Annotated in this window: 40 protein-coding genes and 2 pseudogenes (1 of these 42 running past the window's edge); 29 read left to right on the top strand and 13 right to left on the bottom strand. The window is 70.4% G+C overall.

Translation table 11 applies throughout. The annotated features are described in order from the left end of the window. The 3 genes from polA to coaE form a co-directional block, all read left to right on the top strand. Nucleotides 1-1,089, top strand: partial view of a DNA polymerase I gene (gene polA / locus A5713_RS01955; protein ID WP_197516271.1) — the 3' portion only. It extends 1,572 nt beyond the left edge of the window; only the last 1,089 of its 2,661 coding nucleotides appear in the window; the start codon falls outside the window, past its left edge; its stop codon occupies nt 1,087-1,089. A 236-nt stretch (nt 1,090-1,325) separates the two neighbouring features. Then, a complete protein-coding gene (gene rpsA, locus A5713_RS01950) occupies nt 1,326-2,765 on the top strand; it encodes a 30S ribosomal protein S1 (RefSeq protein ID WP_068091975.1) in 1,440 nt (479 codons plus the stop codon). A 12-nt stretch (nt 2,766-2,777) separates the two neighbouring features. Next, entirely contained in the window at nt 2,778-4,007 is a 1,230-nt protein-coding gene (gene coaE, locus A5713_RS01945) for a dephospho-CoA kinase (RefSeq protein WP_068091972.1), read from the top strand. Here coaE and A5713_RS01940 read toward each other — a convergent pair. The 4 genes from A5713_RS01940 to A5713_RS01925 form a co-directional block, all read right to left on the bottom strand. Beyond that, nucleotides 4,004-4,420, bottom strand: a complete 417-nt coding sequence (locus A5713_RS01940; protein WP_067917102.1) for a hypothetical protein — start codon at nt 4,418-4,420, stop codon at nt 4,004-4,006. The genes coaE and A5713_RS01940 overlap by 4 nt on opposite strands. 42 nt (nt 4,421-4,462) lie before the next feature. After that, the gene (ligD, locus tag A5713_RS01935) at nt 4,463-5,470 is read right to left on the bottom strand and encodes a non-homologous end-joining DNA ligase (RefSeq protein WP_082972721.1); all 1,008 of its coding nucleotides are present in this window, start codon (nt 5,468-5,470) and stop codon (nt 4,463-4,465) included. Then, nucleotides 5,455-5,895, bottom strand: coding sequence for a DUF402 domain-containing protein (locus A5713_RS01930; protein WP_068091963.1), 441 nt, complete (start codon nt 5,893-5,895; stop codon nt 5,455-5,457). The genes ligD and A5713_RS01930 overlap by 16 nt, the downstream gene beginning before the upstream one ends. A 75-nt stretch (nt 5,896-5,970) precedes the next feature. Next, nucleotides 5,971-8,583 carry an FHA domain-containing protein gene (locus A5713_RS01925; protein WP_082972720.1) on the bottom strand — a complete coding sequence of 871 codons (2,613 nt, stop codon included), beginning with the start codon at nt 8,581-8,583 and terminating at the stop codon, nt 5,971-5,973. 289 nt (nt 8,584-8,872) lie between these two features. Between A5713_RS01925 and A5713_RS01920 the strand changes: the two genes are divergently transcribed. The 5 genes from A5713_RS01920 (at nt 8,873) to A5713_RS01910 (ending at nt 16,004) form a co-directional block, all read left to right on the top strand. Continuing rightward, nucleotides 8,873-10,945 (top strand): serine/threonine-protein kinase, encoded by a 2,073-nt coding sequence (locus A5713_RS01920; protein WP_068091961.1) that lies wholly within the window; start codon nt 8,873-8,875, stop codon nt 10,943-10,945. A 477-nt stretch (nt 10,946-11,422) separates the two neighbouring features. Further along, nucleotides 11,423-11,578 carry a hypothetical protein gene (locus A5713_RS28925; RefSeq protein ID WP_231980209.1) on the top strand — a complete coding sequence of 52 codons (156 nt, stop codon included), beginning with the start codon at nt 11,423-11,425 and terminating at the stop codon, nt 11,576-11,578. Nucleotides 11,579-11,594: 16 nt separating this feature from the next. Continuing rightward, nucleotides 11,595-12,053, top strand: a complete 459-nt coding sequence (locus A5713_RS27170) for a hypothetical protein (RefSeq protein ID WP_231980208.1) — start codon at nt 11,595-11,597, stop codon at nt 12,051-12,053. Between the two features lie 324 nt (nt 12,054-12,377). Next, the gene (gene uvrB, locus A5713_RS01915) at nt 12,378-14,537 is read left to right on the top strand and encodes an excinuclease ABC subunit UvrB (RefSeq protein ID WP_068091957.1); all 2,160 of its coding nucleotides are present in this window, start codon (nt 12,378-12,380) and stop codon (nt 14,535-14,537) included. 57 nt (nt 14,538-14,594) lie between these two features. Continuing rightward, entirely contained in the window at nt 14,595-16,004 is a 1,410-nt protein-coding gene (locus A5713_RS01910; protein WP_067917090.1) for an MFS transporter, read from the top strand. 12 nt (nt 16,005-16,016) lie between these two features. Here A5713_RS01910 and A5713_RS01905 read toward each other — a convergent pair whose 3' ends face one another. Together A5713_RS01905 and A5713_RS01900 are read right to left on the bottom strand one after the other, a co-directional pair. Beyond that, nucleotides 16,017-16,736 carry an MgtC/SapB family protein gene (locus A5713_RS01905; protein WP_068091954.1) on the bottom strand — a complete coding sequence of 240 codons (720 nt, stop codon included), beginning with the start codon at nt 16,734-16,736 and terminating at the stop codon, nt 16,017-16,019. A 52-nt stretch (nt 16,737-16,788) separates the two neighbouring features. After that, the gene (locus A5713_RS01900; RefSeq protein ID WP_068091950.1) at nt 16,789-18,360 is read right to left on the bottom strand and encodes a glycosyltransferase family 39 protein; all 1,572 of its coding nucleotides are present in this window, start codon (nt 18,358-18,360) and stop codon (nt 16,789-16,791) included. 285 nt (nt 18,361-18,645) lie between these two features. Here A5713_RS01900 and A5713_RS01895 point away from each other — a divergent pair, with 285 nt between their 5' ends. Next, nucleotides 18,646-19,089 carry a universal stress protein gene (locus A5713_RS01895; protein WP_067917084.1) on the top strand — a complete coding sequence of 148 codons (444 nt, stop codon included), beginning with the start codon at nt 18,646-18,648 and terminating at the stop codon, nt 19,087-19,089. A gap of 128 nt (nt 19,090-19,217) precedes the next feature. Here A5713_RS01895 and A5713_RS01890 read toward each other — a convergent pair whose 3' ends face one another. Beyond that, nucleotides 19,218-19,904, bottom strand: a complete 687-nt coding sequence (locus tag A5713_RS01890) for an MBL fold metallo-hydrolase (RefSeq protein WP_067917082.1) — start codon at nt 19,902-19,904, stop codon at nt 19,218-19,220. Between the two features lie 111 nt (nt 19,905-20,015). Here A5713_RS01890 and uvrA point away from each other — a divergent pair, with 111 nt between their 5' ends. Further along, on the top strand, nt 20,016-22,919 hold the full coding sequence (gene uvrA, locus A5713_RS01885; RefSeq protein ID WP_068091947.1) for an excinuclease ABC subunit UvrA: 2,904 nt from the start codon (nt 20,016-20,018) through the stop codon (nt 22,917-22,919). Between the two features lie 5 nt (nt 22,920-22,924). Here the strand turns inward: uvrA and A5713_RS01880 are convergent, their stop codons facing one another. The 5 genes from A5713_RS01880 to lysX all read right to left on the bottom strand — a co-directional run bounded on the left by A5713_RS01880 (nt 22,925) and on the right by lysX (nt 29,707). Continuing rightward, nucleotides 22,925-24,112, bottom strand: a complete 1,188-nt coding sequence (locus A5713_RS01880) for a winged helix DNA-binding domain-containing protein (RefSeq protein ID WP_068091946.1) — start codon at nt 24,110-24,112, stop codon at nt 22,925-22,927. Nucleotide 24,113: 1 nt separating this feature from the next. Then, nucleotides 24,114-24,347: a hypothetical protein gene (locus A5713_RS01875; RefSeq protein ID WP_068092005.1), complete on the bottom strand. Its 234-nt coding sequence runs from the start codon at nt 24,345-24,347 to the stop codon at nt 24,114-24,116. Beyond that, nucleotides 24,340-24,765 (bottom strand): DUF6653 family protein, encoded by a 426-nt coding sequence (locus tag A5713_RS01870; RefSeq protein ID WP_197516268.1) that lies wholly within the window; start codon nt 24,763-24,765, stop codon nt 24,340-24,342. The genes A5713_RS01875 and A5713_RS01870 overlap by 8 nt, the downstream gene beginning before the upstream one ends. 6 nt (nt 24,766-24,771) lie before the next feature. Beyond that, entirely contained in the window at nt 24,772-26,277 is a 1,506-nt protein-coding gene (locus tag A5713_RS01865; RefSeq protein WP_197516267.1) for an alpha/beta hydrolase family protein, read from the bottom strand. A gap of 76 nt (nt 26,278-26,353) precedes the next feature. Further along, nucleotides 26,354-29,707 carry a bifunctional lysylphosphatidylglycerol synthetase/lysine--tRNA ligase LysX gene (gene lysX, locus A5713_RS01860; protein ID WP_369804351.1) on the bottom strand — a complete coding sequence of 1,118 codons (3,354 nt, stop codon included), beginning with the start codon at nt 29,705-29,707 and terminating at the stop codon, nt 26,354-26,356. A 428-nt stretch (nt 29,708-30,135) separates the two neighbouring features. Between lysX and infC the strand changes: the two genes are divergently transcribed. From infC to A5713_RS01840, 4 genes are all read left to right on the top strand, one after another. Beyond that, on the top strand, nt 30,136-30,741 hold the full coding sequence (infC, locus tag A5713_RS01855) for a translation initiation factor IF-3 (RefSeq protein ID WP_082972717.1): 606 nt from the start codon (nt 30,136-30,138) through the stop codon (nt 30,739-30,741). A 32-nt stretch (nt 30,742-30,773) separates the two neighbouring features. Beyond that, nucleotides 30,774-30,968, top strand: a complete 195-nt coding sequence (gene rpmI / locus A5713_RS01850) for a 50S ribosomal protein L35 (RefSeq protein ID WP_068051530.1) — start codon at nt 30,774-30,776, stop codon at nt 30,966-30,968. A 67-nt stretch (nt 30,969-31,035) separates the two neighbouring features. Continuing rightward, nucleotides 31,036-31,431 carry a 50S ribosomal protein L20 gene (rplT, locus tag A5713_RS01845; RefSeq protein WP_046184507.1) on the top strand — a complete coding sequence of 132 codons (396 nt, stop codon included), beginning with the start codon at nt 31,036-31,038 and terminating at the stop codon, nt 31,429-31,431. 3 nt (nt 31,432-31,434) lie between these two features. Continuing rightward, nucleotides 31,435-32,226, top strand: a complete 792-nt coding sequence (locus tag A5713_RS01840) for an RNA methyltransferase (protein ID WP_068091942.1) — start codon at nt 31,435-31,437, stop codon at nt 32,224-32,226. Here A5713_RS01840 and A5713_RS01835 read toward each other — a convergent pair. Then, a complete protein-coding gene (locus tag A5713_RS01835) occupies nt 32,213-33,268 on the bottom strand; it encodes an oxygenase MpaB family protein (RefSeq protein WP_068091940.1) in 1,056 nt (351 codons plus the stop codon). The two genes, A5713_RS01840 and A5713_RS01835, sit on opposite strands and share 14 nt — an antisense overlap. A gap of 191 nt (nt 33,269-33,459) precedes the next feature. Here A5713_RS01835 and A5713_RS01830 point away from each other — a divergent pair, with 191 nt between their 5' ends. The 15 genes and pseudogenes from A5713_RS01830 to A5713_RS01760 form a co-directional block, all read left to right on the top strand. Then, a complete protein-coding gene (locus tag A5713_RS01830) occupies nt 33,460-34,374 on the top strand; it encodes an adenylate/guanylate cyclase domain-containing protein (RefSeq protein ID WP_067917067.1) in 915 nt (304 codons plus the stop codon). 17 nt (nt 34,375-34,391) lie between these two features. Next, a complete protein-coding gene (locus tag A5713_RS01825; RefSeq protein ID WP_068091999.1) occupies nt 34,392-35,204 on the top strand; it encodes a rhomboid-like protein in 813 nt (270 codons plus the stop codon). A gap of 119 nt (nt 35,205-35,323) precedes the next feature. Further along, nucleotides 35,324-36,367, top strand: coding sequence for a phenylalanine--tRNA ligase subunit alpha (gene pheS, locus A5713_RS01820; RefSeq protein ID WP_067917065.1), 1,044 nt, complete (start codon nt 35,324-35,326; stop codon nt 36,365-36,367). Then, entirely contained in the window at nt 36,367-38,853 is a 2,487-nt protein-coding gene (pheT, locus tag A5713_RS01815; RefSeq protein WP_068091937.1) for a phenylalanine--tRNA ligase subunit beta, read from the top strand. The genes pheS and pheT overlap by 1 nt, the downstream gene beginning before the upstream one ends. A 38-nt stretch (nt 38,854-38,891) precedes the next feature. Next, nucleotides 38,892-39,951, top strand: a pseudogene (argC, locus tag A5713_RS01810) (N-acetyl-gamma-glutamyl-phosphate reductase). After that, the gene (gene argJ, locus A5713_RS01805) at nt 39,948-41,159 is read left to right on the top strand and encodes a bifunctional glutamate N-acetyltransferase/amino-acid acetyltransferase ArgJ (protein ID WP_068091931.1); all 1,212 of its coding nucleotides are present in this window, start codon (nt 39,948-39,950) and stop codon (nt 41,157-41,159) included. The pseudogene argC and the gene argJ overlap by 4 nt, the downstream one beginning before the upstream one ends. Then, a complete protein-coding gene (gene argB, locus A5713_RS01800) occupies nt 41,156-42,043 on the top strand; it encodes an acetylglutamate kinase (RefSeq protein ID WP_068091924.1) in 888 nt (295 codons plus the stop codon). The genes argJ and argB overlap by 4 nt, the downstream gene beginning before the upstream one ends. Before the next feature lie 14 nt (nt 42,044-42,057). After that, nucleotides 42,058-43,224 (top strand): acetylornithine transaminase, encoded by a 1,167-nt coding sequence (locus A5713_RS01795; protein ID WP_068091996.1) that lies wholly within the window; start codon nt 42,058-42,060, stop codon nt 43,222-43,224. Continuing rightward, nucleotides 43,221-44,147 (top strand): ornithine carbamoyltransferase, encoded by a 927-nt coding sequence (gene argF / locus A5713_RS01790; protein WP_068091922.1) that lies wholly within the window; start codon nt 43,221-43,223, stop codon nt 44,145-44,147. The genes A5713_RS01795 and argF overlap by 4 nt, the downstream gene beginning before the upstream one ends. Next, nucleotides 44,144-44,644 carry an arginine repressor gene (locus tag A5713_RS01785; RefSeq protein ID WP_067917051.1) on the top strand — a complete coding sequence of 167 codons (501 nt, stop codon included), beginning with the start codon at nt 44,144-44,146 and terminating at the stop codon, nt 44,642-44,644. The genes argF and A5713_RS01785 overlap by 4 nt, the downstream gene beginning before the upstream one ends. Before the next feature lie 12 nt (nt 44,645-44,656). Then, entirely contained in the window at nt 44,657-45,856 is a 1,200-nt protein-coding gene (locus A5713_RS01780; RefSeq protein WP_068059828.1) for an argininosuccinate synthase, read from the top strand. Nucleotides 45,857-45,938: 82 nt separating this feature from the next. Further along, the gene (gene argH / locus A5713_RS01775; RefSeq protein ID WP_068091915.1) at nt 45,939-47,360 is read left to right on the top strand and encodes an argininosuccinate lyase; all 1,422 of its coding nucleotides are present in this window, start codon (nt 45,939-45,941) and stop codon (nt 47,358-47,360) included. 103 nt (nt 47,361-47,463) lie between these two features. After that, on the top strand, nt 47,464-48,525 hold the full coding sequence (locus A5713_RS01770) for a type III polyketide synthase (RefSeq protein ID WP_067917044.1): 1,062 nt from the start codon (nt 47,464-47,466) through the stop codon (nt 48,523-48,525). A 72-nt stretch (nt 48,526-48,597) separates the two neighbouring features. Beyond that, nucleotides 48,598-54,970 (top strand): annotated as a pseudogene (locus A5713_RS01765) (SDR family NAD(P)-dependent oxidoreductase). A gap of 7 nt (nt 54,971-54,977) precedes the next feature. Then, on the top strand, nt 54,978-57,671 hold a 2,694-nt coding region (locus A5713_RS01760; RefSeq protein WP_197516270.1), incomplete at its 3' end, for a type I polyketide synthase.

Here is a 57,671-nt window from a genome sequence, read left to right as displayed (position 1 = left end):
GAGGCGGCCTACGCGGTGATCGGCAAGCAGATCAACCTGGGGTCGCCGAAGCAGTTGCAGGCGGTGCTGTTCGACGAGCTGGAGATGCCGAAGACCAAGCGCACCAAGACCGGTTACACCACCGACGCGGACGCCTTGCAGTCGCTGTTCGACAAGACCGGCCACCCGTTCCTGCAGCACCTGCTCACCCACCGCGACGTCACCCGGCTCAAGGTCACCGTGGACGGGCTGCTGGCCTCGGTGGCCTCCGACGGTCGCATCCACACCACGTTCAACCAGACCATCGCGGCGACGGGCCGGTTGTCCTCGACCGAACCGAACCTGCAAAACATCCCGATCCGCACCGAGGCCGGCCGGCGGATCCGCGACGCGTTCGTGGTCGGCGACGGCTACAGCGAGCTGATGACGGCCGACTACAGCCAGATCGAGATGCGGATCATGGCGCACCTCTCCCGGGACGAGGGGCTCATCGAGGCCTTCAACACGGGGGAGGACCTGCATTCGTTCGTCGCGTCGCGGGCGTTCGGCGTGCCCATCGAGGAGGTCACCGCCGAGCTGCGCCGGCGGGTCAAGGCGATGTCGTACGGGCTGGCGTACGGGCTGAGCGCCTACGGCCTGTCGCAACAGCTGAAGATCTCCACCGAAGAGGCGAAGGAACAGATGGAGGCCTACTTCGCCCGGTTCGGCGGGGTGCGCGACTACCTGATGAACGTCGTGGACCAGGCGCGCAAGGACGGCTACACCTCGACGGTGCTGGGCCGCCGCCGTTACCTTCCCGAGCTGGACAGCAGCAACCGCCAGGTGCGGGAGGCCGCCGAGCGGGCGGCGCTCAACGCCCCCATCCAGGGCAGCGCCGCCGACATCATCAAGGTGGCGATGATCGAGGTCGACAAGGCGATCAAGGAGGCGGGGCTGAAATCCCGCATGCTGCTGCAGGTCCACGACGAGCTCCTGTTCGAGGTCGCGCCCGGCGAACGCGACCAACTCGAGGCCCTGGCCCGCGAGAAGATGGGCGGCGCCTACCCGCTCGACGTCCCGCTGGAGGTTTCGGTGGGGTACGGCCGCTCGTGGGACGCCGCCGCGCACTAGCGCGGGAAATCCCCTAGGCAGCGCATTTACCGGCGCGTCGGCGCCCGGGTGTGATTTCATGGTGAAAAAATTTGGCCCGAATTCGCACTGGCGTCACTTTCACCGTGGCCGACCGCCCGGTATGGCGCAGGTGACGCGCCGCCCGGGTTTGGCCAGCGTGTACGCAGTCGAGTAACCTCAATAGGTAAATCCCAGTTTTGTCCCTACGACCCAACCTGTCCGGAGCAACCCACCACATGCCGAGTCCCACCGTCACCTCGCCCCAAGTAGCCGTCAACGACATCGGCTCCAGCGAGGACTTTCTTGCCGCAATAGACAAAACGATCAAGTACTTCAACGATGGCGACATCGTCGAGGGGACGATCGTCAAAGTGGACCGGGACGAGGTGCTCCTCGACATCGGCTACAAGACCGAGGGCGTCATCCCCGCCCGCGAGCTCTCCATCAAGCACGACGTCGACCCCAGCGAGGTCGTTTCCGTCGGCGATGAGGTCGAAGCGCTTGTCCTCACCAAGGAGGACAAAGAGGGCCGCCTGATCCTGTCCAAGAAGCGCGCCCAGTACGAGCGCGCCTGGGGCACCATCGAGGCGCTCAAGGAGAAGGACGAGGCCGTCAAGGGCACCGTCATCGAGGTCGTCAAGGGTGGCCTGATCCTCGACATCGGCCTGCGTGGCTTCCTGCCCGCGTCGCTGGTCGAGATGCGCCGGGTCCGCGATCTGCAGCCGTACATCGGCAAGGAGATCGAAGCCAAGATCATCGAGCTGGACAAGAACCGCAACAACGTGGTGCTGTCGCGCCGGGCCTGGCTGGAGCAGACCCAGTCCGAGGTGCGCAGCGAGTTCCTCAACCAGCTGCAGAAGGGCGCCATCCGCAAGGGTGTGGTTTCCTCCATCGTCAACTTCGGCGCGTTCGTCGACCTGGGCGGTGTGGACGGCCTGGTGCACGTCTCCGAGCTCTCCTGGAAGCACATCGACCACCCGTCCGAGGTCGTCCAGGTCGGTGACGAGGTCACCGTCGAGGTGCTCGACGTCGACATGGACCGCGAGCGGGTCTCGTTGTCGCTCAAGGCAACCCAGGAAGACCCGTGGCGGCACTTCGCCCGCACGCACGCCATCGGCCAGATCGTGCCCGGCAAGGTCACCAAGCTGGTTCCGTTCGGCGCGTTCGTCCGCGTCGAGGAGGGCATCGAGGGCCTGGTGCACATCTCCGAGCTGGCCGAGCGGCACGTCGAGGTGCCCGACCAGGTGGTCGCGGTCGGCGACGACGCGATGGTCAAGGTCATCGACATCGACCTGGAGCGCCGCCGGATCTCGTTGTCGCTCAAGCAGGCCAACGAGGACTACACCGAGGAATTCGACCCGGCGAAGTACGGCATGGCCGACAGCTACGACGAGCAGGGCAACTACATCTTCCCCGAGGGCTTCGACGCCGAGACCAACGAATGGCTCGAGGGATTCGAGAAGCAGCGCGCCGAGTGGGAGGCCCGTTACGCCGAGGCCGAGCGCCGGCACAAGATGCACACCGCGCAGATGGAGAAGTTCGCCGCGGCCGAGGCGGCCGGGCACGCCGAGCAGTCGTCGGGCAACGGCGCGCGCGAGGAGAAGGCGGCCGGCGGGTCGCTGGCCAGCGACGCCCAATTGGCCGCCCTGCGGGAGAAGCTCGCCGGCAACGCCTAACAGCGGTCCCGCATGCTGCGTATCGGGTTGACCGGTGGCATCGGCGCCGGCAAGTCGGCGCTGTCGGCCACCTTCGCGAAATGCGGTGCGGTCATCGTCGACGGCGACGTCATCGCGCGCGAAGTGGTCCAGCCGGGCACCGAGGGGCTGGCGGCGCTGGTCGACGCGTTCGGTGACGACATCCTGCTTCCCGACGGATCGCTGGATCGTCCCGCGTTGGCCGCCAAGGCCTTTGCCGATGACGAGGCGCGCCAACGGCTGAACGGTATCGTGCACCCGCTGGTCGGCAAGCGCCGCGCCGAGATCATCGCCTCGGTGCCCGAGGACTCGGTTGTCGTGGAGGACATTCCGCTGCTGGTGGAGTCGGGGATGGCGCCGCTGTTCCCACTGGTCGTCGTGGTGCACGCCGACGTCAGGGTGCGGGTGCGGCGGCTGGTCGACCAACGCGGCATGCCCGAATCCGACGCCCGCGCGCGGATCGCGGCGCAGGCCAGCGACGAGCAGCGTCGTGCGGTCGCCGATATCTGGGTGGACAACTCAGGCAGCCCGGAGGACCTGGTGCAGCGGGCACATGAGCTGTGGGACCACCGGATACGGCCCTTCGCGGAGAACCTGAGTCGGCGTCAGTACGCCCGGGCGGCGGCGCGGTTGGTGCCGCCCGATCCGGGCTGGCCGGACCAGGCGCGGCGGATCGCGAACCGGTTGCGGACCGCCTGTGGGCACCGGGCGATTCGGGTGGACCACATCGGTTCGACCGCCGTGCCGGACTTTCCGGCCAAGGACGTCATCGACATGCAGATCACCGTCGAATCCCTGGCCGTCGCCGACGAACTCGCCGAGTCGCTGCTGGCCGCCGGTTATCCGCGCATCGAAAGCATCACCTCCGACGTCGCCAAGCCCGATGCCCGCAGCGCCGTCGAGCGATACGACCACACTGACGATGCGACGTTGTGGGACAAGCGGATTCACGCCTCGGCGGATCCGGGGCGTCCGACCAACGTGCACATCCGGGTGGACGGCTGGCCCAATCAACAGTTCGCCCTGTTGTTCGTGGCCTGGCTGTCGGCCGACGCGGACGCGCGGGCCGACTACCTGTCCGTGAAGCGGTCAGCCGAAATCGAGGCCGGCGGCGGCGACACCGCGCCGTACGTCGCGGTCAAGGAGCCGTGGTATGCCGACGCCTACCGGCGCGCGTGGGCGTGGGCGGACTCCGCGGGCTGGCGGCCCGAGCCCAAGCCTTAGGCCGGCAAGGGTGCGCCGCATGCCAGCGCACCGTTGTTGGGGTCCGTGTTTCCCGGTGTGGGCCGGACCATTTGGTCGGTCTGGGTGAAAACGTTGTCGTCGACGTCGATCTCGCAGTGCACGTTCGCCGAGTAGGGGAAGTGCAGCACGATGCGCATCCCGGCTTGTTGCGGATCGGGCAGCACGGTGTTGGCTTCGAATGCGTTGCCGGGCATGGACGGCAGGTTGGTGGTGTTGGTCTGGCCGCCGTTGATGATGAACGTGGCCTGACTGCCGGTGGTCAGCGCGTCGATCCGGGCGCGGTAGGTGATGTTGTGCAGGTCCGCCCGCGCGGTCGCCGGGCTCAACTGGGAGCCGACGGCGACGATCGTCACCGCGGTGATCGGCAGCAACCTGCTCCCGGTGCAGCTCATGGTTGCTGACATTACGCTCGCCGGCTTCCCGGGACCAGGTGGTCACGCCCCGGTCTCGCGCACCACCTCGGCGGCGTCCTTGTCCGTGCGGATGCCCAGATAGCGCGGGTGGCGCAGCTTCCCGTCGCGGGTCCACTCGGTGAAACCGATCTGGACCACCAATTCCGGGCTCGCCCAGTGGGCGTCGGGTTCCCGCACCAGGCCGCGGCTGAAGGGCGGCGTGTCGCGTGTGATCGCCGATAGCCGCCCGTGCAGTCGGCGCAGCGTGGCGTCGTCGAAGCCGGTGCCGACCTTCCCGGCGTAGACCAGGTCGCGGCCGTCGTAATAGCCCAGCAGCAGCGCGCCCAGCTCGACCCGGCTGCCCTTGGGGCTGGTGTAGCCGCCGACCACGAACTCCTGGTCGCGCACGCACTTGAACTTCAGCCAATTCCTCGAGCGGCCACCGTCATACCTCGAATCGGCCAGCTTCGCGATCACCCCTTCGTCGCCGCGCTCACAGGCCGCGCGGTAGGCGGCCAGGCCGTCCCCAACCCGATGCGAGGTGTACCGGAGCGGACCGCCGAACTCGATCGCCTTGCGCAGCAGCCGCTTACGCCACAGCAGCGGCGCGTCGACGGTGGACTTGCCGTCCAGGTGCAGCAGGTCGAAGACGTAGTAGAAGACTCGCACCGGCGACGCGCGGGCCACCTCGGGGTCGGTGATGCCCAGGCGGGCCTGCAACCGGGCGAAGCTGGTGCGGCGACCCTCGAACGCCACCACCTCGCCGTCCAGCACGAAGCGCGTGCTGTGCTGGGCGGTGACCGCGTCGACCAGCTCCGGGTAGGTGCCGTTGAGCGGCTGGCGGTTTCGCGACAACAGCCGCACCCGGCCGTCGTCGCGAAACGCCAGGCAACGCATGCCGTCGAACTTGCGCTCGAAGATCCAGTTGGGATCGGAGAACCGCTTGTCGGTCAGGGTGGCCAGCGTGGGGGACCGCCAATCGGGCACCGGCTCGTCGTGCAGCGCCTCGCGCACCGCATCGGGCAGGGCCGCCCCTACGTCTCGCGCCACGTCAGCTCCATCCCCTGGCCGGCCAGCCAGCGGGAAAGGTCATAGCCGTTGCGGGCCAGCCCGTCCACGGCGTCCACCGCGCACCGCACCGCCCGCTCGGCGACCTCCGGCGTCAACAGGCCGTGGCGGACGGCCTCCAGCAGCTCGTCGACGTCGGCCAGCTCCGCGCCGTCGCCGGTGCGGACCTCGATGTCGAGGTAGTGGTCTTCCGAACGCCAGACGTCGGGACCGGGCGTGTATTCGCCCACGTCGAGGTAGTAGTCGAGATGACGTTCATGGCCCGGATTGAAGTGAAAGACCGTGGCGCGCAGGCCGAGCGACGGCAGCAGCCACGATTCGAGGTAGTGGAACTGAGCGCGGCCGGGCGTGGGCCGGGCCACGTACAGGCCCCACGGGTGGACCGCATAGTCGTCCACGGCCCGCACGATGCCCTTCGGATCGGTGTTGGTGCGGGCGAGGAGGTCGAACGTCTCGCGCTTCGGTGGGTGGATGAGGCAATCTTAACGACGAAGGCGGATTCTCCAGCGCACGAAACCGGCATAGAACAGCGACAACGCCGCCAGCATGCCCATGTCGAGCAGCCAGACCCTCGACGTGTGTTGCCAGAACCGGTCCTGGGACAGCAGCGAGTCGGGCACCACGTGCCGCAGGTCGACCGTCGACGCCGCGGCGGCGTACCCCCAGCGCGCGGGCATCGCGAAGGACAGCTGGTCCAGCCCCAGCCGGCCGGTCACCGGGACCATGCCGCCGCACAGCACCAGCTGTGCCATCACCGCCACCACGAACAGCGGCATGATCTGCTCGCTGGAGCGCACCAGCGACGAAATCGCCAGGCCGAGAATGGCCGAGGCCACACAGGTGGCCGCGACGGTCGCGAACAGTTCGGCGGTCGCGCCGACGGTCGAATGGCCGAGCAGGACCGCGCCGCGCGTCGGCGCGCTCTTGCCGATCACCACGATGGCGGTGATGATCGCCGACTGCACGATCGCGAACCCGCAGAACACCGCGGTCTTGGCGAGCAGGTAGGCCGTGGTCGACAGCCCGACCGCCTGCTCGCGCTGGAAGATGGGGCGCTCGCCGACCAGGTCGCGAATGGTCAGCGCGGTGCCCATGAACGCCGCCGCGGGCATCAGCAACGCCAGGATCTGCGCCGCTTCATCGGGAGTCCCGGCGTTTGCGCCCGGCAGGTGGAATCCGTTGCTGCCCGGGACGGTCAGCGACAGCGAACCCAGGATGAACGGCAACAGCGCCAGGAAGGCGAAGTACGCGCGATCGGCGACCACCAGGCGGACCTGCCGCCTGGCGACCGTCGAAATCTGGCGCCGCACACTGGTATGCACCGGCTCGCCCAGGGCGCCCGGCTCGGCGGCCTTGTCCGGCAACAGCTTCTGCTTCTGCGCGTCGCGCTGCTCGATGAAGCGCCGGTTGGCCTCCTCGGGATCGGCGCCCACCTTGGTGAAGATCTTCGCCCAGTTGGTGGTGCCCATCGCCGCACCGATCTGGTCGGGCGGACCGCAGTAGGCCGTCTTGCCGCCCGGGGCCACCAACAGCAGCTGGTCGCAGGTGTCGAGGTAGGACAGCATGTGCGTCACCACGATCACCACGCGGCCGGCGTCGGCCAGCTGCCGCAGCATCGTCATGACCTGGTGGTCGAGCGCCGGGTCCAGGCCCGAGGTGGGTTCGTCGAGGATCAGCAGCGACGGGCCGGTGAGCAGCTCGAGCGCCACCGACGCCCGTTTGCGCTGACCGCCGGACAGCTTGTCCACCCGGGTGTCGGCGTGCTTGGTCAGGTCCAGCTCTTCGAGGACCTGCGCGACCACCTTCGCCCGGTCGGATTTGCTGGTGTCGGGCGGCAGGCGCAGTTCGGCGGCGTAGCCGAGCGCCTGGTTGATCGTCAGCTGCCGGTGCACCACGTCGTCCTGCGGGACCATCCCGATGCGGCTGCGCAACGACGCGTATTCGGCGTGAATGTCGTGGCCCTCGAACGTGACCGAGCCGGAGCTGGGCGTGGTGTAGCCGGCGATGAGCCTGGCCAGCGTGCTCTTTCCGGCGCCCGAACCGCCGATCACGGCGGTCAGCGTCCCGGGGCGCGCGATCAGCGAGATGTCGTCCAGCAGCTGTTTGCCGTTGTCGACGACGTACTCGACGTTGCGCACCTCCAGACCGCCGGTGCGCGTCGCGGCATCGCTGCGTTCGGTCAGGGTGCCGTCGCGGAAAACGAGGTCGACGTTGCCGATGGTGACGACGTCGTCGTCGGTCAGGATCGCCGACCCGACCCGGGTGCCGTTGACGAAGGTTCCGTTGATGCTGTTGTCCCGGATCTCGGTGCCCAGGGGCGTCTGCACCAACGTCGCGTGCTGACGGGAGGCCAGCACGTCGGAGACGACGATGTCGCACTCGGCCGCGCGGCCGATCGTCAGGGCGCGGGTGCCCGCGGCCGCCGACGAGCGCGGTGAGAGCAACTTCACAAAGCGCGTCGCCAGGTTCGACACGTCCGCCGACTTGGCGTCGACGACGGTGAGTTCGGCGGCCGGCGCGATGGCGTGCACGACGGTCCGCTCGTTCGTTGGCGTGCCGCGGCCGCCCGGCGTGGGCACGGGCCTGCTGGGTGCGGGCGCCGGCCGAAGCGGCGAAACCGCCTGCCGCGGCGGTGAATTCGGCGGCGCAGGTCGCGGCGCGTGGGGGCCGCTGCGGCCCGGGTTTCGGACCGAATTCGTTTGCTCGGGCAGCGCGGACCACGCCAGCGTCGGCGGCCCGGGCTCCGGGCTCGGCCGGATCCGGCCCGGCCGGTCGGCGTAGCCCTGCTGCGGCCCGATGGCGAAGGTCAGCCGCGGGCCCCGCGGATTGCCGACGTGAATGCTCTGACCGTCGTGGACGTCGATGACCGGCATCCGATAGCCGTTGAGGTAGGTGCCGTTCAGCGAGCCGTTGTCGATCGCCAACCAGCGTCCCTGGTCGAAACGCAGGATCAGGTGGGCGCGCGAGATGCGCGGATCGGCGATGCGCATGTCGGCCTGCATGTCGCGGCCGACGACCACCTCGTGTCCGGCCGCGAAGGATCGTTGGTACCCGTCGTGCCGAATCGTCAGGATGGGCGGGGCGGGTCGAGTCACTACTCAAGTATCGGTGCGTGGCGCGGGTGCTCTCTATTGGAACCGCCTGTGACTTCACTATGTTTCGGTGCGGGCACTCATAACCGTTTCATAGCTTCGTGAGACGAACCCCCCCACCGGGATCCGGCATGATCTTGAACGTAAGGGGGATTTCGGTGCGCCGGGCACATCGTCGTGCCGGCCGAAGCGCCGAAGAAACAAGGCGCCGATCGCGATGCATGTGCCGCGGTGTGGCGCGCCGTGCGGGGTCGCGGCAAGCCCGGGCGGCTACCAGGGGGTGAGGTGATCGATGGACGAGGACAAGGGGGCCACCCGGCGCATCGGTGCCGGGCGCCGGCTGTTGAGCAACCCGCGTCAGGCCCGCGCGGCGCTGCGCGCGGGCTTTCACTCGGTGCCCGCGGTCACCCTCGCCCACCTGTTCCGCCGCATCCCGCCGGTCGGTTCGGCCCCGGGCGCGGAGGTCGAGGCGGCGCCGCACCCCGGCCAGGCCGACGGTTCCCGCCCGTCGATCAACGGCGGGGCGCCGTTCGCGGGCTACACGGTCTTGCGCCAGCTGGGCGCCGGTGGCATGGCCGAGGTGTACCTGGCGCTGCATCCCCGATTGCCGCGCCGCGACGTCATCAAGGTCTTGGCGGAGGCGGTCACGGCTGACCGCGAGTTTCGCGAAAGGTTCAACCGGGAGGCCGATCTCGCCGCGACGCTGTGGCATCCCCACATCGTCGGCGTGCACGACCGGGGGGAATTCAACGGCCACCTCTGGATTTCCATGGACTACGTCGAGGGCACCGACGCCTCCCGGCTGGTGAAGGAGCGCCACCCCGACGGCATGCCGATCGACGAGGTGCGCGCCATCGTGCACGCCGTCGCGGGCGCCCTCGATTACGCCCATGACCGCGGGCTGCTGCACCGCGACGTCAAACCGGCCAACATCCTGCTCACCCATCCCGATGATGGGGAACGTCGAATCCTGTTGGCGGACTTCGGTGTCGCGCGCCATCTGGGTGACATCAGCGGAATCACCGAAACCAACGTCGCCGTCGGAACGGTGGCCTACGCCGCACCGGAACAGTTGACGGGATCCAACATCGACGGCCGCGCGGACCAATACGCTTTGGCGGCAACGGCTTTCCATCTGCTCACCGGTACGCCGCCGTTTCAGCATTCGAATCCGATCGCGGTGATCAGCCAGCACCTGCACGAGGAGCCGCCCCGGCTCAGCGATTACCGACCGGAGCTGGCCCACCTCGACCAGGTGTTCGGCAAGGCCCTGGCCAAACAACCCGAGGACAGGTTCGAGCGGTGTCGCGCGTTCGCCGCCGCCGTCAGCGAGCGAGTCGACGACGTCGTAGATGCCGGCCCCCAGGCCCAGCCGCGCAGCGTCGCGGCGCTGCGCCGCCGGTTCTCCTCGCGGACGCGGTGGGCGGTCGGGCTGGTGTGCGCGATGCTCATCGCCGTGGCGGCCACCTGGTCGGTGCTCTACTCGTTCGAGCCGGACACGCCGCCGGGTAACCCCGCGCTCGCGTCCAAACCGTCCGTCCCCGCGCCCAGCGCCGCGCCGGCAAGCTCCGGCGGGCCGGTGCTCAACGGCACCTACAGGTTCGACTACGACCAAAGCAAGCGCACCACCAACGGCGTCGCGATCCGCCATGACGGCCCCGCCACCGGGTGGTGGGCCTTCCGGTCGGTGTGCACCACCAACGGGTGCGCGGCGACCGGGGCGCGGCTGGACAACGCCGCCCATCAGACCGCCACCGGTCAGACGGACACCTTGCGCTTCGTCGGCGGCTATTGGCAGGGCGCGCCGCAACAGGACCGGCTGGGCTGCACCCCGCCCAACGGGCAGGCCCCGGCCACCCAGCAGGAGACCCTGGCATGGTCGCTCGCACCCCAGGCCGACGGCAGCCTGCGCGGCACCGTGACCGAGACCGTGCTCAGCAACGAGTGCGGCGCGCAGGGCGCGGTGGTCCGGGTGCCCGTGGTGGCCACCCGGGTCGGTGACGTGCCGGCCGGCGTGAACCTGGGCGACCCCGCCCAGGCCGTCAGCGCGTCGACGGCGGCGGCGACCCCGGCGCCGCCCGTGCTCGGCGCGGTCTGCGGCGACGTCGGCAAGCTGGCCTACGACCCGACCAACAGCGAGCAGATCGTCTGCGAGGGCAACAGCTGGGCCAAGGCGCCGATCACGATGGGCGTGCACGCCTCCGGCAGCTCCTGCGACCGCCCGGGCACCTCGGTCTTCGCCATGACCACCTCGAACGACGGTTATCTGCTGCAGTGCGATCCCGTCACCCGGACCTGGACGCGCCCGGGGGGGGTAGGGCCGGGTTCTGCCGCCGCGCCCCGGAGTCTCCGGACCAATAGGTGACTCGCGAATTTGATATCGCCCGCGCTATCAAATCCGGCGGTCGTCTTGTCCTTCCCCACCGGTACCCGTGTGACGGATGTGGCTCCCGTGGCCGGGCGTCCTGACTGACTTTCGCGGCGTCAGATTCCGAATAAGCTTCCGCGTATGCAGGTAGTGCGTGTCGATACCGCAGCTCTGCAGGCGATGGCTACTCGGTGGGCGGCGTCAGCGGGCATGAGCGACATTCACCGCCGACGCGCTGGCCTGGCACGACAATCCTGGCACAGTCGGAGCCGTCGAAGCCTGGAGCTCGCCCGGAGACATCACGTAACCAACCCCAATGTGTTCAAAGATCTGATCTCACACAGTCGACCGATCAGCAATCGAGACGGGACCCTCGTCTACGAAGTTCCGATCAATCGCGTCCACTGCACACGAGGACCATTGGGAATCGCTGACTGCGAGGACACTGGCGAGAGCCTGACAATGAGGATCGTTGTGAATGTCAACGAAGGACGGCCCGGCATACCTGACGGAGGCCAGAAAGGAGTGATCTCGATGTATCCGCTCGCGGGCGGTAGCGGCGTGGTCGAAGTAGAACCGGGCTGGACGCTGTGCCCGCCGTGGGTGAACAAAAATGTACCCATCAACTGAAGGCGACGACGCTCAAGTGCAGTTTGCCGCAGATGTGCTGCGGAAGTTGCTGCGCCATATCGACGATGAAAACAGCAGGCGTAAGAGCCCCTATCTGGTCTCCCACGCTTGGACCGATGGACCAATGATGTACGTGGTGTACACGGCACCACCGTCGGACAGAACCTGGGGACTTGCCCGCGACACCAGGGCGTCGATCATCGACCCTGGCTCGTGGCCAAACTCGGAAGAGGCGGTGCTCTATTACTATTTGCTCGATTTCGAGGAGAACCAGCCTTCCTCGTCTTTTCGTCGGCCCGGTGAGCCGGACACGATTTGGTGGTTTGGCTTTCCACGCGAAGACCTCGCAGAGCGACTGTCAAGCATCCCTGAGGCGTATCGCCGTACGCCATCCAACGGAGCATGGTCGTCGAAGCCCAGCGAGGACGAAGAGCGGCCCGCCCCGGAGCCTCGCCGATACGGAAACCCACTCTGACCGCGTCAACTAAACGGCCTAGGTGACACCAGCTCGTGACCTGAATCTACGGCGCGATGAATGGCCCCATGCTGGTACCGGCACCAGCATGGGGAGGGCGGCGAATTCTTCCCACGCTGACAACCCCAGCACTTGGTAAGGGAATGGTGCGTCGGCCGCCGCGCCCCGGAGTCTCCGGACCAATAGGTGATTCGCGAATTTGATATCGCCCGCGCTATCAAATCTGGCGGTCGTCTTGTCCTTCCCAACCGGTACCCGTGTGACGGATGTGGCTCCCGTGGCCGGCGCCCGACACTTGTCGGTGCACGGTTCTACCCTGGTGGCATGGCTTTCGCCACGGAGCATCCGGTACTCGCACATTCGGAATACCGCGCGGTCGACGAGGTCGTGCGCGTCGGTGGCCACTTCGAGGTGGTCAGCCCGCACTCGCCCGCCGGCGACCAACCGGCCGCCATCGACGAGCTGGAACGCCGCATCAGGGCGGGGGAGCGCGACGTGGTGCTGCTCGGTGCCACCGGCACGGGCAAGTCGGCCACCACCGCCTGGCTCATCGAGCGGCTGCAGCGGCCCACGCTGGTCATGGCGCCGAACAAGACGCTGGCCGCACAGCTGGCCAACGAACTTCGAGAGATGTTGCCGCACAACGCGGTTGAGTACTTCGTGTCGTACTACGACTACTACCAGCCGGAGGCGTACATCGCCCAGACCGACACCTACATCGAGAAGGACAGCTCGATCAACGACGACGTGGAGCGGCTGCGGCACTCCGCGACGTCGTCGCTGCTCTCGCGTCGCGACGTGGTCGTGGTGGCCTCGGTGTCGTGCATCTACGGCCTGGGAACGCCGCAGTCGTATCTGGACCGTTCCGTGGAACTGCGCGTGGGCACCGAGGTGCCCCGCGACGCGCTGCTGCGGCTGCTGGTCGACGTTCAGTACACCCGCAACGACCTGTCCTTCACCCGGGGCTCGTTCCGGGTGCGCGGCGACACGGTCGAGATCATCCCGTCCTACGAAGAGCTGGCGGTGCGTATCGAGTTCTTCGGCGACGAGATCGAGGCCCTGTACTACCTGCACCCGCTGACCGGCGACGTGATCCGCCAGGTCGACTCGGTGCGCATCTTCCCGGCCACCCACTACGTCGCCGGCCCGGAGCGGATGGCTCACGCCATCTCGACGATCGAGGAGGAGCTGGCGGAGAGGCTGGCCGAGCTGGAGGGCCAGGGCAAGCTGCTGGAGGCGCAGCGGCTGCGGATGCGCACCAACTATGACATCGAGATGATGCGCCAGGTCGGCTTCTGCTCGGGCATCGAGAACTACTCGCGCCACATCGACGGCCGCGGCCCCGGCTCGCCGCCGGCCACCCTGCTCGACTACTTCCCCGAGGACTTTCTGCTGGTCATCGACGAGTCGCACGTCACGGTGCCGCAGATCGGCGGCATGTACGAGGGCGACATGTCCCGCAAGCGCAACCTGGTCGAATACGGGTTCCGGCTGCCGTCGGCGTGCGACAACCGCCCGCTGACCTGGGAGGAGTTCGCCGAGCGGATCGGGCAGACGGTGTACCTGTCGGCCACCCCGGGCCCCTACGAACTCAGTCAGGCCGGCGGCGAGTTCGTCGAGCAGGTCATCCGGCCGACCGGCCTGGTGGACCCGAAAGTGGTGGTGAAACCCACGAAGGGCCAGATCGACGACCTGATCGGCGAGATCCGCAAGCGCACCGACGCCGACGAGCGGGTGCTGGTCACGACCCTGACCAAGAAGATGGCCGAGGACCTCACCGACTACCTGCTGGAGATGGGTATCCGGGTGCGCTACCTGCACTCGGAGGTCGACACGCTGCGCCGGGTGGAGCTGCTGCGCCAGCTGCGGCTGGGCGAGTATGACGTCCTGGTCGGCATCAACCTCCTGCGCGAGGGCCTGGACCTGCCGGAGGTGTCGCTGGTGGCGATCCTGGACGCGGACAAGGAGGGGTTTCTGCGGTCCTCGCGCAGCCTGATCCAGACCATCGGCCGCGCCGCCCGCAACGTGTCCGGGGAAGTGCACATGTACGCCGACTCGATCACCGACTCGATGAAGGAGGCGATCGACGAGACCGAACGGCGGCGGGCCAAGCAGATCGCCTACAACGAGGCCCACGGCATCGACCCGCAGCCGCTGCGCAAGAAGATCGCCGACATCCTCGACCAGGTCTACCGCGAGGCAGACGACACGGAAGCGGTGGGGATCGGCGGGTCCGGCCGCAACGCCTCCCGGGGCCGGCGTGCCCAGGGTGAGCCGGGCCGCGCCGTGAGCGCGGGGGTGTTCGAGGGCCGCGACACCACCAGCATGCCGCGCGCCGAACTGGCCGACCTGATCAAGGACCTGACCGAGCAGATGATGGCCGCCGCGCGTGACTTGCAGTTCGAGTTGGCCGCGCGCTTCCGCGACGAGATCGCCGACCTGAAGAAGGAACTGCGGGGGATGGACGCCGCCGGCCTGAAATGAGTTTGCTGGCAGCACATCTCGGATGGGCGCCCAGGAGGCACCCCATACGGTAGAAGGGTGACCGACACCGTGACCGTCACCGGCGGCTGGAACGAGCTGCTGGGGCCGAGGTATCTGAGGACCTCCATCCTGCTGGCCGGCGGGGTGGCGCTGTATGCCACCAACGAGTTCTTGACCACCAGCTTGTTGCCCAACACGATCGCCGAAATCGGCGGCAGCCGGCTCTACGCCTGGGTGACGACCCTGTACCTCGTCGGGTCGGTGGTGGCGGCGGCGATGGTCAATCCGATGCTGCTGCGGGCCGGGGCGCGGTCGTCCTACCTGACCGGACTTGCCGTGTTCGGTGTCTCGAGCCTGGTTTGCGCGGCGGCGCCGAACATGCAGGTTTTGATAGCTGGGCGTGCCCTGCAGGGCGTCGCCGGCGGACTGCTGGCCGGCCTTGGTTACGCGGTCATCAATTCCGCGCTGCCGCGCACGCTGTGGACCCGCGGGTCGGCGCTGGTGTCGGCGATGTGGGGCGTGGCCACGGTGGTCGGCCCGACGACGGGCGGCCTGTTCGCCCAGCTCGGCCTGTGGCGATGGGCCTTCGTGGCGATGGCGGTGCTGACCGGCTTGATGGCGACGCTGGTGCCCGTCGCGCTGATCCGCGTCGCGCCCACCGCCGCCGCGCTGCCGATGAAGGTGCCGGTGCGCTCGCTGCTGCTGATCGGCGCCGCCGCGCTCGCGGTCAGCGTCGCCCAGATTCCGCGCAACACGCTGGCAACGTTTGCGCTGCTCGCCGCCGGCATCGCGCTGGTGGGCCTGTTCGTGCTCGTGGACTGGCGCATGCACACGGCGATCCTGCCGCCCAGCGTGTTCGGCCCCGGGCCGCTGAAGTGGATCTATCTGACCATGGGCGCGCTGATGGGCGCCGCGATGGTGAACACCTACGTACCGCTGTTCGGCCAGCGGCTGGCGCATCTGACCCCGATCGCGGCCGGGTTCCTGGGCGCCGCGCTGGCGCTCGGCTGGACGGTCAGCGAGATCCTGAGCGCGTCGCTGGAGAGCCCCCGCACGATCGGCCGGGTGATCGTGGCGGCGCCGATCGTCGCCGCCTCGGGGCTGGCCCTGGCCGCCGTCGCGCGGCGCGGCGACACCTCACCCTGGACGGCCGCGCTGTGGGCGGTGGCGCTGCTGGTCGCGGGCACCGGGATCGGGATGGCCTGGCCGCATCTGTCGGCGCGCGCGATGGCGTCGGTCGACGACCCCGCCGAAGGAAGCGCCGCCTCGGCGGCGATCAACACCGTCCAGCTGATCTCCGCAGCGATCGCGGCCGGGCTGGCCGGGGTGGTGGTCAACACCGCCAAGGGCGGCGACGGCATGGCGGCGCACTGGCTGTTCACGGTGTTCACCGCCCTGAGCGCCGCCGGTGTCGCGGTGTCCTACGGCGCGACCCGCGGCGTGCGCGAGACGCAGCCGGTCGGCTGACCCGCGCCCCGCTCAGTCGGGGTAGTCGTCGGTTCGCAACACCGCCACCACCCCGTCGACGTCACCGAACACCTCTTGCGCGTTCGCGATCTGCGCGCCCGACAGCGTCATCGTCACCCGCACCTCGCCGTCGTCGATGTCGTGCGTGTCGGCGTCCAGCTCGGTGAGCTGCCAGTTCCGCTGCCCGCAGATCCGCAGCACCTCGCGCAGCATGCCCCGGCCGTTCTGGTAGATGATCTGCACCCGGACCGTACCGCGCAGCTGTGCCGTCAGCCGGCCTTCGACCGCCTTGAAGACCAGCGCGCTGACGAAATGCAGGGCCACCACCGCGATGGCGAGCAGCAGCAATCCGGCGCCCACGGCCATGCCGACGGCGGCCGATTCCCACACCGCAGCCGCGGTGGTGAGCCCGTGCACCGCACCGCGCCTGGTGATGATGATGCCGGCGCCCAAAAAGCCGATGCCGGAGACGATTTGGGCCGCGACCCGGGACGGGTCCAGCGCGATCGTGCCGGCCGAGAGCACGTCGGCGAAGCCGTACTTGCTCACCAGCATGATCAGCGCCGACGAGGTTCCCACGATCGTCTGGGTCCGCAGTCCGGCGCTTTTGCCCTGGATGGTGCGTTCCAGGCCGATGAGCGTGGTCAAACCGAACGCGACGAACAGTTCGACGAGATGTCGGACGCCTTGCACGTTGCCGCCCAACAGCGGTGCGGCCAGCCAGCTCTGCATACCGGTCAACTACCCAACAAATGGCGGTTCACGCCGTCGACAATGCCGCAAATCAGCGCGTGGACTTCACCACCTGCGAGTAATGAAACTGCCAACGTTCGACAATGCGGAACCCGAGATAACTCGGGAATCGATAAGCCGGGGCGCGCCCGAAAGCGGGGCCGGGCGGCAATGACGGTCCGGATTGATGGTCGGGCAGTGAGGTTTCTTTATTGGTAATGGTCCAGATTGCGGGGCATTTGTTGATTTTTGCGGTCGTCAGCCACACCGCGACGTGGCCGTCCCACAGGGACCCCACCTTGGGCCCGTACGCCCCGCGCTCGACGTCGATCAGCGACCGGAAGGCCGCCGGCCGGGTGGCCAGCAGGGCGCGGATCGGTCCGGGCCGCCACGGCACGGTGTTGTCCACCATCAGGCAGTCACCCGGGGCGGCGTGGGAGCCGATCAGGTCGGCCACCTGGCTGTAGTCCCAGCCCTCCTTGGCGTACGGCCAGCGCTGGATGAACAGGTAGTTCGGCACCGCGGCAAGCGCGCAGGCCAGCACCACGCCGGCGATGGGCCATGGCCTGCGGGCGAGCGTCACGACGCAGACGGCCAGGATGACGGCCATCGCGGGTGCGGTGAAGATCAGGTAGCGCGGATAGTAGATCGGCTCGCTGACGGCCGAGTAGATCACCACGAGCGCGGTGGGGATGACGAGCCACGCCGCGCAGACGATCAGCAACCGGCGCACGTCGCCGGCCGGGGGGTGAACGCCGGCCAGCCGGGCCCCGACCGCCGCCACGATGAGGACGGCGGCGCAGATGGCGAATGGAACGCTGTGGTCGAAATACTGGCGCAGGATGATGTCGAACGCGTAGTGCCAGCTGACCGGGTAAATCCAATTCACCTGCCACACCTGACCATGCGCGAACACCATGAACGGCGTCATCGCCGCGACGGCGACGGTAGAGCTGATCGCCCACCGAATGACGGGCGATTTCCGCGCTTTCGCCGGTGCCAGCAGCGGCACCATTACGGCATAAACCGGCACCAGCAGCACCATGTTCAGATTCAGCAGAATCGACAGCATCAGCGCAAGCGCATAGCAAACCCACACGCGCGTTCCGTTGCGCCGGACGGCGGCGACGAGCAATACGGTGAGCCAGACCGCCGCGGCGGCCGCGAAGGCGTACGGCCGCGCCTCGATTCCCGCCCAGGTGGTACGCGGCAGGACGGCGAAGAGGACACCCGCGCAGACCGCGACCGGCCGTGTCGAGAACTGCCTGGTGAACACCGTGACGCCCGCGGCGGCGGCGCCGATCGCCAGGGCGCTGGGCGCCCGCGACCAGAATTCGGTCGGCGGAAACAGCGCGAACCACCCGTGCATCAGCAGGTAATACAGCCCGTGCACGGCGTCAATGTGGCTCAGCAGCCGCCACAGCTCCGCCAACGTGCGGCTCGCCGCGGCCGATATGGTCGCGCCCTCGTCGAACCACAACGAGGGCCGGCAGGCCCAGGCGCCGCTGACAACGGTCGCGAACGCGGCGATCGCCCACGGATCGAGCAACCTGCCGGCCGGACGCGCGGGCGCGGGTTCCTCGACGCGGTCCGCGACGCGCTGCTCGACGGTGGGCATGGACATGATGCTTGTCACTGTAAAGCTGAATCGCGCAGCCGCGTCACAAATCGCCGGCGGCCAATTCGCCCCCGGCGTCCCCATTCCGCGAAAACCGGCGTTATGCAACGCTTTCCGCCCCGGGCCCGCGCATTTGAATGTTTTGTCACCGGCGATATTGTCCGTTGGCTCGGCGACGTCCCGCAAATTGTGGACACGCCGCGCCACGCGGTGTCGCTAATCTGTTCCCTCTGCCACGGGCAAACGCGATACTGTCTTGGGTTGGCTGACCAACCGAAACTGGGAGGGTAAATGGGCGCCTATCAGACTGTGGTGGTGGGAACCGACGGCTCGGACTCGTCAATGCGCGCGGTAGACAGGGCGGCGCAGATCGCCGGGCCGGACGCCAAGCTGATCGTCGCCTCGGCGTACCTGCCCCAGCATGAGGACACCCGGGCTGCGGACGCACTGCGCGACGAGAGCTACAAGGTGTCCGGCACCGCGCCGATTTATGCGATCCTGCAAGACGCCAAGGAGCGTGCGCACAAGGCCGGGGCCAAGAACGTCGAGGAGCGCCCGATCGAAGGCGCTCCGGTGGACGCGCTGGTCAAGCTGGCCGAGGACGAGAAGGCCGACCTGCTGGTCGTCGGAAACGTCGGCCTCAGCACGATCGCCGGCCGGCTGCTCGGCTCGGTGCCGGCCAACGTCTCACGACGCGCCAAGGTCGACGTCCTGATCGTGCACACCACGTCCTAGGGAAACCGATGGTGGCGACCCGCGTCGCCCGGCCACGCCGCGCTCGCGATCGCCACGGCTCGATGGTGGCGACCCGCGTCGCCCGGTTGCGCCCCGCTCGCGATCGCCACGGCGGAGGGACCGGGGCCTCACCAGCCCCGCTCGCGCCATTCGCCCAGGTGGGGGCGTTCGGCGCCGAGCACTGTGTCGTCCCCGTGGCCCGGGTAGATGACGGTGGAGTCGTCGTACACGCCGAACACCCGGGTGGTGACGTCGTCGAGTAGCTGGGCGAAATCGCCCGGCTGCCAGGTTTTTCCGACGCCGCCCGGGAACAGGCAGTCGCCGGTGAACAGCTGGGTGACCCCGCCCGTCGCCGGCCCGTCGAGGGCGAGCGCGATCGAGCCGGGCGTGTGTCCGCGCAGGTGGATCACGTCGAACCGCAGCTCGCCGATGTCCACGGTGTCACCCTGGGCCAGCAAACGGTCCGGCTTGACCGGCAGGGCCTGGGCGTCGATCTCGTTGGCGGCGGTCGGTGCCCCGGTGGCCGCGGCCACGGCCTCCAGCGCCTGCCAGTGGTCGAAGTGCTGATGGCTGGTCACGATCAGCGACAGCCTGGGTGCGTTTCCCCGGATCAGACCGATCAGGGTGTCCGCGTCGTTGGCGGCATCGATCAGCAAGGTCTCTCCGGTCGCGGAACACGTCACCAGATACGCATTGTTGTCCACAGGGCCCACCGAAGCCTTTAGGATCGTGGCGCCGGGTAGGGTCCGGCGCGCCGCGGTACCGGGGTCGACGTGTCCGGTGTAGTTGTCGCTTACCTCGTCGGGGGCGGTCATAGCGGCCACGTTACTGGTCAAACGTTGCTTGTCGGTATGGGCACCTAGCATGGAATGCGCCGTGCGCATCAACGGCTGCAGCACCTAAAAGATCCATTGAGAGAGGGCAGCGTGGCTGACCGCCTGATCGTCAAGGGCGCCCGCGAACACAACCTGCGGGGCGTCGACCTCGACCTGCCGCGCGACGCGCTGATCGTCTTCACCGGGCTGTCGGGATCGGGCAAGTCGTCGCTGGCGTTCGACACGATTTTCGCCGAGGGGCAGCGCCGGTACGTGGAGTCGCTGTCGGCCTACGCGCGCCAGTTCCTGGGCCAGATGGACAAGCCGGACGTCGACTTCATCGAGGGCCTGTCGCCGGCGGTGTCCATCGACCAGAAGTCGACCAACCGCAACCCGCGCTCGACCGTCGGGACCATCACCGAGGTGTACGACTACCTGCGGCTGCTCTACGCGCGCGCCGGCACGCCGCACTGCCCGGTCTGCGGCGAGCGGATCGCCCGTCAGACGCCCCAGCAAATCGTCGACCAGGTGCTGGCGATGCCGGAAGGCACCCGGTTCCTGGTGCTCGCCCCCGTGGTGCGGACCCGCAAGGGGGAGTTCGCGGACCTGTTCGAGAAGCTGAACGCGCAGGGCTATAGCCGGGTCCGCGTCGACGGCGTGGTGCACCCGCTCACCGATCCGCCAAAGCTGAAGAAGCAGGAGAAGCACGACATCGAGGTGGTGGTGGACCGCCTGACCGTCAAGGCCAGCGCCAAGCAGCGGCTCACCGATTCGGTGGAGACCGCGCTGAACCTGGCCGACGGCATCGTGGTGCTGGAGTTCGTCGACCACGAGCATGACGCGCACAACCGGGAGCAGCGGTTCTCCGAGAAGCTGGCCTGCCCCAACGGGCACGCGCTGGCGGTCGACGACCTGGAGCCGCGGTCGTTCTCGTTCAACTCGCCCTACGGCGCGTGCCCCGAGTGCACCGGCCTGGGCATCCGCAAGGAGGTCGACCCCGACCTCGTGGTGCCCGATCCGGAGCGCACGCTGGCCGAGGGCGCGGTGGCGCCGTGGTCGACCGGCCACACCGCGGAGTACTTCACCCGGATGATGGCCGGGCTCGGCGACGAGCTGGGCTTCGACGTCGACACGCCCTGGCGCAAGCTGCCGGCCAAGGCGCGCAAGGCGATCCTCGAGGGCTCCGACCACCAGGTGCATGTGCGCTACCGCAACCGCTACGGCCGAACCCGTTCGTACTACGCCGATTTCGAGGGCGTGCTGGCGTTCCTGCAGCGCAAGATGGCGCAGACCGAATCGGAGCAGATGAAGGAGCGCTACGAGGGCTTCATGCGCGACGTGCCGTGCCCCGAGTGTGAGGGCACCCGGCTCAAGCCGGAGATCCTGGCGGTGACGCTGTCCGCGGGGGACCGGGGCGCCAAGTCCATCGCCGAGGTCTCCGAGCTGTCGATCTCGGACTGCGCGGACTTTCTGAACGCGCTCACCCTGGGCACCCGCGAGCAGGCGATCGCCGGACAGGTGCTCAAGGAGATCCAGTCGCGGCTCGGCTTCCTGCTCGACGTGGGGCTGGATTACCTGTCGCTGTCGCGCGCGGCGGCGACGCTGTCCGGAGGTGAGGCCCAACGCATCCGGCTGGCCACCCAGATCGGGTCAGGCCTGGTGGGCGTGCTGTACGTGCTCGACGAGCCGTCGATCGGTCTGCATCAGCGGGATAACCGCCGGCTCATCGAAACCCTCACGCGGCTAAGGGATTTGGGCAACACGCTGATCGTCGTCGAACACGACGAGGACACCATCGCGCACGCGGACTGGATCGTCGACATCGGCCCGCGGGCCGGTGAGCACGGCGGCCAGATTGTGCACAGCGGGACCTACAGCGAGCTGCTGGCCAACAAGGACTCGATCACCGGTGCCTTCCTGTCGGGCAAGGAATCCATTGCGATGCCGGCGATCCGGCGTCCGGTCGACCGCAAGCGACAGCTCACCGTCGTCGGCGCCCGCGAGCACAACCTGCGCGGCATCGACGTTTCGTTCCCGCTGGGCGTACTCACCTCGGTGACCGGGGTGTCCGGCTCCGGCAAGTCGACCCTGGTCAACGACATCCTGGCCACGGTGCTGGCCAACCGGCTCAACGGTGCCCGGCTGGTCCCGGGGCGGCACACCCGGGTGACGGGTCTGGACCACCTGGACAAGCTGGTGCGGGTCGACCAATCGCCGATCGGTCGCACACCGCGGTCCAACCCGGCCACCTACACCGGAGTGTTCGACAAGATCCGCACCCTGTTCGCGGCCACCACCGAGGCGAAAGTCCGTGGCTACCAACCGGGCCGGTTCTCGTTCAACGTCAAGGGTGGCCGCTGCGAGGCGTGCACGGGCGACGGCACCATCAAGATCGAGATGAACTTCCTGCCCGACGTCTACGTGCCCTGCGAGGTCTGCCACGGCGCGCGCTACAACCGCGAAACCCTGGAAGTGCACTACAAGGGCAAGACGATCTCCGAAGTGCTGGACATGTCGATCGAGGAGGCGGCGGAGTTCTTCGAGCCGATCACCGGCATTCACCGCTACCTGCGCACGCTCGTCGACGTCGGCCTGGGTTACGTCCGGCTGGGTCAGCCGGCCCCCACCCTGTCGGGAGGTGAGGCCCAGCGCGTCAAGCTGGCCGCAGAGCTGCAGAAGCGTTCGACGGGGCGGACCGTCTACATCCTCGACGAGCCCACCACCGGGCTGCACTTCGACGACATCCGCAAGCTGCTCACCGTGATCAACGGGCTGGTGGACAAGGGCAACACGGTCATCGTCATCGAACACAACCTGGACGTCATCAAGACGTCGGACTGGATCGTCGACATGGGGCCCGAGGGCGGGGCCGGGGGCGGAACCGTGGTGGCCGAGGGCACTCCGGAGGACATCGCCGCGGTGCCCGAGAGCTACACCGGGAAGTTCCTCGCCGAGGTCATCGGCCGCGCCGCCCCGCCGCCGCGGTCGAGTCGGCGTCGCAAAGTCACCGCCTGAGCCGATCAGCCCGCGGCGGCGCCGGCTTTCGACAGCGGCGACGGGAAGCGGGGGTTGATGCGCACGCCGTCCAGCCACTCGGTGAGCTCGTCGGCGCGGCGCTGGAGGGCGCGCCGCCCGTCGCGGCCGGGCTCCTCGAGGAGCTGCAGCCGGACGCGCGCGCCGTCGTCTTGATACCAGCCGCCCATTACGCGTCCGTTCCACCACGCGGTGGGCCCGGCGTTGCCGCTGCGGTCGAACACCTCATCGCGATGGTCACCGAGGTACCACTCGCGCTGAAACCAGCCCATGGTGGTGGCGTCCAGCCCGGGCAGCAGGGCGCACCACGGGGCCGCCTCGGGCTCGGGATCGAGGTCGTCGGGCAACGCCCAGCCGGTGCCGCCGGGGCTGCCCTGCAACTCGACTTCCACCGCCCCGATATCGCTCAGGGCGTTCCGGGCCACGGTCAGCGTGCTGCCGAGCCACCACTTGATGTCGGCTACGGTGGCGGGCCCGAAGGTCGCCAGCCAACGGCGGACCAGGTCGGCCTGCGCGGCGTGCCGGGGTGGGGCCTGGACGGGCTGGCCGAGCCAGTCGCCGGTCCTGGCCCAGCGCGGCCGCGACGTGGTCCAAGCCCCGTCATTCGGCCCGCGCACGATTTCGGCTCGTGCCGAGAGCACCGTCAGCACCCGCGGGGCGAGCGGAACCTGGCCGCCCCAGCGCTTTCCGGGAGCCGGGTCGTAGGTCCCGGCCAGCTCGGGCAGCGCGGCCCGCAGCTCGGTGCTGCTGGCCGGCCCGCTGTCAGCGAGATGGCGCAATACCGCCGAACAGGCGCGGTCAAGCCAGCGCTCGCCGTCGGCGGCCACACCGGCCTTGCGCACGTCGGCGGCCAGCCGGCGCCGCTCGTTCTCGGCGACCCGCTCGCTGGACGCCGACTGAATCATGGGCAGGTCGTCGCGGCCGACCAGCCACAGCGTCCGCCGCATCGCAAGCTGCCTGACCGCGGCGCGTTCCCGGTACAGCTGCAGCTCGAGGTCGGCGGTCAGAAAGCCGGGGGAGCGCGCCCACAGCGACAGATACGGCGTCGCGGGGTCGGTCGCATGCAGCCCCACCAGCCCGGCGATCACCCGCGTCAGCGGTGGTGGGTCGCCTGCCGAAAGGAAATGCCTGCGCGCCAAGCGGTTACGCCGCTCGTCGACGGTGAATCTGCGCACCTCAACGCTCGTCGGAGCGCATCGACTCCCGGATCTGCCTCAACCGCTCGGCGGCCGCGCGTTCGCGCTCCTCGTACTGTTCCTCGACCGACCGGCCCTCCGCGGACTCGGCGTCGAGCTCCGCGGCGCCCTGCGCCGTCGCGTACCGACCTTCGATCTTCTCGCGGACCGATTCGAAGGTCGGCACACCGAAGGTGTCATACCCGGGATCGGGTGGGGTTGGTTCCTCAGGCATGGCCACGCTCCCGTTCCAGATACCGCACCATCTGTTGCCAGTACACCAGTGTGAGCGCCATCTGCACCGCGATCGCGACCGCCGCCGACAGCGCCCGACGCCGGCCGGCGGCGGCAACGGCACACAGCGCGGCCACCGACGTCAGCGCGCCGATCACCAGGGCAGCGTCCCGGGGGCGACGGCTGATCCACAACTCCTCGCCCAGCATCGCCCGGGTCGACCAGGCCCGCTCGTGCGCCGGCCTGCCGAACACGAACGGGTTGACGGCCAGCCACAACGCAATCCAAGCCGCATGGCGCCAGCGCCGTGTCCACGGCGGGATCAGGATCAGCGGGGTGCTGGCCCAACGGGTCCAGGCGCTCCACGGGTTGCAGTGCCGCGCGAAGATCGCACGCCGTACCCGCGCACCGGACGGCACCGGCGCCTACCGCCGGGCGGGGGAATGGTCGGCCGGGACGACGACCGGGGAGGGCGCCGCGGGCGGGGCGGCGCCGGGCAGCGCGGGCGGGCGAGCGCCGGGCAACGGCGTCCGGGGAATTCCCGGCGTGCCCAATCGCCCCGCCAGCCACGGCAGCGCGGCGGCGAACGCCCGGTCCGCGAACGGCCAATCGTGCTTGCCGGGCTGGGGCAGCACCGCGCAGTCGATCCCGTTGGCCCGCCCGAGCGCGCACAGCGAATAGGCGGCCGCCGTCTGGTTGCCGGGGTCGGCGGCGGCCTCCCGGCCGGCGAGACGGATCGCGCCGATATCGGTGCCGGGCAGGTCGCGGCGCGTCGCCGGCGGCCCTTCGGAGGAGATTGCGAACCAGCCGGCTACGTCGGTGTACGGACCGTGCCGGCTGATCACCGTCGTCGGGTCGAACGCCGCCCACGCGTCGGCGTTGCCGCCGAAGAGCCGGGCGATGGTCTGCGCCTTGTTCCCGGCGTTCGGGAAGAAGTCGCCTGCGACGTCGACGAACGCGCTGAACATGTCGGGGTGCATGACGGTCAGGTCCACGGCGCAGGTTCCGCCCATCGACCAGCCGGCGGCGCCCCACCGGGTGCGCTCGCGGCTGACGCCGAACGTGGAAACCATATACGGGACAACGTCTTTGGTCAGATGGTCGGCGGCGTTGCCGCGGACGCCGTTGACGCATTCGGTGTCGTTGTTGAAGGCGCCGCCGGAGTCGACGAACACCAGGACCGGCGCCTTGCCGTCATGGGCGGCCGCGAAGTCGTCGATCGTCTTCACGGCGTTGCCGGCGCGCGTCCAGTCGGCGGGCGTGTTGAACTGGCCCCCGATCATCATGACCGTCGGCAGCACCGGCGGCGGGCTGCTGGTGAACCATTCCGGCGGCAGATAGACCAGCTCGCCACGGTGCTTGAAATGGGATGCGTCGGAAGGGATCACGACCGGAACCACGCTGCCGTGCGGTGGTCGCGCCCGTTTGGCGACCATGGCGGTGACGGTGGCCGGGTCGGTCTGATCGGGCAGCGGGCCGGAGGTGAGCTGGTTCCACGCCGCCTGCACGGTGGGGAAGTAGCCCACCCACAGGTTGAGCACCAGGGCGGCGCACAGCGCGCACAACGGGACGGCCAGCAGCCCGGCTCCGCGCCGCCAGCGGCGGGCGCCGCGCCACCCCAGGATCAGGACCGCGAGGGCCGCGCCGGTCAACGTGATCCACAGCCACAGCGTGGCCGGCGCGGGCTCGTCGGACATGCCGCGGTCCACGATGTACCAGTGCGTCAGATAGGCGACGGCGGCACCGGCCAGCGCAGCCGCCGGCAACCACACCGTCCGCCACCGCCGCGACCGCCAGCCGACGGCCAGCGCCAGCACGACCGCGGTCACCGCCTGGATCGTGGTGGGCAGCCAGCCGTGCATCAGCGACGTGTGACTACTTGCCAGCAACTGCGCCGTGGCGTTGGTCGTCGACGCGGTCACGGCATTCATTGTGATGCATTGTTAACCGGCCTGGAACATATTCACCGAATGTTCGCCCCGGCCGCGCCGGGCGTCCCCGGGCCGGCTAGTGGGGCTTGGCCAGCGGGAATGGCAGGGTCTCTCGGATGCTGCGGCCGGTTATGAGCATGACGAGCCGATCGATGCCCATGCCCAGCCCGCCGGTGGGCGGCATCGCGTACTCCATGGCCTGTAGGAAGTCCTCGTCGAGCTCCATCGCCTCGGGGTCGCCGCCGGCGGCCAGTAGCGACTGCGCTTGCAGGCGCCGCCGTTGCTCCACCGGATCCGTCAGCTCGCTGTAGGCCGTCCCCAGCTCGACGCCCCACGCCACAAGGTCCCACCGCTCGGCGACGCCGCGCCGGCTGCGGTGCGGCCGGGTCAGCGGCGAAACGGACGTGGGGAAGTCGATGTAGAAGGTCGGTTTCTCGGTCCGGTCCTCGACCAGGTGCTCGTACAGTTCCAGCACCACGGCACCGGCGTCCCACTGCGCCCGATACGGAATGTGGGCGGCGTCGGCGAACTTGCGCAACACGGGCACGGGGGTGTCGGGATCGATGGGCTCCCCGAGCGCTTCGGAGACCGCGTCGTGCACGGTCTTCACCGGCCAGTCGCCGGAGATGTCGACCGGGTGGAGGTGGCCGTCGTCGGTTCGGGGCCGTAGCACCATCTGCTCGCCGTGGGCGGCCTGCGCGGCGTTTTGGATGAGCTCGCGGGCGCCGTCGATCCAGACCTTGTAGTCGGCGTGCGCCTGGTAGGCCTCCAGCAGCGTGAACTCCGGGTTGTGGCTGAAGTCGACGCCCTCGTTGCGGAAGGCCCGGCCCAGCTCGAACACCCGCTCCACGCCCCCGACGCACAACCGCTTGAGGTACAGCTCCGGAGCGATGCGCAGGAACAGGTCCATGTCGTAGGTGTTGATGTGGGTGACGAACGGCCGGGCGGTCGCGCCGCCGTGGATCTGCTGCAGGATCGGCGTCTCAACCTCGATGAAGCCCTTGGCGAACAGCGTTTCCCGGACGGAGCGCAGGACGCTGCTGCGGGCCGTGAGCAGCTCGCGGGACTCCGGATTGACCGCCAGGTCGACGTAGCGGGTCCGCACCCGCGCCTCCGGGTCGGTCAGCCCCTTCCACTTGTTCGGCAGCGGCCGCAGGCACTTGCCGATCATCCGCCAGTCGCCCACGATCAGCGAGCGGGTGCCGTTCTTGGAAAAGCCCATGTGCCCGGACATCTCGACGAGGTCACCCAGGTCGATGGCTGCGGTGAAATCCGCGGTGCGCCCCTGCTCCAGGCGTGAATTGTCAAGCAGCACCTGCAGTTCGCCCGACCAGTCCCGCAGCTGCGCGAACAACACCCCGCCGTAATCGCGGATCCGCAGGATCCGGCCCGACACCGAGATGGTCTCCTGGTCGTCGGCCTCCAGCGCCCGGGCGATGGTGTGGCTGGGCGGCGACCCCACCGGATAGGCGTCAATGCCCTTGCGTCGCAGTATTTTCAGCTTGGCCAGGCGCACCCGCACCTGTTCGGGTAGGCGGGCCCTCGACTCTTCCAACTCCGCGTCGTCGCGTTGCTGCTGCAACTCGCTCACATCCGGCGCCGAGCCGTCGTGATGCAGCAGGCCCGACTCCACCAGCCTGGGCGGCACGGCGGGGTGATGGCCGGTGTGCACCCGATCGCGCCGGGTGAACGGCAGCACCAGGAAACCCTCCGCGATCACCGAGGCGACGCCGACCCGGGGGATCAGGCGCGCGTCCTCGTAGCAGGCGTAACGCGGAACCCATTCGGGTTGGTACTTCATGTTCGAGCGGTACAGCGTCTCCAGCTGCCACCACCGCGAGAAGAACAGCAGCAGCCCACGCCACAACCGGGCGATCGGTCCGGCGCCGAGTTGGGCGCCCTGCTCGAATGCCGAGCGGAACATCGCGAAGTTCAGCGAAATACGGCTGATGCCAAGGGTTTCCGCCGTCAGGGCGAGCTCGCTGACCATGAGCTCGATGGTGCCGTTGGGTGATTGCGGGGAGCGGCGCATCAAATCCAGGGAGACGCCGGTGGTTCCCCACGGGACCAGCGACAGCATCGCCACGACGGCGCCGTCGCGGTCCATCGCCTCGACCAGCAGGCAATCCCCGTCCGCGGGATCGCCGAGCCGGCCCAGGGCCATGGAGAAGCCGCGTTCGGTCTGGGTGTCGCGCCAGGCGTCCGCGCGGGTGATGGTCTCGGCCATCTCCTCGGCCGAGATGTCACGGTGCCGCCGGATGCGCACCGTCAGCCCGGCCCGGCGGGCCCGGGTCACGGCCTGGCGCACACCGCGCATGTCGGGGCCGGAAAGCCGGAAGTCCGCGGTGCGCAGGATCGCCTCGTCGCCCAGCTCGAGCGCGTTCAGCCCGGCCTCCCGATAGACCCTTGCCCCCTGCGTGCTGGCCCCCATGACGCCCGGCGCCCAGCCATAGGTCTGGCACAGCCCCAGCCAGGCGTCGATGGCCTGCGGCCACGCCCGGGGGTCGCCGATCGGGTCGCCGCTGGCCAGGCACACCCCGACCTCGACGCGGTAGGTGATGGCGGCCCGGCCGCTCTGCGCGAACACCACCGACTTGTCGCGGCGCGTCGCGAAGTAGCCGAGCGAGTCGTGCTTGCCGTACAGCTCGAGGAGCCCGCGGATGGCCGACTCGTCCTCACCCGTCAGCGCGTTCTCGGCGCGCTGGGACTGGAACAGCACGATGGTCGCCAGGATCAGCGCCAGCGCGCCGAACAGGCCGAAGATCGCGTTGAGGAACACGTGCGGCCTGCCGGTGAACAGGTCCGGATCGGCCAGGGCGAATCCGACCACCCGGTTGGCCACGTAGGGGAGGCGGTCCTGGCGGGCCAGCGTTCCGGGCCACAACTCGACCAGGCCCCACGAGATCAGGATTCCGACCACATCCCCGGCGACCAGCACCGCGGCGGCCTTGACCAGCGCGCCTTTGCGGACCTTGGCCCAGAACTCCCGGTACGCCAACACCAGCAGCACGATCGCGACGATGTGCACCGAGAACCCGAGGTTCTCCCCGAAGGTCTCGGCCGCGGTGTTGTCGCCCGCGGCGATGTCGGCGACGTTCAGGCCGGCGGCCAGGATCATCTGGCCGAGCAACACCAACCAGGCGACGCGTTTGCGGGCGGTCAACGCCGCGGCCAGCAACGCGAGCACGAACGACCACGCGATGCTGGTGTCGGGGAAGTTGAACAGATAGTTGTTGATGAACTCGCGTGGGACCTTGATCAGCCACCGGATGGCGGGGGACACGCTCGCCAGCAGCGACACCGTCGCGATGACGCCCACGATCCACCCGGCCGCCGCCGGTACCCAGCGATACCGGGATTGCGACCGGCCGCGGGGTCCCGAACGGGACCCCGAACGAGAGGAAGCGAGTGTCACAGACCGCGAGGATATGCCCTCAGTCCGTGAAAAGCTTGGCGAAGCGCTAAGAGCGGCCGGCAATAATTCGCCCGGTGGCGGACGTGCGTCGGCGCCCGCCGAACGAGGCCGGGGGCGAAGTACGAAAAGCGGCCTCGTGGCTGCTAAACTGGCGTCCACGACCATCCCGGCGAAGGCCAGGAACAGTTAAGTGGAGTCCCACTCCCACCGCGGGCCACGAATTTTTCAAGGCTTTGCGGTCCGGTCACAGACATCGCGCATGTCTGTTCCGCGGGCGACGCGGGCGGCTTGACCAATGGCAGGCCGTGATCGGTCGGCATTGGGCCCTGCTACGTGCGGGGCTTTTCTGCTGGTGGTGTGGTGTTTCCGCCGCTGCATTCCGACTCGGACCCAGGCTCTGGCCGTGATGGCACGACACGTATAAGCCCAACAAGGGAGGCCCCATCAGCACTGAGACCCGCGTCAACGAGCGCATCCGCGTACCTGAAGTCAGATTGATCGGCCCCGGGGGAGAGCAGGTAGGCATAGTGCGCATCGAAGACGCACTGCGCGTCGCTGCGGACGCCGATCTCGACCTTGTCGAAGTCGCCCCCAATGCCAGGCCCCCGGTCTGCAAGATCATGGACTACGGCAAGTTCAAATACGAGGCGGCGCAAAAGGCGCGCGAATCCCGCCGGAACCAGCAGCAGACCGTCGTCAAAGAGCAGAAGCTGCGACCGAAGATCGACGATCACGATTACGAGACCAAAAAGGGTCACGTGATCCGCTTCCTGGAGGCGGGTTCGAAGGTGAAGGTCACCATCATGTTCCGCGGACGTGAGCAGTCACGGCCCGAACTGGGCTACCGCCTGCTGCAGCGGCTGGGCGCCGACGTCGCCGAATACGGCTTCGTCGAAACGTCCGCCAAACAGGATGGCCGCAACATGACGATGGTGCTGGCCCCGCACCGCGGCGCGAAGACCCGCGCCAGGGCTAGGCACCCCGAGGGACCCGGGGAGGGCGCGGCATCGGACGCCGATGCGGGCGCCGACACCCCTTCACCCAACTGACCTGAGACTGACTAGCGAGAAGTAGAGGAAACATGCCCAAGGCCAAGACCCACAGCGGGGCTTCGAAGCGGTTCCGGCGCACCGGAACCGGCAAGATCCTTCGCGAGAAAGCGAACCGTCGGCACCTGTTCGAGCACAAGCCGTCCACCCGGACCCGTCGTCTGGAAGGCCGCACGACCGTGGCGGCCAACGACACCAAGCGGGTTAACAAGCTGCTGAACGGCTGACCTTCAACAAGCCGAGCGCCGGCGCCGCTGCCGGCACCCGACCATTACTTAGAGAGTAGGAACCCCCATGGCACGCGTGAAGCGGGCGGTCAACGCCCACAAGAAGAGGCGCAGCATTCTCAAGGCCTCGAAGGGCTATCGCGGCCAGCGCTCGCGGCTCTACCGCAAAGCCAAAGAGCAGCAGCTGCATTCGCTGAACTACGCCTACCGCGACCGCCGCGCGCGCAAGGGCGAGTTCCGGAAACTGTGGATCTCGCGGATCAACGCGGCGGCTCGCGCCAACGACATCACCTACAACCGGCTGATCCAGGGGCTGAAGGCCGCGGGCGTCGAGGTGGACCGCAAGAACCTCGCCGACATCGCGATCACCGATCCCGCGGCGTTCACGGCGCTGGTCGACGTCGCCCGGGCCGCGCTGCCCGAGGACGTCAACGCCCCGTCGGATTCCGGAGAGGCCGCCTAGCCCCTGCTGACCGAACGTTCGGCCCGGGTCGCCGCGGCGGTCAAACTGCATCGCCACGTCGGCCGCCGCCGCGCGGGGCGGTTCCTCGCTGAAGGCCCCAACCTGGTCGAGGCGGCCGCCGCCCGCGGCCTCGTGCGCGACGTCTTCGTCACCGAAGCCGCCGGGCAGCGGTATGCGTCGCTGCTCGGCGCGCAGCAAGCGCCGGTCCATCTGGTCAGTGAGCGGGCCGCGAAGGCGCTGTCCGACACCGTCACCCCCGCCGGGCTGGTGGCGGTCTGCGAGATGCCGGCGGCGCGGCTGGCGGACGTCATGGCCGGTGCGCCGCGGCTGATCGCCGTCGCCGTCGAGATCGGCGAGCCGGGCAACGCGGGCACGCTCATTCGCATCGCCGACGCCATGGGCGCCCAAGGCGTTATCCTCGGCGGCCACAGCGTCGACCCGTACAACGGCAAGTGCCTGCGCGCCTCGACGGGCAGCATCTTCTCCATCCCGGTGGTCGCCGCGCCGGACACAGTCGCCGCGCTGCGAGCCGTGCGCGATGCCGGACTGCAGGTGCTGGCCACGACGGTGGACGGCGAGACGCGCCTCGACGAGGCCGCCGACCTGCTCGCCAGGCCGACGGCATGGTTGTTCGGGCCCGAATCACAGGGACTGCCAAGCGAAATCGCGGCGGCGGCGGACCACCGCATGCGCATCCCGATGTCCGGCGGTGCGGAGAGCCTGAACGTGGCGTCGGCCGCGGCGATCTGCCTCTACCAGAGCGCTCAGGCGCTGGGCGTGTTCACGCGGCCCTGACGCGCGCCCGGGCGGGCCGCAGACCCGCCAGTGACAGCGTTCCGTGCACCAGCGAGCCGGCACGCTCCATCAGCGCCTTGGCCGGGTCGAGGGGCGAGCGAAGAGCCGGGCGGGAATGGGGAGGGAAGTAGTGCATCGGCAACCCGCGCCGGTCGCGGGGCGGCCCCATGAACGTCGGCGCCTCGACCAACGGCGCGTCGGTGGGCAGCCGACCCTCGGCGCGGCGGTAGGCGGCCAGCGCGCGCGGGTGCAGCCGGATCTCGTCGGGAACCGCCAGGAAGGCCAGCTCGACGAGCTTGCCGAATAGGCGCAGCAACACCTCGTCGCCCGGCGTCCAGCGCATGCCCGCCTTCTCGCGGACCGCGGGCTCGAACAGGCCCGCGGCGATCCAGCGCTGGCCGGCCACCAGGGGCCTGAACATCTGGTCCCAGATCGGCGTGGGCATCAGCACGAACTTGGGTTTGGGGATCCGGATCCGGAAGATGTCCAGGGTCGCCTGGTTGATCTCCAGTTGCTCGCGGCAGACGCGGTCCCAATACTCCTGGAACTCCTCCCAGGAGCCGGGCACCGGCCGCATGCTCATCCCGTACATCCGGTACCACCGCACGTGCTCGTCGAAGAGCTGGCGCTTCTCGGCCTCCGTCAGGCCCCCGCAGAAGTATTCGGCCACCTTGATCACCAGCATGAAGAAGGTGGCGTGCGCCCAGTAGAACGTTTCGGGGTTCAGCGCGTGGTACCGGCGCCCGGTCGCGTCGACGCCCTTGATGGTGTGGTGGTAGCTCGTGATCTGGCGCCCGGTCGCCGCGGCCCGGTCACCGTCGTAGACGACGCCCATGATCGGGTACACCGAGCGGGCCACCCGCTGCAGAGGCTCGCGCAACAGGATCGAATGCTCCTCGACGCCCGCTCCCAGCTCCGGATACATGTTCTGGATCGCGCCGATCCAGACGCCCATCATTCCCGTGCGCAGGTCGCCAAAATACTTCCAGGTCAGGGAATCTGGCCCGAGCGGATCGTCGGATTTGGCTGGAATGGCAGTCATCTCGGCCTCCTGCGCTCACGATAACTTTGACAACGTACGTTGTCTACGATTTCGGCCGTGCGCCCCCGCGGGTGTTATCGAGCGTGAACAGCCGCGTGGCGCCTCCGTGATCAGGCGATACGTTGCGAGCTGTGACACAAAGCGCACGGCCTTCATTGCCCGCCTGCGGCGGGAGGAAATAACCTGGCCGGGTGGAAGTCGCGCGTCGCGATTCGGATTCGGGCGAGCCCGGGGCGCCGACGGTGACGCCATCCGAGCCGCCGCGGCGTTCCCCGGTCTCGGTGCACAACGCGACACAGTGGCTGCACAGCCGAAATCACAGCCCCGGCGCCGTGGCCTTCATCCGCCGGGCGCGGCGGCTGCTACCCGGCGACCCGGAATTCGGCGACCCGCTGTCCACGGCCGGCGACGGTGGCCCCCGCGCCGCCGCCCGCGCGGCCGACCGGTTGCTCGGGGATCGCGACGCGGTGTCGCGGGAGGTCAGCCTCGGGGTGTTGCAGCTGTGGCAGGCGCTGACCGAGTCGGTTGCCCGTCGGCCGGCGAATCCCGAAGTGACGCTGGTCTTCACGGACCTGGTCGGGTTCTCGTCGTGGTCCCTGCAGGCGGGGGACGAGGCGGCGCTCACGCTGCTGCGCCAGGTGGCCCGGGCCGTCGAGCCGCCGCTGCTGGACGCCGGGGGCCACATCGTCAAGCGGATGGGCGACGGCCTGATGGCCGTCTTCGGCGATCCGACGGTCGCGGTGCGCGCCGTCCTGGCCGCCAAGGAGGCGCTGAAGTCGGTCGAGGTGGCCGGTTACACCCCGCGGATGCGGGCCGGCATCCACACCGGTCGGCCCCAGCGGCTGGCGGCGGACTGGCTCGGTGTCGACGTGAACATCGCCGCGCGGGTGATGGAACGCGCCACCAAGGGCGGGGTCATGGTGTCGGGTTCGACACTCGACCTGATCGCCCAAAGCGAACTGGACGCGATGGGTGTTGTCGCCAAACGCGCACGTAAACCCGTGTTTGCGGGCAAGACCACGGGCGTTCCGGCCGACTTGGCGATATATCGTCTGAGGACTCATAGGGAGTTGACAGCGCCGGATCACAGCGCCGAAACAAACTAGCCGACATAATGGAGGCAATGTTTGGGGGCATCCTTGCCCGGCTCGCCCGGGTCCAGTTCACGTTGGGTTACGTGGCGATGCTGCTTGCCGTCAGCTGCGCCATCCTGGTGCTCGGCCCGCACGCCCACGACGTGCTGGTCGAGCGCGCCAGCACCAACCTGCACAACCTGGCCCACGGCCACGTGGGCACCCTGTTGGGCAGCGCGCTGGTCGTCGACGCCGGTCCGCTCTACTTCTGGCTGCCCTTCCTGACCTGCCTGCTAGCGCTCGGCGAGCTGCACCTGCGCACCATCAGGCTGGTCGTGGCGTTCCTCGTCGGGCACATCGGCGCGACGCTGCTGGTGGCGGCCGCCCTGGCCGCGGCGGTCGAGTTCGAGTGGATGCCGGTGTCGATCACCCGGGCCAGCGACGTCGGCATGAGCTACGGCGCCCTGGCGGTGCTCGGAGCGATGACGGCGGTGATTCCCCAGCGCTGGCGGCCCGCCTGGGTCGGCTGGTGGGTGGCGGCCGGCATCGCCTCGGCGATCATCGGCGGCGATTTCACCGACGCCGGTCACACCGTCGCGGTGGTCCTGGGCGTGTTGGTGTCCGCCCGGTTCCGCCAGCCCATCCATTGGACGCCGGTGCGCATCCTGATGCTGGCCGCCTCCGCGGGCTTCGGATTCCTGCTGCTGGCCCACCACTGGGGGACCATGGCCGGCGCGCCCGCGTTCGGCCTCCTGGGCGCGTTGGCGGCGCACAAGCTCGTGCAGTTCCTCAACGGGCGCACCGGGCGCACGGCGCTGGACGACGCCGCCCTGGCCGGTGCGCAGCCGGTCGCGGCGGGCTAGACGCCGGGCCGCCTTACCCCGAAGCGCCCGCCGGGCAGCACCAACCGCATCACTATGATCGGCACTTGCCGCTGGGCAACTTCCTCCCAGCCCCTCATCAGCAAGGAGAGTGTCGCCGCGTGGGTGCTCAGCCCGTCGACCTGTCGCCGGATGCCTTGGCCAAGGCGGTCGGCGTCGCCCAGGAGGCCATCGCGCTCGCCGGCGATCTGGACGCGCTCGCGCGGGTGAAGACCGAGCACCTCGGCGACCGTTCCCCGCTGGCGCTGGCGCGTCAGGCGTTGGGCGGCGTCCCCAAGGGGGAGCGCGCCGACGCCGGCAAACGGGTCAATTCCGCGCGGACCGAGGTCCAGCGCAGCTACGACCAGCGCCTGGCCGCGCTGCGCGCCGAACGCGACGCCGCGGTGCTGGTCGCCGAAAGCATCGACGTCACCCTGCCGTCGACGCGCCAGCCACCCGGCGCGCGGCACCCGATCACCATCCTGGCCGAGCACATCGCCGACACTTTCATCGCGATGGGCTGGGAGCTGGCGGAGGGGCCGGAGGTCGAAACCGAGCAGTTCAACTTCGACGCCCTCAACTTCCCGGCGGACCACCCCGCGCGCAGCGAGCAGGACACGTTCTACATCGCACCGGACGATTCCCGGCAGCTGCTACGCACCCACACCTCGCCGGTACAGGTGCGCACCCTGCTCGCCCACGAGCTGCCCGTCTACATCGTCTCGATCGGCCGCACCTTCCGCACCGACGAGCTGGACGCCACCCACACCCCCGTCTTCCACCAGGTGGAGGGGCTCGCGGTGGACCGCGGCCTGTCCATGGCCCACCTGCGCGGCACCCTGGACGCGTTCGCCCGCGCCGAGTTCGGGCCCGAGGCGCGCACCCGCATCCGGCCGCACTTCTTCCCGTTCACCGAACCTTCCGCCGAGGTCGACGTGTGGTTCGTCGGCAAGAAGGGCGGCGCCGGCTGGGTGGAGTGGGGCGGCTGCGGCATGGTGCACCCCAACGTGTTGCGGGCTGCGGGCATCGACCCCGAGGTGTACTCCGGCTTCGCCTTCGGCATGGGCCTGGAACGCACGCTGCAGTTCCGCAACGGCATCCCCGACATGCGTGACATGGTCGAGGGCGACGTGCGGTTCTCGTTGCCGTTCGGGGTGGGTGCCTGATGCGGATCCCCTACAGCTGGCTGCGGGAAGTGGTGGCGGCCGGCGCCCCGGGCTGGGACGTCAGCCCCGCCGACCTCGAGCAGACGCTGGTGCGGATCGGCCACGAGGTGGAGGAGGTGGTCGCGCTCGGTCCGGTCGACGGCCCGCTGACCGTGGGGCGGGTGACCGCCATCGAGGAGCTCACCGGCTTCAAGAAGCCCATCCGCGCCTGCCGGGTCGACGTCGGCGAGCCCGAGCCGCGCGACATCGTCTGCGGGGCAACCAACTTCGCCGTCGGCGACCTGGTGGTGGTGGCCTTGCCCGGGACCACGCTGCCCGGCGGGTTCGCCATCGCGAGGCGCAAGACCTACGGCCGCGATTCCGACGGCATGATCTGCTCGGCGGCCGAACTCGGTTTGGGCGCAGACCATTCCGGGATCCTGGTGCTGCCGCCCGGAACCGCAGAGCCGGGCGCCGACGGCACCGCGGTGCTGGGACTGGACGACGTGGTCTTCCACCTGGCGATCACCCCCGACCGGGGCTACTGCATGTCGGTGCGCGGGCTGGCCCGCGAGGTCGCCTGCGCCTACGACCTGGACTTCGTCGACCCCGCGGACGTCAAACCCTTGCCCGCCAACGGCGAGGCCTGGCCCCTGGCCGTCCAGCCCGAAACCGGTGTCCGGCGCTTCGCGCTGCGGCCCGTGACCGGCATCGACCCCGCCGCGGTGTCGCCGTGGTGGCTGCAACGCCGGCTGCTGCTGGCCGGCGTCCGCGCGACCTCGCCGGCGGTGGACGCCACCAACTACGTGATGCTCGAGCTCGGCCACCCGATGCACGCGCACGACTGCGATCGCATCTCCGGCGGCCTCGGCGTGCGGTTCGCCCGGGCCGGCGAGACCGTCGTCACCCTCGACGACATCGAGCGCCGGCTGGATCCGGCCGACGTGCTCATCGTCGACGACCGGGCGACGGCCGCGATCGGCGGCGTGATGGGCGCGGCGAGCACCGAGGTGCGCGCCGACTCCACCGACGTGCTGCTCGAGGCCGCCGTGTGGGACCCCGCCGCCGTCTCGCGCACCCAGCGCCGGCTGCACCTGCCCAGCGAGGCCGCCCGGCGCTACGAGCGCGGCGTGGACCCGGCCATCTCGGTGGCCGCGCTCGACCGGTGCGCCGCGCTGCTCGTCGAGATCGCCGGGGGAGCGGTGTCGGAGAAGCTGACCGACTGGCGGGGCGACCCGCCGACCGACGACTGGTCGCTCCCGCCGATCCGGATCCACGCCGAACTGCCCGACCGGATCGCCGGGGTGGCCTACCCGCCCGGGACCGCCGCGCGGCGCCTGGCGCAGATCGGGGCTTCGGTGAGCGACGAGGGCGACACCCTGACGGTGACGCCGCCGAGCTGGCGACCCGACCTGCTGCAGCCCGCCGACCTCGTCGAGGAGGTGCTGCGGCTGGAGGGCCTGGAGGCCATCCCGTCGGTGCTGCCCGCGGCGCCCGCGGGCCGGGGCCTGACCGCGGTGCAGAAGCGTCGCCGCGCCATCGGCAAATCGCTCGCGCAATCCGGGTATGTCGAGATCCTGCCGACGCCGTTCCTGCCGGCGGGCGTCTTCGATTTGTGGGGCCTGCCGGCCGACGACCCGCGGCGCGCCACCACGCAGGTGCTCAACCCGCTCGAGGCCGACCGCCCGCACCTGGCCACCACGCTGCTGCCCGCCCTGCTGGAGGCGTTGGTGCGCAACGTGTCTCGCGGGTTGGTGGACGTCGCGCTGTACGCCCTGGCCCAGGTGGTGCAGCCGACCGAGCAGACCCGCGGCGTGCAGCCCATCCCCGTGCACCGCCGGCCCACCGACACCGAGATCGCCCAGCTGGACGCGTCGTTGCCCCGCCAGCCGCAGCACGTGGCCGCCGTCCTGGCGGGCCTTCGCGAACGCCCCGGCCCGTGGGGCCCCGGCCGCCGCGCCGAGGCCGCCGACGCGTTCGAGGCGGCCCGCATCATCGCCCGCGCCAGCGGGGTCGAGGTGAGCCTGCGGGCCGCCCGGCACCTGCCGTGGCACCCGGGCCGGTGCGCCGAGGTGCTCGTCGGGGAGACCGTCGTCGGACATGCGGGGCAGCTGCACCCGGCGGTGATCGAGCGCTCCGGACTGCCGAAGGGCACCTGCGCCGTCGAGCTCAACCTCGACGCGATCCCCATCGCGGTGGCGCTGCCGGCGCCCCGGGTGTCGCCGTTCCCGGCGGTGTTCCAGGACGTCAGCCTGGTGGTGCCGGCCCACGTCCCGGCCCAGGCGGTGGCCGACGCCGTCCGGGAGGGCGCCGGCGAGTTGCTCGAAGACCTGCAACTGTTCGACGTCTTCACCGGCCCGCAGGTCGGCGAGGACCGCAAGTCGCTGACGTTCGCCCTGCGCTTTCGCGCGCCGGACCGCACGCTGACCGAGGACGACGCCAGCGCGGCCCGCGACGCCGCGGTGCGACGCGCCGCCGACGCGGTCGGCGCCGAACTGCGCACCTAGCCCGCCCTTGTAATGGATTTGCAAAGCAATGCATAACCATGCAGAATCGGCGGAATGGCCGACGTATTGAGGGTGGCGGTTGCGGGGGCCAGCGGCTATGCGGGCGGGGAGATCCTGCGCCTGTTGCTCGGGCATCCGGCCTACGCCGACGGCCGCCTCGCCATCGGGTCGCTGACCGCCGCTTCCAGCGCCGGCAGCACGCTCGGCGAGCACCATCCGCACCTGACGCCGCTGGCGCAGCGCGTGGTCGAGCCGACCGACCTCGCCGCGCTGGCCGGGCACGACGTGGTGTTCCTGGCCCTGCCGCACGGGCATTCGGCGGCGCTGGCCGAACAACTCGGCCCCGACGCGCTGATCGTCGACTGCGGCGCCGACTTCCGGCTGACCGATGCGGGCGCCTGGGAGCGGTTCTACGGCTCCCCGCACGCCGGCAGCTGGCCGTACGGGCTGCCGGAGCTGCCCGGCGCGCGGGAGCGGCTGCGCGGCGCGCGCCGCGTCGCGGTGCCGGGCTGCTACCCGACCGCGGCGCTGCTGGCGTTGCTGCCGGCGGTGGCCGAGGACCTGATCGAGCCGGCCGTCACGGTGGTCGCCGTCAGCGGCACCTCGGGCGCGGGCCGGGCCGCCAAGACCGACCTGCTGGGTTCCGAGGTGATCGGGTCCGCGCGGGCCTACAACATCGCGGGCGCCCACCGGCACACGCCCGAGATCGCCCAGGGTCTGCGCGCCGTCACCGACCGCGACGTCACGGTGTCGTTCACGCCGGTGCTGATCCCGACGTCGCGCGGCATCCTGGCCACCTGCACCGCCCGCACCCGCGCGCCGCTGTCGCAGCTACGGGCCGCGTACGAGAAGGCCTATGACGGGGAGCCTTTCGTGCACCTGCTGCCCGAGGGCCAGCTGCCCCGCACCGGTTCGGTGATCGGCAGCAACGCCGCCCACCTCGCCGTCGCGGTGGACGAGGCCGCAAGTGCGTTCGTGGCCATCGCCGCCATCGACAACCTGGTGAAGGGCACCGGTGGCGCCGCCGTGCAATCCATGAATCTCGCGCTGGGTTGGCCGGAGACCGAAGGCCTTTCGGTGGTCGGGGTCGCGCCGTGACCCACCTTGCCGAGGCGCGCCTGGTGCGCGAACAGGGCGTCACCGCGCCCGCCGGGTTCCGGGCCGCCGGCATCGCCGCCGGCATCAAGGCGTCCGGCAACCGCGACCTGGCCCTGGTCTTCAACGAGGGACCCGACTATGCGGCCGCCGGCGTGTTCACCCGCAACAAGGTCAAGGCCGCGCCCGTGCTGTGGACCCAGCGGGTGCTGACCACCGGCGCGTTGCGTGCGGTGATCCTCAACTCCGGCGGCGCCAACGCCTGCACCGGTCCCGGCGGCTTCCAGGACGCCCACGCCACCGCGGAGGCCCTCGCGGCCGCGTTGTCGGACTGGGGGACCGAGACGGGGGCCATCGAGGTCGCGGTGTGTTCCACCGGGCTGATCGGGGACCGGTTGCCGATGGACAAGGTGCTCGCCGGGGTCCGGGCGGTCGTGCAGGACATGGCCGGCGGGCTGAGCGGAGGAGACGAGGCCGCGCGCGCCATCATGACCACCGACACGGTGCCCAAACAGGTTGCGCTGCACCACCCGGGCAACTGGACGGTCGGCGGGATGGCCAAGGGGGCGGGCATGCTGGCGCCCTCGCTGGCCACCATGCTCTGCGTGCTCACCACCGACGCGGCCGTCGACGCCGCCGCGCTCGACACCGCGCTGCGCCGCGCCACCGCCCGCACCTTCGACCGCCTCGACATCGACGGCAGCTGTTCGACGAACGACACCGTGCTGCTGCTGGCGTCGGGCGCCAGCGAGATCACCCCGTCCCAGGCCGAACTCGACGACGCCGTGCTGGCGGTCTGCGACGACCTGTGCGCGCAGCTGCAGGCCGACGCCGAGGGCGTCACCAAGCGCGTGACCGTGACCGTGACCGGGGCCGCCTCCGAGGACGACGCGCTGACCGCCGCGCGGGTGATCGCCCGCGACAGCCTGGTCAAGACCGCGGTGTTCGGGTCCGACCCCAACTGGGGCCGGGTGCTGGCGGCGGTCGGCATGGCGCCGGTCACCCTCGACCCGGACCGGATCCGGGTGTCGTTCAACGGCTTTGCCGTGTGCGTCGACGGCGTCGGAGCGCCCGGCGCCCGCGAGGTGGACCTGTCCGGCGCCGACATCGACATCACGGTCGACCTGCGTGTGGGCGACGCCTCCGCCGCCGTCCGCACCACCGACCTGTCGCACGCGTACGTCGAAGAGAACTCGGCGTACAGCTCATGACAGTCAACACTCAAGAGCTGTCCACCGCGGTCAAGGCGCAGGTGCTGGCCGAGGCGCTGCCCTGGCTCAAGCAGCTGTACGGCAAGGTCATCGTCATCAAGTACGGCGGCAACGCCATGACCGACGACACGCTGCGGCACGCGTTCGCCGCCGACATGGCCTTCCTGCGCAACTGCGGCATCCACCCCGTCGTCGTGCACGGCGGCGGCCCGCAGATCACCGCCATGCTGCGGCGCCTGGGCATCGAGGGCGACTTCAAGGGCGGCTTCCGGGTCACCACACCGGAGGTGCTCGACGTGGCGCGGATGGTGTTGTTCGGGCAGGTGGGTCGCGAACTGGTCAACCTGATCAACGCGCACGGGCCCTACGCCGTCGGCATCACCGGCGAGGACGCGCAGCTGTTCACCGCCGTGCGGCGCAGCGTCACCGTGGACGGCGTGGCCACCGACATCGGCCTGGTCGGGGACGTCGAGCGGGTCAACACCGCCGCGGTGCTGGATCTGATTGCGGCGGGCCGCATTCCGGTGGTGTCGACGCTCGCGCCGGACGCCGAGGGCGTGGTGCACAACATCAACGCCGACACCGCCGCGGCGGCGCTCGCCGAGGCCCTGCAGGCCGAAAAGCTGCTGATGCTCACCGATGTCGAGGGCCTCTACACCAGCTGGCCGGACCGGGATTCGCTGGTCAGCGAGATCGACACCGCGACACTGTCCCAACTGCTACCCACGCTGGAGGCGGGCATGATTCCCAAGGTCGAGGCGTGCCTGCGGGTGGTCACCGCGGGTGTGCCCAGCGCGCACATCATCGACGGCCGGGTCGAACACTGCGTGCTGGTGGAGCTTTTCACCGACGCGGGCACCGGGACCAAGGTGGTGAGCGCGTGACCAAAGGGGATCTGATGCAGCACCGCTGGCAAGCCGTGATGATGAACAACTACGGCACCCCGCCGCTGGCCCTGGCCGCCGGCGACGGCGCCGTGGTCACCGACGTGGATGGCAACACGTACCTCGACCTGCTCGGCGGCATCGCCGTCAACGTCCTGGGCCACCGCCACCCCGCCGTCATCGAGGCCGTCACGCACCAGATGACGACGCTGGGCCACACCTCCAACCTCTATGCCAGCGAGCCGGGCATCGCGCTGGCCGAAGAGCTGGTCGCCCTGCTCGGTGCGGACGCGCCCGCGCGGGTGTTCTTCTGCAACTCCGGAACCGAGGCCAACGAGGTCGCGTTCAAGCTGTCGCGGCTGACCGGGCGCACGAAACTGGTTGCCGCGCAAGGCGGTTTCCACGGCCGCACGATGGGCTCGCTGGCGCTGACCGGCCAGCCGAGCAAGCAGGCGCCGTTCGAGCCGCTGCCCGGCTTCGTCACCCACGTGCCCTACGGCGACGCCGACGCGCTGGCCGCCGCCGTCGACGACGCCACCGCCGCGGTGTTCCTCGAACCGATCATGGGCGAGGGCGGCGTCGTCGTCCCGCCCGGGGGCTATCTGACCGCCGCGCGCGACATCACCGCGCGGCACGGTGCCCTGCTGGTGCTCGACGAGGTGCAGACCGGAATGGGCCGCACCGGAGCGTTTTTCGCCCACCAGCACGACGGCGTCACCCCCGACGTCGTGACCATGGCCAAGGGCCTCGGCGGCGGGCTGCCCATCGGCGCCTGCCTGGCCGTCGGGCCGGCCGCCGAGCTGATGACCCCCGGCCTGCACGGCAGCACCTTCGGCGGCAACCCGATCTGCGCCGCGGCCGCGCGGGCGGTGCTGCGGGTGATCGCGGGCGAGGACCTGGTCCGGCACGCCGAGGTGCTGGGCAAGTCGCTGCGCCACGGCATCGAGTCGCTGAACCACCCGCTGATCGACCACGTGCGCGGCCGCGGGCTGCTGCAGGGCATGGTGCTGACCGCGCCGCGCGCCAAGGACGCCGAAAACGCCGCGCGCGACGCCGGATTCCTGGTCAACGCCGCCGCGCCGGACATCGTCCGGCTGGCCCCGCCGCTGATCGTCACCGAGGCCCAGCTCGAGACCTTCGTCGAGGCGTTGCCGGCCATTCTGGACAGGGCCGCGGCATGACGCGCCATTTCCTGCGCGACGACGACCTGTCGCCCTCCGAGCAGGCCGAGGTGCTGCAGCTCGCCGCCGAACTCAAGAAGGACCCGTTCAGCGCCCGGCCGCTGGAGGGCCCGCGCGGCGTCGCGGTGCTCTTCGACAAGAACTCCACCCGCACCCGGTTCTCCTTCGAGGTGGGCATCGCCCAGCTCGGCGGGCACGCCGTCGTCGTCGACGCGCGCAGCACCCAGCTGGGCCGCGACGAGACGCTGGGCGACACCGCGCGGGTGCTGTCCCGCTACGTCGAGGCCATCGTGTGGCGGACCTTCGCCCAGGACCGGCTCGAGGCGATGGCCGAGGCCGCCGCGGTGCCCGTGGTGAACGCGCTCTCCGACGAGTTCCATCCCTGCCAGGTGCTCGCCGACCTGCAGACGATCTCCGAGCGCAAGGGATCGCTTGCGGGACTGCGTATGTCCTACCTCGGCGACGGCGCCAACAACATGGCCCACTCGCTACTGCTCGGTGGGGTGACCGCCGGCATGCACGTCACCGTCGCCGCGCCCGACGGCTTCGCCCCCGCGCGCGCGTACGTGGCGGCGGCCCGTGCGCGGGCCGAGACCACCGGCGGCTCGGTCGCCCTGACCGCCGATCCGGACGCGGCGGCGACCGGGGCCGACGTCCTGGTGACCGACACCTGGACGTCGATGGGGCAGGAGGACGACGGGCTGGACCGCCGCACACCGTTCCGGCCCTTTCAGGTCAACCAGCGGCTGCTCGGCCTGGCCGATCCGGAAGCCATTGTGCTGCACTGCCTTCCGGCCCACCGCAACGACGAGATCACCGACGAGGTGATGGACGGGCCGGCCAGCGTCGTGTGGGACGAGGCCGAGAACCGGCTACACGCCCAGAAGGCGCTGCTGGTGTGGCTGCTGGAGCGGTCCCGATGACCCGCTCGAAAACCACCCCCGAGATCACCCGGGCCGGCCGCCAGGACCGCATCGTGGCGATCCTGTCGTCGGCGTCGATCAGCAGCCAAAGCGAGCTCGCCGCCCGGCTGGCGGACGAGGGCATCGAGGTCACCCAGGCCACCCTGTCGCGCGACCTCGAAGAGCTGGGCGCGGTGAAGCTGCGTGGCGCCGACGGCGGCGTCGGCGTCTACATCGTCCCCGAGGACGGGAGCCCGGTGCGCGGCGTCTCCGGCGGCACCGCGCGGCTGTCCCGGCTGCTCAGTGAGCTCTTGGTCTCCGCCGACGCCAGCGCCAACCTCGCCGTGCTGCGCACCCCGCCCGGCGGCGCCAACTACTTGGCCAGCGCGATCGACCGCGCGGCGTTGCCGTACGTCGTCGGCACCATCGCCGGCGACGACACCGTCTTCGTGGCCGCCCGCGAGCCGATGACCGGCGCGGAGCTGGCCCGCACCCTCGAAACTCTCACCACAACCTAAGGAGATTGGTTCATGTCAGATCGCGTCATCCTGGCGTATTCCGGCGGACTGGACACGTCGGTCGCGATCAGCTGGATCGGCAAGGAAACCGGCCGCGAGGTGGTGGCGGTCGCGATCGACCTCGGCCAGGGCGGCGAGGACATGGAGGTCGTCCGCCAGCGGGCCCTGGACTGCGGCGCGGTGGAAGCCGTCGTCGTCGACGCCCGCGACGAGTTCGCCGAGGGCTACTGCCTGCCCACCATTTTGAGCAACGCGCTCTACATGGACCGCTACCCGTTGGTGTCGGCGATCAGCCGGCCGCTGATCGCCAAGCACCTGGTGGCGGCGGCCCGCGAGCACGGCGGCACCACCGTCGCGCACGGCTGCACCGGCAAGGGCAACGACCAGGTCCGGTTCGAGGTCGGATTCGCTTCGCTGGCACCGGATTTGGAGGTGCTGGCCCCGGTCCGCGACTACGCGTGGACGCGGGAGAAAGCGATCGCATTCGCCGAAGAGAACGCCATCCCGATCAACGTCACCAAGCGCTCGCCGTTCTCCATCGACCAGAACGTGTGGGGACGCGCGGTGGAAACCGGCTTCCTGGAACATCTTTGGAATGCGCCCACCAAGGACATCTACGCCTACACCGAAGACCCCACCATCAACTGGAACACCCCCGACGAGGTGATCGTCGGGTTCGAGCGCGGCGTCCCGGTGTCCATCGACGGCAAACCGGTGTCGGTGCTGGCCGCCATCGAGGAACTCAACCGCCGCGCCGGCAGCCAGGGCGTCGGCCGCCTGGACGTGGTCGAGGACCGGCTGGTGGGCATCAAGAGCCGCGAGATCTACGAGGCCCCCGGGGCGATGGTGCTCATCACCGCCCACACCGAACTCGAACACGTCACGCTGGAGCGCGAGCTGGGCCGCTTCAAGCGGCACACCGACCAGCGCTGGGCCGAACTGGTCTACGACGGGCTCTGGTACTCCCCGCTGAAGACCGCGCTGGAGGCGTTCGTCGCCAAGACCCAGGAGCACGTCACGGGCGAGATCCGAATGGTGTTGCACGGCGGGCACATCGCGGTCAACGGCCGGCGCAGCGCGCAGTCGCTCTACGACTTCAACCTGGCCACCTACGACGAGGGCGACAGCTTCGACCAGTCGGCCGCCAAGGGCTTCGTCTACGTGCACGGGCTGTCGTCCAAGATCGCGTCCCGCCGGGACCTGGCCACATGACCGCGAGCGACCGTGTCTGCACGACGACACGCCGCATTGTGCGTACAAACGCGGTCGCTCGCGCGGGGGCGAGGGCCGAAGCGTGAGCACGCGCGAGGGGTCGCTGTGGGGCGGGCGGTTCGCCGACGGCCCGTCGGACGCGCTGGCGGCGCTCAGTAAGTCCACCCATTTCGACTGGGTGCTGGCCCCCTACGACATCGTCGCCTCGCGGGCCCACACCGTGATCCTGTTCCACGCCGGGCTGCTCACCGCCGAGCAGCGCGACGGGCTGCTGGCCGGGCTGGACAGCCTCGCCGAGGACGTGGCCGACGGCAGCTTCGCGCCGCTGGTGACCGACGAGGACGTGCACGCAGCGCTGGAGCGCGGGCTGATCGACCGGGTCGGCCCCGACCTGGGCGGCCGGCTGCGGGCCGGGCGGTCGCGCAACGACCAGGTGGCCACCCTGTTCCGGATGTGGCTGCGCGACGCGGTGCGCCGGGTCGCCGACGGGGCGCTGCAGGTGGTGGCCGCGCTGGCCGCCCAGGCCGCCGCGCACCCGACGGCGATCATGCCGGGCAAGACGCACCTGCAGTCCGCCCAGCCGGTCCTGCTGGCCCACCACCTGCTCGCGCACGCGCACCCGCTGCTGCGCGACGTCGACCGCATCGTCGACTTCGACCGGCGCGCGGACGTGTCCCCGTACGGCTCGGGGGCGCTCGCCGGCTCGTCGCTGGGGCTGGACCCGGACGCGATCGCCGCCAAGCTGGGATTCAGCACCGCCGCGGACAACTCCATCGACGCGACCGCCGCCCGGGATTTCGCCGCCGAGGCCGCGTTCGTCTTCGCGATGATCGCCGTGGACGTCTCGCGGCTGGCCGAGGACATCATCCTGTGGAGCTCGACGGAGTTCGGCTACGTCAGGCTGCACGATTCGTGGTCCACCGGCAGCTCGATCATGCCGCAGAAGAAGAACCCGGACATCGCCGAGCTGGCCCGTGGCAAGTCCGGGCGGTTGATCGGCAACCTGGCCGGGCTGCTGGCGACGCTGAAGGCCCAGCCGCTGGCCTACAACCGCGACCTGCAGGAGGACAAGGAGCCGGTGTTCGACTCGGTCGCCCAGCTGGAGCTGGTGCTGCCGGCGATGGCCGGCCTGGTGGCCAGCCTGACGTTCGACGTCGAGCGGATGGCGGCCCTGGCCCCGGCCGGCTACACGCTGGCCACCGACATCGCCGAATGGCTGGTGCGCCGCGGGGTGCCGTTCCGGGCCGCGCACGAGGCTGCCGGGGCCGCGGTGCGCGCGGCCGAGGGGCGCGCCGTCGGACTCGACGAGCTCACCGACGACGAGTTGGCCGCCATCAGCCCCGAGCTGACGCCCCAGGTGCGGGAGATCTTGACGGTCGAGGGCTCGGTGTCGTCGCGCGATCGGCGGGGCGGCACCGCGCCCGCCCGGGTCGCCGAGCAGCTCGAAGCCGTCTTGGCCCGCAGCGAGGAGCTCGGCGCGCGGCTCGGCGGCCGCGAATCATGACGTCCATTTACGCTCCGGTCAATTCCAATCCGACTAGAATTCCGGCTGAAGCGATGCGGCTGAACCTGTCATGCCGGATCCTCGTCATCAAGGGGTGGGACCAATGAGCGTCGTCGCGGGCGTGTCCGGTGCCTTGCCGCCGTATCGCTACTCCCAGCGAGAGCTCACCGACTTCTTCGTCGGCATCCCGGACTTCGAGGGCTACGAGGACATCGTCCGGCAGTTGCACGCCAGCGCCAAGGTCAACAGCCGCCACCTGGTGCTGCCGCTGGAGCGGTACCCCACGCTGACCGACTTCGGCGTGGCGAACCGGATATTCATCGACAACGCCGTCGACCTGGGCTGCGAGGCGCTCTCGGGCGCGCTCGACGAGGCGGGGCTGCGGCCGCAGGACCTGGACGTGCTGATCACGACGACGGTCACCGGCCTCGCGGTGCCCTCCCTGGACGCCCGGATCGCCGGGCGGCTGGGGCTGCGCGACGACGTCCGCCGGGTGCCGCTGTTCGGCCTGGGCTGCGTGGCCGGGGCCGCGGGCGTGGCCCGGCTGAACGACTACCTGCGCGGAGCGCCGGACGCCGCCGCGGCACTGATCTCGGTCGAGCTGTGCTCGCTCACCTATCCCGGCTACAAGCCGTCGCTGCCCGGCCTGGTCGGCAGCGCGCTGTTCGCCGACGGGGCGGGCGCGGTGGTGGCCGTCGGCGAGCGCCGCGCCGAACGGATGGCCGCCGGCGGGCCCGCGATCCTGGACTCGCGCAGCACCCTGTACCCCGATTCGCTGCGCACCATGGGCTACGACGTCGGCGCGGCCGGCTTCGAGCTGGTGCTGGCCAAGGACCTGGCCCAAGTGGTCGAGGAGCACATCGAGCGGGACGTCACCGGCTTCCTCGGGGAGCACGGGCTGACGACCACCGACATCGGCGCCTGGGTCAGCCATCCCGGCGGCCCGAAGATCATCGACGCGATCAACGCGAGCCTGGGCCTGCCGCCGGACGCCCTCGAGCTGACCTGGCGTTCGCTGGGCGAGATCGGCAACCTCTCGTCGGCGTCGGTGTTGCACGTGCTGCGAGATACCCGGGCCAAGCCGCCACCCAGCGGCAGCCCCGGCCTGATGATCGCGATGGGTCCGGGATTCTGTTCCGAGCTCGTCCTGCTGCGCTGGCACTGACACCCAAGGCGTTGCTTTTGTCTGCCTTCGGAGAAACCTCGTGATGACATTTCCTTGCCCGGGCCGCGTTTCATGACCGGCGACTCCGACGAGCTGGTCAGGGCGCTCCGCGCGGCGCTGAAGGACAACGAGCGGCTGAAGCGCGAGGCCCGCGAATACCTCGCCGCGGCAACCGAACCCGTGGCGGTGGTCGGCATGGGCTGCCGGTATCCGGGGGGCGTGGATTCGCCGGAGGCCCTGTGGCAGATGGTGGTCGAGGGCCGCGACGTGGTCTCGGAATTCCCGGCGGACCGCGGCTGGAACCTGGCCGGCCTTTTCGATCCCGACCCCGACGCGGTGGGAAAGTCCTACGCCCGGTGCGGGGGCTTTTTGGCCGACGTCGCCGACTTCGACGCCGCCTTCTTCGGCATCGCGCCCAGCGAGGCGCTGGCCATGGACCCGCAGCAGCGCCTGCTGCTCGAGGTGTCCTGGGAGGCGTTGGAGCGGGCCGGGATCGACCCCGCCGAGCTGCGCGGTTCGGCGACGGGCGTGTTCGCCGGGATCTTCCACGGCTCCTACGGCGGCCAGGGCCGGGTGCCGGGACACCTGGAGCGCTACGGGTTGCGCGGATCCACGCTGAGCGTGGCGTCGGGCCGGGTGGCCTACTCGCTGGGCCTGGAGGGCCCGGCCATCTCGGTGGACACGGCCTGTTCGTCGTCGCTGGTGGCGCTGCACCTGGCGGCGCGGTCGCTGCGCGCCGGCGAATGCGACCTGGCGCTGGCCGGCGGCGTGACGGTGATGGCCACCCCGGCGATGTTCATCGAGTTCAGTCGGCAGCGGGCGCTGGCGGCCGACGGGCGTTGCAAGGCGTACGCCGGCGCCGCCGACGGCACCGGCTTCTCCGAGGGCGTCGGCGTGCTGGTGCTGGAACGGGTGTCCGACGCGCGCCGGCACGGGCATCAGGTGCTTGCGCTGCTGCGCGGGTCGGCGGTCAATCAGGACGGCGCCTCCAACGGGCTGGCGACGCCCAACGGGCCCTCGCAGCAGCGGGTGATCCGGGCCGCGCTGGCCGACGCGCGCCTGCGCGCCGCGGACGTGGACCTGGTGGAGGGGCACGGGACGGGCACCACCCTCGGGGATCCGATCGAGGCGCAGGCGGTCTTGGCCACCTACGGCCAGGACCGGCCGGCCGACCGTCCGCTGTGGCTGGGGTCGATCAAGTCCAACATGGGCCACACTTCGGCGGCGGCGGGCGCCGGCGGGGTGATCAAGATGGTGCAGGCGGTCCGGCACGGGCTGATGCCCAAGACGTTGCACGTGGATGTGCCCACGCCGCACGTGGATTGGTCGGCCGGCGCGGTGTCGCTGCTGACCGAGGCGCGGGAGTGGCCCGCGCAGGACCGGCCGCGCCGCGCCGGGGTGTCGTCGTTCGGGATCAGCGGCACCAATGCGCACGTCATCGTCGAGCAACCACCGCTGGAGCCCGAAAGTCCCGCGCCGGCCGGCGATGACGCGCCCGCGCCGTGGGTGCTGTCGGCCCGGTCGGCCGACGCGCTGGCCAACCAGGCGTCCCGGTTGCTGGCGCGGGTGCACGACGACCCGGGTGTGCGGGCGGTCGACGTGGCCTGGTCGCTGGTGTCGACGCGGTCGCTGTTCGAGCACCGCGCCGTGCTGGTCGGGGACCGTGAGCGCCTGCTGGCGGGGCTGGCCGACCTGGCTGATCTCGCCGCCGGCGCGCCGGGGGCGGGTGCGGTGGTGGGCCGGGCGCAGCCGGTCGGCAAGACGGTGTTCGTGTTTCCCGGTCAGGGCTCGCAATGGGTCGGCATGGGATCCGAATTGCTCGACAGCTCACCGGTTTTCGCCGAACACCTGCAGCGCTGCGAGAAGGCGCTCGCCGAACACGTGGACTGGTCGTTGGTCGACGTCATCCGCGGGGCGCCCGGGGCGCCCGGACTGGACCGGGTGGACGTGGTGCAGCCGGCCCTGTGGGCGGTGATGGTGTCGCTGGCGGAGTTGTGGCGATCGCTGCGGGTGGTCCCCGACGCGGTGATCGGCCACTCGCAGGGCGAGATCGCGGCGGCGTATGTGGCGGGGGCGCTGTCGCTGGAGGACGCCGCCCGGGTGGTCGCGCTGCGCAGCCGGCTGTTGGTGGGGTTGGCGGGCGCGGGCGGCATGGTGTCGCTGGCCTGCGGGGTGGCCCGGGCCGAAGAGTTGATCGCCGGGTTCGGCGATCGATTGAATGTGGCTGCCGTCAACGGTGTTTCGGCGGTGGTGGTGTCCGGTGAGGTGGCGGCGCTCGACGAGTTGACGCGGCGTTGCGAGGGCGGCGACGTGCGGGCCCGCCGGATCGACGTCGACTATGCCTCCCACTCCCGGCACGTCGACGCCATCAGCGCGGCGCTGGCCGAGGCGCTGGCCGGGATCGAGCCGCGCTCGTCCTCGGTCACGCTGTTCTCCACCGTGACCGGTGAACCGCTGGACACCGCGGGGCTGGACGCCGACTACTGGTTCCGCAGCATCCGGCAGACGGTCCAGTTCGAGCGGGCGGTGCGCAACGCCTGCGGCTCCGGGTACGGCGTGTTCGTGGAATGCAGCCCGCACCCCGTGCTGCTCGCCGCCGTGGAGGAGACGCTGGCCGATTGCGGCCGCGACGCGTTGGTGGTCCCCTCCCTGGGTCGCGACGACGGTTCGCTGCAACGGTTTTGGCTTTCGGCGGGTCAGGCCCACGTGGCCGGCGTGCCGGTGGACTGGCGGGCCGGCATGGCCGGCCTGGGTGGGCGGCGCGTGGAGTTGCCGACTTATGGGTTTGTGCGGCAACGGTTTTGGCTGCCGGGCGGAGCGACGGGATCGGGTGACGTGGCAACGCTGGGGCTGGCCGGCGCGCGGCACGCGCTGCTGGGCGCGGTGCTGGCGCGGCCCGACTCCGGCGGCGTGGTGCTCACGGGCCGGCTGTCGACGGCCGCCCAGCCGTGGCTGGCCGACCATGCGGTGGGCGGCACGGTGTTGTTCCCCGGCGCGGGGTTTGTGGAGCTGGCGATCCGCGCCGGCGACGAGGTCGGCTGCGGTGTCCTGGAGGAGTTGACGTTGTCGGCCCCGCTGGTGTTGCCGGCCGCGGACGGTGTCCAGGTGCAGGTGGTGGTCGGCGCGGCGGCCGAGTCGGGGCGTCGCGAGGTGTCGGTGTATGCGGCCGGCGCGCAGTCGGAGTGGGTGCTGCACGCCCAGGGCCTGTTGGGCGCGGCGGCGGTGGCGCCGGCCGCGGACATGTCGGTGTGGCCGCCGGTGGGGGCGACGCCGGTGGAGGTGGGCGACGCCTACGCGCGGCTGGCGGAGCGGGGCTACGAGTATGGCCGGGCATTCCGCGGCCTGCGGGCGATGTGGCGGCGGGGCGACGAGATCTTCGCCGACGTCGCGTTGCCGGACGACGCCGGTGCGACGGACGGTGGCTTCGGCATGCACCCGGTGTTGCTGGACGCGGCGCTGCACGCGATCGGCGTGGCCGCCGGGCAGGGCCAGACCGTGTTGCCGTTCTCCTGGCAGGGGGTGTTGTTGCACGCGGCGGGCGCAGCGCGGGCGCGGGTCCGGATAACACCCTCCGGTGCCGGGGCGGTGTCGGTGGAACTGGCCGACGGCTCCGGGCTGCCGGTGTTGTCGGTGCGCTCGCTGGCGATGCGTCCGGTTTCGGCCGAGCAGCTTTCGCTCGCGGCGGCGCCTGCCGAGGGCTTGTTCGAGGTGGCGTGGTCGCCGGTCGCCTTGAGCGGCAACGGCTTCGACCGGGACGTCACCGTGTGGGGGCCGGGCGCGCACGGCGGCGACGTGGTGCGCTCGGTGCACGCGGCCACCACCGAGGCGCTGGGCGCGCTGCAATCGTGGTTGGGCGAGGCCGGGTCACCGGTGGTGGCCGTGCAGACCCGCGGCGCGGTGGCGCTCCCCGGTGAGGACGTCACGGACCTGGCCGGCGCGGCGGTGTGGGGGTTGGTGCGCTCGGCGCAGGCCGAGCACCCGGGCCGGGTGGTGTTGATCGACTCGGACGGATCGCTCGACGCGCGGGCGGTGATCGGCTGCGGCGAGCCGCAATTGGCGGTCCGCGACGGCGTGGCGTACGCGGCCCGGATGCGGCCGGCGCGCAGGGGATCGGTTCTGCGGCTGCCGCCCGGGGGCTGGCGGCTGGACGCCGGCGCCGGCGGCACGCTGGAGGACCTGGTGGTGAGCCCTTGCCCGCCGGTGGAATTGGACGCCGGCCAGGTCCGGGTGGCGGTGGCCGCGGTCGGGGTGAACTTCCGGGACGTGCTGGTCGCCCTGGGCATGTATCCGGGCGGTGGCCGGCTGGGGGCCGAGGGCTCGGGCGTGGTGGTCGAGGTGGGTCCCGGTGTGACCGGGCTCGCCGTCGGTGACGCGGTCATGGGGCTGCTCGGGGTGGTCGGGTCCGAAGCCGTGGTCGATCAGCGGGTGGTGACCCGGGTGCCGGAGGGTTGGTCGCTGGTGACGGCGGCGGGTGTGCCGGTGGTCTTTCTCACCGCGCTCTACGGGCTGTCGGAGCTGGCGGGCCTGCGTGCCGGCGAGCGGGTGCTGGTGCACACCGCCACCGGCGGGGTGGGGATGGCCGCGGTCCAGCTGGCGCGGCACTGGGGTGCGGAGGTGTTCGCCACCGCGAGCCGCGGCAAGTGGGACACCCTGCGCGCCATGGGATTCGACGACGACCACATCGGCGACTCGCGGACGCTGGAGTTCGAGCAGAAGTTCTCGGCCGCCACCGGCGGGGCCGGTGTCGATGTGGTGCTCAATTCCCTGGCGGGCGAGTTCACCGACGCGTCGCTGCGGCTGCTGGCCCCCGGCGGGCGCTTCATCGAGATGGGCAAGACCGACGTCCGCGATCCGCACGAAGTCGCCGAACGGTACGGGGGCGCGCGGTATCGCGCCTTCGACCTGATGGAGGCCGGCGAAGACCGCACCGCCGCGATGCTGGCCCGGATCGTGCAACTGCTTCACGACGGCGCCGTGAAACCGTTGCCGCTCAAGACCTTCGACGTCCGCTGCGCCTCGGCGGCCTACCGGTTCGTCAGCCAGGCCCGGCACGTCGGCAAGGTCGCACTCACCGTCCCGTCCGGGCCCGGCGCGGTGCTCAGTGGGTGTGGCGGGCTCGCCGGCGGCAGCGTGGTGATCACCGGCGGCACCGGCATGGCCGGCTCGGCTGGCCCGCCACCTCGTCGACCGGTATCGCGTGGCCCACGTGGTGCTGGCCAGCCGCGCCGGCGCCGGGGCCCCGGGGGTCGCGGAGCTGGTGGATCGCCTGCAGGAGGCCGGCGCCCGGGTGACGGTGGTGGCCTGCGATGTCGCCGACCGCGACGCGGTCGCGGCGATGCTGGCGCAGATACCGGACGAATATCCGCTGCGCGCTGTGGTGCACGCGGCCGGCATCCTCGACGACGGGCTGGTCTTGTCCCTGACCCCGGATCGGGTGGATGCCGTGTTGCGGGCCAAGGTCGACGGCGCCTGGCACCTGCACGAGCTGACGCGCGAACAGGATCTGTCGGCGTTCGTGGTGTTTTCGTCGATGGCCGGAATCGTGGGCACTCCCGGCCAGGCCAACTACGCCGCCGCCAACAGCTTCCTCGACGGGCTGGTCGCGTACCGGCGCGCGCACGGGCTCCCGGGCCTGTCGCTGGCCTGGGGCCTCTGGGAGGAGGCGTCGGCGATGACGGCCCATCTCGGCGAACGCGACAAGGCCAGGATGAGCAGGCTCGGGATCGCGCCACTGTCCACCGAGCAGGCGCTGGAGTCGTTCGACGCCGCGATGCTGGTCGAGGCTCCGGTGCTGATGGCCGCCCGCCTGGATCGGGTCGCCCTGTCCGACAACGCCGCCGCGCTGCCCCCGCTGTTGAGCGAGCTGGCCGCCCGCACCACCCGCCGCGTCATCGACGACGTCGACACGACCGCCCTGATGACCGGGCTCGCGGCGCGCCTGCACGGCTTGGCCCCCGAGGCGCGACAGCGTGAGCTGGTCGACCTGGTCCGCGGCAACGCGGCTACGGTGCTGGGGCTGCCGAATCCCGCCGACATCAACGCGGGCCGCGCGTTCCAGGATCTTGGCTTCGATTCGCTCACCGCCGTCGAGCTGCGCAACCGGCTGAAAACCGCCACGGGGCTTACGCTTTCACCCACGCTGATCTTCGACTATCCCACGCCGTCGGTGCTGGCGGAGCACCTCGACGGTCAGCTGTCCGCCGGCCCGAGCGACCAGCCGGACCTGATGGACCGCTTCACCGACATCACCCGCGAACTGCAGGCCCTGCTGGCCCAGCCCAGTTGGGACGCGGGCGCCAAATCGGCGCTGCGGGCCCGGCTGCACAACCTGCTCGCCACCCTGGACCCCGACGATCACCCCGACCCCGAAGGCCTGGACGCCGACCTCGATGCCGCCACCGAAAGCCAACTCTTTGCCATCCTCGATGAAGAACTCGGCCGCTGAGACCACGATGCCGGACACCTCGCAGCACGTCGACTACCTCAAGCGACTGACGGCCGATCTCAGGCGGGCGCGGCGACGCGTCTCGGAGCTGGAGGGCCGGCTGTCCGAACCGATCGCGGTGGTCGGCATGGCGTGCCGCTACGCGGGCGGGGTGGATTCGCCGGAAGCCCTGTGGCAGTTGGTCAATGAGGGCCGCGACACGGTGTCGGACTTCCCGGCGGATCGGGGCTGGGACGTCGAGGGGCTGTACGACCCGGATCCCGACGCGGCGGGCAAGATGTACACCCGGCAGGGCAGCTTCCTGCGCGACGCGGCGGACTTCGACGCCGGGTTCTTCGGTGTAGGGCCCAGCGAGGCGCTGGCGATGGATCCCCAGCAGCGGTTGATGCTCGAGATCTCGTGGGAGGCGTTGGAGCGGGCCGGGATTGACCCGCTGGGGTTGCGGGGCTCGGCGACCGGCGTGTTCGCCGGCGTCATCCATGCCGGTTACGGCGGCGAGGTGAAGGGCGAGCTGGAGGGCTACGGGCTGACCGGTTCGACCCTGAGCGTGGCGTCGGGGCGGGTGTCCTATGTGTTGGGGCTGGAAGGCCCCGCGATGTCGATCGACACGGCGTGTTCGTCGTCGTTGGTGGCGATGCATCTGGCCGCGCAGTCGCTGCGCTCCGGGGAGTGCGACCTGGCGCTGGCCGGCGGTGTCACGGTGATGGCCACGCCCGCCGCGTTCGTCGAGTTCAGCCGCCAGCGGGCGCTGGCGCCGGACGGCCGGTGCAAGGTGTACGCCGGCGCCGCGGACGGGACGTCGTGGTCGGAGGGCGCGGGCGTCCTGGTGCTCGAGCGGCTGGCCGACGCGCGGCGGATGGGGCATCCGGTGCTCGCGGTGCTGGCGGGTTCGGCGGTGAACCAGGACGGCGCCTCCAACGGTCTGACCGCGCCCAACGGGCCGTCGCAGCAGCGGGTGATCCGGACCGCGCTGGCCAACGCCGGGCTGACCGCCGCGGACGTCGACGTGGTCGAAGGCCACGGCACGGGAACGGTGTTGGGTGACCCGATCGAGGCCCAGGCCCTCCTGGCCACCTACGGGCAGGACCGGCCGGCGGACCGGCCGCTGTGGTTGGGGTCGATCAAGTCCAACATCGGTCACACCTCGGCCGCGGCGGGGGTGGCCGGGGTGATCAAGATGGTGCAGGCCATGCGCCACGGGGTGATGCCCAAGACGCTGCACGTGGATGTGCCGTCGCCGCATGTGGATTGGCAGTCGGGCGCGGTGTCGCTGTTGACCGAGCCACGGCCGTGGCCGGCCCGCGACGGGCGCCGCCTGGCGGGGGTGTCGTCGTTCGGGATCAGCGGGACCAACGCCCACGTGCTCGTCGAGCAACCCCCCGCGGACTCCGAAGCCGTTGCGGCGCGGGGTGACCGGCCGGACACGGTGGTGGCGTGGGTGATCTCGGCCCGCTCGCCCGACGCGCTGGCGGCACAGGCCGCGCGGCTGTCGGCCCACCTGGACGCCGAGCCGGACCTGCACCCGATGGACGTGGGCTGGTCGCTGGCCACCACCCGGGCGGCCCTGGACCACCGCGCGGTGCTGGTCGGCGGCGACCGCGACACCCTGCTGGCGGGGCTCGCGGGCGTGGCGTCGGGGGAGCCGGGCCGGGGGGTGGCGGTCGGGCGCACGCGCGCGGCCGGTAAGCGGGTGTTCGTGTTTCCCGGTCAGGGCTCGCAGCGGCTCGGGATGGGGCGGGACCTGCACCGGCGCTCCCCGGTGTTCGCCGAGGCGTTCGACGAAGCCGTGGCGGCGGTGGACGCCCACGCCCGGCTGCCGCTGCGCGACGTGATGTGGGGCGGTGACCCGGAGTTGTTGCAGAGCACGGAATTCGCCCAGCCGGCGCTGTTCGTGCTCGAGGTCGCCCTGGCGGCGCTGTGGCGGTCGTGGGGCGTGACGCCCGACGTGGTGATCGGCCACTCGGTGGGGGAGATCGCGGCGGCCTGCGTGGCCGGGGTGTTGTCGCTGCAGGACGCGGCGCGGGTGGTGACCGCCCGCGGCCGGCTGATGGCCGCGCTGCCGGACGGCGGGGTGATGGTGGCGGTGACCGCCGCCGAGGCCGACGTCGCGCCGCTGCTGAACGGCGGCGTGAGCATCGCGGCGGTCAACGGCCCGGACGCGGTGGTGCTGTCCGGTGACCGGGCCGCCGTGACGGCCGTGGCGGACCGGCTGGCCGAGTGCGGGAGGCGGGTGCGGCAGCTGGCGGTCTCGCACGCGTTCCACTCGTCGCTGATGGAGCCCATGATCGAGGAGTTCTCCGCGGTGGTGGCCGCGGTGTCGCCCAGCGCGCCGCGAATCGAGTTGGTATCCAACGTGACCGGGCGACTGGCCGGGCCCGGATACGGGTCCGCCGACTACTGGGTCGAGCACGTGCGCCGTCCGGTGCGGTTCGTCGACGGGGTGCGGTGCGCCGAATCGCTGGGCGGCGGCGCGTTCCTGGAGGTGGGTCCGGGCGCGGCGTTGACGGCCGCGGTGGAGCAGTCGCTGGCGGCCGAGCCGGCCGTGTCGGTGGTTTCGATGCCCAAGGACCGCCCCGAAGTCGACTCGCTGCTGCTGGCGGCCGGGCAGCTGTTCGCCTCCGGCGCCGACGTCGACTGGGCCGCGGTCGAGAGCCGGCCCGGCCGCCCGAATCGGGCCGCTCCACCACCGCGCCCAACAGGG

Origin of the sequence: Mycobacterium sp. E2497 (assembly GCF_001668695.1) — a bacterium.
Taxonomy (GTDB): Bacteria; Actinomycetota; Actinomycetes; order Mycobacteriales; family Mycobacteriaceae; genus Mycobacterium.
The sequence above is the reverse complement of the archived record's forward strand: the minus strand, read 5'-3'. Positions and strand labels throughout refer to the sequence as shown.

Excerpts from the sequence above, each read along its gene's own strand:
- A5713_RS01825 (WP_068091999.1), top strand. The coding sequence starts at position 34,392 with ATGTTTGGGGGCATCCTTGCCCGGCTCGCCCGGGTCCAGTTCACGTTG.
- A5713_RS01905 (WP_068091954.1), bottom strand. The coding sequence starts at position 16,736 with ATGCAGAGCTGGCTGGCCGCACCGCTGTTGGGCGGCAACGTGCAAGGC.
- A5713_RS01770 (WP_067917044.1), top strand. The coding sequence starts at position 47,464 with ATGAGCGTCGTCGCGGGCGTGTCCGGTGCCTTGCCGCCGTATCGCTAC.
- uvrB (WP_068091957.1), top strand. The coding sequence starts at position 12,378 with ATGGCTTTCGCCACGGAGCATCCGGTACTCGCACATTCGGAATACCGC.
- A5713_RS01875 (WP_068092005.1), bottom strand. The coding sequence starts at position 24,347 with ATGCCTGAGGAACCAACCCCACCCGATCCCGGGTATGACACCTTCGGT.
- A5713_RS01890 (WP_067917082.1), bottom strand. The coding sequence starts at position 19,904 with ATGACCGCCCCCGACGAGGTAAGCGACAACTACACCGGACACGTCGAC.
- A5713_RS01900 (WP_068091950.1), bottom strand. The coding sequence starts at position 18,360 with ATGTCCATGCCCACCGTCGAGCAGCGCGTCGCGGACCGCGTCGAGGAA.
- argB (WP_068091924.1), top strand. The coding sequence starts at position 41,156 with ATGACAGTCAACACTCAAGAGCTGTCCACCGCGGTCAAGGCGCAGGTG.
- A5713_RS01785 (WP_067917051.1), top strand. The coding sequence starts at position 44,144 with ATGACCCGCTCGAAAACCACCCCCGAGATCACCCGGGCCGGCCGCCAG.
- argF (WP_068091922.1), top strand. The coding sequence starts at position 43,221 with ATGACGCGCCATTTCCTGCGCGACGACGACCTGTCGCCCTCCGAGCAG.
- pheT (WP_068091937.1), top strand. The coding sequence starts at position 36,367 with ATGCGGATCCCCTACAGCTGGCTGCGGGAAGTGGTGGCGGCCGGCGCC.
- A5713_RS01920 (WP_068091961.1), top strand. The coding sequence starts at position 8,873 with ATGGACGAGGACAAGGGGGCCACCCGGCGCATCGGTGCCGGGCGCCGG.
- rplT (WP_046184507.1), top strand. The coding sequence starts at position 31,036 with ATGGCACGCGTGAAGCGGGCGGTCAACGCCCACAAGAAGAGGCGCAGC.
- A5713_RS01865 (WP_197516267.1), bottom strand. The coding sequence starts at position 26,277 with ATGAATGCCGTGACCGCGTCGACGACCAACGCCACGGCGCAGTTGCTG.
- A5713_RS01780 (WP_068059828.1), top strand. The coding sequence starts at position 44,657 with ATGTCAGATCGCGTCATCCTGGCGTATTCCGGCGGACTGGACACGTCG.
- rpsA (WP_068091975.1), top strand. The coding sequence starts at position 1,326 with ATGCCGAGTCCCACCGTCACCTCGCCCCAAGTAGCCGTCAACGACATC.
- A5713_RS01895 (WP_067917084.1), top strand. The coding sequence starts at position 18,646 with ATGGGCGCCTATCAGACTGTGGTGGTGGGAACCGACGGCTCGGACTCG.
- A5713_RS01940 (WP_067917102.1), bottom strand. The coding sequence starts at position 4,420 with ATGAGCTGCACCGGGAGCAGGTTGCTGCCGATCACCGCGGTGACGATC.
- coaE (WP_068091972.1), top strand. The coding sequence starts at position 2,778 with ATGCTGCGTATCGGGTTGACCGGTGGCATCGGCGCCGGCAAGTCGGCG.
- A5713_RS01835 (WP_068091940.1), bottom strand. The coding sequence starts at position 33,268 with ATGACTGCCATTCCAGCCAAATCCGACGATCCGCTCGGGCCAGATTCC.
- A5713_RS01795 (WP_068091996.1), top strand. The coding sequence starts at position 42,058 with ATGCAGCACCGCTGGCAAGCCGTGATGATGAACAACTACGGCACCCCG.
- rpmI (WP_068051530.1), top strand. The coding sequence starts at position 30,774 with ATGCCCAAGGCCAAGACCCACAGCGGGGCTTCGAAGCGGTTCCGGCGC.